This is a genomic window from Segatella copri (genome assembly GCF_002224675.1).
Lineage (GTDB): Bacteria > Bacteroidota > Bacteroidia > Bacteroidales > Bacteroidaceae > Prevotella > Prevotella copri_U.
In genome coordinates this window covers 1-45,518 of record NZ_NMPZ01000031.1, presented here as the reverse complement: position 1 = coordinate 45,518, position 45,518 = coordinate 1, and the positions used below count along the sequence as shown (strand labels likewise).

At 47.1% G+C, this 45,518-nt stretch carries 34 protein-coding genes and 1 pseudogene; 18 read left to right on the top strand and 17 right to left on the bottom strand.

Annotated features, from left to right (window positions below; genetic code table 11):
* Positions 1–13: 13 nt before the first annotated feature.
* Positions 14–2,179 (bottom strand): S9 family peptidase, encoded by a 2,166-nt coding sequence (locus CFT61_RS14500; protein ID WP_089545115.1) that lies wholly within the window; start codon positions 2,177–2,179, stop codon positions 14–16.
* A 221-nt stretch (positions 2,180–2,400) separates the two neighbouring features.
* Here CFT61_RS14500 and CFT61_RS14495 point away from each other — a divergent pair, with 221 nt between their 5' ends.
* Positions 2,401–3,864, top strand: coding sequence for a DUF1846 domain-containing protein (locus CFT61_RS14495; RefSeq protein ID WP_089545114.1), 1,464 nt, complete (start codon positions 2,401–2,403; stop codon positions 3,862–3,864).
* Positions 3,865–4,045: 181 nt separating this feature from the next.
* Here CFT61_RS14495 and CFT61_RS14490 read toward each other — a convergent pair whose 3' ends face one another.
* From CFT61_RS14490 to CFT61_RS14465, 6 genes are all read right to left on the bottom strand, one after another.
* On the bottom strand, positions 4,046–4,474 hold the full coding sequence (locus CFT61_RS14490; RefSeq protein ID WP_089545113.1) for a rhodanese-like domain-containing protein: 429 nt from the start codon (positions 4,472–4,474) through the stop codon (positions 4,046–4,048).
* Positions 4,475–4,550: 76 nt separating this feature from the next.
* Positions 4,551–5,492, bottom strand: coding sequence for a HipA domain-containing protein (locus tag CFT61_RS14485; RefSeq protein WP_089545112.1), 942 nt, complete (start codon positions 5,490–5,492; stop codon positions 4,551–4,553).
* 15 nt (positions 5,493–5,507) lie between these two features.
* Positions 5,508–5,864 (bottom strand): HipA N-terminal domain-containing protein, encoded by a 357-nt coding sequence (locus tag CFT61_RS14480; protein ID WP_089545111.1) that lies wholly within the window; start codon positions 5,862–5,864, stop codon positions 5,508–5,510.
* A gap of 12 nt (positions 5,865–5,876) precedes the next feature.
* Positions 5,877–6,083: a helix-turn-helix transcriptional regulator gene (locus CFT61_RS14475; RefSeq protein WP_089545110.1), complete on the bottom strand. Its 207-nt coding sequence runs from the start codon at positions 6,081–6,083 to the stop codon at positions 5,877–5,879.
* 287 nt (positions 6,084–6,370) lie between these two features.
* Positions 6,371–8,308 (bottom strand): membrane protein insertase YidC, encoded by a 1,938-nt coding sequence (gene yidC / locus CFT61_RS14470; protein WP_089545109.1) that lies wholly within the window; start codon positions 8,306–8,308, stop codon positions 6,371–6,373.
* Between the two features lie 76 nt (positions 8,309–8,384).
* Entirely contained in the window at positions 8,385–9,989 is a 1,605-nt protein-coding gene (locus CFT61_RS14465) for a CTP synthase (protein WP_089545108.1), read from the bottom strand.
* 137 nt (positions 9,990–10,126) lie between these two features.
* On the opposite strand from CFT61_RS14465, the gene CFT61_RS14460 reads away from it, so the two are divergent.
* On the top strand, positions 10,127–11,404 hold the full coding sequence (locus CFT61_RS14460; RefSeq protein ID WP_089545107.1) for a DUF3078 domain-containing protein: 1,278 nt from the start codon (positions 10,127–10,129) through the stop codon (positions 11,402–11,404).
* A gap of 234 nt (positions 11,405–11,638) precedes the next feature.
* Here the strand turns inward: CFT61_RS14460 and CFT61_RS14455 are convergent, their stop codons facing one another.
* Together CFT61_RS14455 and rlmD are read right to left on the bottom strand one after the other, a co-directional pair.
* Entirely contained in the window at positions 11,639–12,829 is a 1,191-nt protein-coding gene (locus tag CFT61_RS14455) for a porin (protein ID WP_089545106.1), read from the bottom strand.
* 177 nt (positions 12,830–13,006) lie between these two features.
* Positions 13,007–14,455: pseudogene (gene rlmD / locus CFT61_RS14450) on the bottom strand (23S rRNA (uracil(1939)-C(5))-methyltransferase RlmD); the annotation flags it as partial.
* 1,260 nt (positions 14,456–15,715) lie between these two features.
* Here rlmD and ppdK point away from each other — a divergent pair.
* Together ppdK and CFT61_RS14440 are read left to right on the top strand one after the other, a co-directional pair.
* The gene (ppdK, locus tag CFT61_RS14445; protein ID WP_089545105.1) at positions 15,716–18,436 is read left to right on the top strand and encodes a pyruvate, phosphate dikinase; all 2,721 of its coding nucleotides are present in this window, start codon (positions 15,716–15,718) and stop codon (positions 18,434–18,436) included.
* Between the two features lie 716 nt (positions 18,437–19,152).
* Complete coding sequence (locus tag CFT61_RS14440) at positions 19,153–19,800, top strand: DUF3256 family protein (RefSeq protein ID WP_254918995.1); 648 nt, start codon at positions 19,153–19,155, stop codon at positions 19,798–19,800.
* A 224-nt stretch (positions 19,801–20,024) separates the two neighbouring features.
* Here CFT61_RS14440 and CFT61_RS14435 read toward each other — a convergent pair whose 3' ends face one another.
* Positions 20,025–20,597: a chromate transporter gene (locus tag CFT61_RS14435; RefSeq protein ID WP_089545103.1), complete on the bottom strand. Its 573-nt coding sequence runs from the start codon at positions 20,595–20,597 to the stop codon at positions 20,025–20,027.
* A gap of 12 nt (positions 20,598–20,609) precedes the next feature.
* Positions 20,610–21,149, bottom strand: coding sequence for a chromate transporter (locus CFT61_RS14430; protein WP_089545102.1), 540 nt, complete (start codon positions 21,147–21,149; stop codon positions 20,610–20,612).
* Positions 21,150–21,359: 210 nt separating this feature from the next.
* Here CFT61_RS14430 and CFT61_RS14425 point away from each other — a divergent pair, with 210 nt between their 5' ends.
* From CFT61_RS14425 to CFT61_RS14385, 9 genes are all read left to right on the top strand, one after another.
* Entirely contained in the window at positions 21,360–22,652 is a 1,293-nt protein-coding gene (locus CFT61_RS14425) for an MFS transporter (RefSeq protein WP_089545101.1), read from the top strand.
* Between the two features lie 5 nt (positions 22,653–22,657).
* On the top strand, positions 22,658–23,227 hold the full coding sequence (locus CFT61_RS14420; protein ID WP_158556275.1) for a UvrB/UvrC motif-containing protein: 570 nt from the start codon (positions 22,658–22,660) through the stop codon (positions 23,225–23,227).
* 27 nt (positions 23,228–23,254) lie between these two features.
* Positions 23,255–24,022 carry a 16S rRNA (uracil(1498)-N(3))-methyltransferase gene (locus CFT61_RS14415; RefSeq protein WP_089545099.1) on the top strand — a complete coding sequence of 256 codons (768 nt, stop codon included), beginning with the start codon at positions 23,255–23,257 and terminating at the stop codon, positions 24,020–24,022.
* 172 nt (positions 24,023–24,194) lie between these two features.
* Positions 24,195–25,553 carry a DUF4836 family protein gene (locus CFT61_RS14410; protein ID WP_254918994.1) on the top strand — a complete coding sequence of 453 codons (1,359 nt, stop codon included), beginning with the start codon at positions 24,195–24,197 and terminating at the stop codon, positions 25,551–25,553.
* A gap of 29 nt (positions 25,554–25,582) precedes the next feature.
* Positions 25,583–26,227 (top strand): ATP-binding cassette domain-containing protein, encoded by a 645-nt coding sequence (locus CFT61_RS14405; RefSeq protein ID WP_089545097.1) that lies wholly within the window; start codon positions 25,583–25,585, stop codon positions 26,225–26,227.
* Entirely contained in the window at positions 26,224–27,423 is a 1,200-nt protein-coding gene (locus tag CFT61_RS14400) for an ABC transporter permease (RefSeq protein ID WP_089545096.1), read from the top strand. The genes CFT61_RS14405 and CFT61_RS14400 overlap by 4 nt, the downstream gene beginning before the upstream one ends.
* A gap of 220 nt (positions 27,424–27,643) precedes the next feature.
* Positions 27,644–30,961, top strand: a complete 3,318-nt coding sequence (locus tag CFT61_RS14395; protein WP_089545095.1) for a TonB-dependent receptor — start codon at positions 27,644–27,646, stop codon at positions 30,959–30,961.
* 19 nt (positions 30,962–30,980) lie between these two features.
* A complete protein-coding gene (locus tag CFT61_RS14390; protein WP_089545094.1) occupies positions 30,981–32,513 on the top strand; it encodes a BACON domain-containing protein in 1,533 nt (510 codons plus the stop codon).
* A gap of 83 nt (positions 32,514–32,596) precedes the next feature.
* Positions 32,597–33,550 carry a DNA/RNA non-specific endonuclease gene (locus CFT61_RS14385; RefSeq protein WP_089545093.1) on the top strand — a complete coding sequence of 318 codons (954 nt, stop codon included), beginning with the start codon at positions 32,597–32,599 and terminating at the stop codon, positions 33,548–33,550.
* Positions 33,551–33,653: 103 nt separating this feature from the next.
* Here CFT61_RS14385 and CFT61_RS14380 read toward each other — a convergent pair whose 3' ends face one another.
* From CFT61_RS14380 to proS, 3 genes are all read right to left on the bottom strand, one after another.
* Positions 33,654–34,046 carry a hypothetical protein gene (locus CFT61_RS14380; RefSeq protein ID WP_142990649.1) on the bottom strand — a complete coding sequence of 131 codons (393 nt, stop codon included), beginning with the start codon at positions 34,044–34,046 and terminating at the stop codon, positions 33,654–33,656.
* Between the two features lie 440 nt (positions 34,047–34,486).
* A complete protein-coding gene (locus tag CFT61_RS14375) occupies positions 34,487–34,960 on the bottom strand; it encodes a hypothetical protein (protein WP_089545091.1) in 474 nt (157 codons plus the stop codon).
* Positions 34,961–35,010: 50 nt separating this feature from the next.
* Entirely contained in the window at positions 35,011–36,492 is a 1,482-nt protein-coding gene (gene proS, locus CFT61_RS14370) for a proline--tRNA ligase (RefSeq protein WP_089545090.1), read from the bottom strand.
* Between the two features lie 250 nt (positions 36,493–36,742).
* On the opposite strand from proS, the gene CFT61_RS14365 reads away from it, so the two are divergent.
* From CFT61_RS14365 to CFT61_RS14355, 3 genes are read left to right on the top strand one after another with little or no spacing between them, the layout of a single operon-like run.
* Positions 36,743–37,432, top strand: coding sequence for an OmpA family protein (locus CFT61_RS14365; RefSeq protein ID WP_089545089.1), 690 nt, complete (start codon positions 36,743–36,745; stop codon positions 37,430–37,432).
* Between the two features lie 38 nt (positions 37,433–37,470).
* On the top strand, positions 37,471–38,205 hold the full coding sequence (gene mtgA, locus CFT61_RS14360) for a monofunctional biosynthetic peptidoglycan transglycosylase (protein ID WP_089545088.1): 735 nt from the start codon (positions 37,471–37,473) through the stop codon (positions 38,203–38,205).
* Between the two features lie 50 nt (positions 38,206–38,255).
* Positions 38,256–40,667 carry an ATP-dependent helicase gene (locus CFT61_RS14355; RefSeq protein WP_089545087.1) on the top strand — a complete coding sequence of 804 codons (2,412 nt, stop codon included), beginning with the start codon at positions 38,256–38,258 and terminating at the stop codon, positions 40,665–40,667.
* A gap of 86 nt (positions 40,668–40,753) precedes the next feature.
* On the opposite strand, the gene CFT61_RS14350 is transcribed toward CFT61_RS14355, so the two are convergent.
* The 3 genes from CFT61_RS14350 to CFT61_RS14340 are packed head-to-tail and all read right to left on the bottom strand — an operon-like array spanning position 40,754 to position 43,202.
* A complete protein-coding gene (locus CFT61_RS14350) occupies positions 40,754–40,885 on the bottom strand; it encodes a dehydrogenase (protein ID WP_089545086.1) in 132 nt (43 codons plus the stop codon).
* A 4-nt stretch (positions 40,886–40,889) separates the two neighbouring features.
* The gene (locus CFT61_RS14345; protein WP_254918993.1) at positions 40,890–42,359 is read right to left on the bottom strand and encodes a DUF4270 domain-containing protein; all 1,470 of its coding nucleotides are present in this window, start codon (positions 42,357–42,359) and stop codon (positions 40,890–40,892) included.
* 30 nt (positions 42,360–42,389) lie between these two features.
* Positions 42,390–43,202 (bottom strand): glycogen/starch synthase, encoded by an 813-nt coding sequence (locus CFT61_RS14340; protein WP_089545084.1) that lies wholly within the window; start codon positions 43,200–43,202, stop codon positions 42,390–42,392.
* A gap of 172 nt (positions 43,203–43,374) precedes the next feature.
* On the opposite strand from CFT61_RS14340, the gene panC reads away from it, so the two are divergent.
* Both panC and panD read left to right on the top strand, forming a co-directional pair.
* Positions 43,375–44,226, top strand: coding sequence for a pantoate--beta-alanine ligase (gene panC, locus CFT61_RS14335; protein ID WP_089545083.1), 852 nt, complete (start codon positions 43,375–43,377; stop codon positions 44,224–44,226).
* 11 nt (positions 44,227–44,237) lie between these two features.
* Positions 44,238–44,582 (top strand): aspartate 1-decarboxylase, encoded by a 345-nt coding sequence (panD, locus tag CFT61_RS14330; protein WP_089545082.1) that lies wholly within the window; start codon positions 44,238–44,240, stop codon positions 44,580–44,582.
* The last annotated feature ends 936 nt before the right edge of the window (positions 44,583–45,518 follow it).

Below are 45,518 nucleotides of genomic sequence, written 5' to 3'. Positions count from 1 at the left end.
TTTTTTGTATATGTTATTTCTTCAACCATTTATCCAACCATCCGAAGAAGGTGCGCTGCCAGAGCACGCCATTCTGTGGCTTCAATACCCAGTGGTTCTCATCAGGATAGATAAGAAGCTCGGCTGGAATACCACGCATGCGGGCTGCATTGAAGGCACCCATACCCTGGTTGGCATTGATGCGGTAATCCTTTTCGCCGTGGATGCAGAGAATTGGAGTATCCCACTTATCTACAAACTTGTGAGGACTGTTCTCGTATGTCTTCTTGGCGTTGGCACTCTGATCCTTGTTCCAGTAAGCATCATCATACTCCCAGTTAGAGAACCAGGCCTCCTCGGTATCTGTGTACATGCTCTCAAGGTTGAAAGCACCATCGTGAGCGAGGAATGCCTTGAAACGCTTGTTGTGATGACCTGCAAGATAATAAACTGAGAAACCACCAAAGCTGGCACCTACACAGCCCAGACGATCCTTATCTACGTATGGAAGATTGTTGGCTGCATCGTCGATGGCAGAAAGATAGTCGTTCATGCACTGACCAGTCCAGTCTCCTGAAATCTCCTCGTTCCATGCACTTCCGAAACCTGGAAGACCACGGCGGTTAGGCAATACGATGACGTAACCGTTGGCTGCCATGATCTGAATGTTCCAGCGATAGCTCCAGAACTGGCTGACCGGACTCTGAGGACCGCCCTCGCAGAAGAGAAGGGTAGGGTACTTCTTGTTGGCATCGAAGTTAGCTGGCAACATGATCCATACCAGCATCTGCTTGCCGTCGGTGGTCTTTACCCAGCGCTGCTCGCACTTACCCATGTTCAACTGGCTCAGGATGTGGTCGTTCTCACGGGTAATCTGTTCTACCTTGGTACTCTTGGCATTCTTGCCTGGCGTTACGATGTAGATATCGGTAGGATGACTCATGCTAGCCTTGGTAGCGAGAAGTTTGTTGCCGTTGTTGGCAAGAGCGATGCTTCCGTAGTCTGCCCACTCGTTGGTAATCTGCTTTACTTCGCCCTTGAAGTTAGCCTGATAGAGGTTCAGGGTTCCGTGCCATACGCCGATGAAGGTGAGGCTCTTGTTGTCCTTGTTCCATACGAAGCCCTCTACGTTGGAGTCGAACTTCTCTGATACATAGTTCTTCTTGCCGGTAGCAAGCTCATAGACACAGAGGCGGTTGCGGTCGCTCTCGTATCCGTCGCGAGCCATGCTCTGCCAAGCCACGTACTTGCCGTCGGCAGAGAACTGAGGGTTGATGTCGTAACCAGGATTGTTCTTCAGATTCTCAGGTGCATTTACAGCCTGGTTCTTCATGCTCTTGGTTGCATCAATCTTAGGCTCTACATAACCAGCCTCCTTGCAGAGGTTTTTGGTCTCGCGCGTACCTATATTATATAGGTAGATGTCTGAATCGGTAGAGATGGCATATTGCACGCCCTCCTTCTTGCGACAGGTGTAGGCGATGGTCTTGGAATCCGGACTCCAGGCCAACTGCTCGATGCCACCGAATGGAGCCATAGGACACTCGAAAGGTTCATCCTTCAGGATATCCTCGCCGGCGTTGATGGTGCCATCCTCTGCAACATCAGCCACGAAAGGATGAAGGATACTCTCTACGTAGTGATCCCAGTGGCGATAGTTCATGTCGGTAACGAGACGACCTGTAGCCAGAGGAAGATCAGAAGGATTCTTCTTGATGGTTCCGTGATAAGGCAATTCCTTGATGAGGATTACCTTCTTGCCATCTGGAGAGAAGCGGAATCCCTGGATGCCCAATTCGTCGTTGGTGAGCTGCTTTCTGTCAGTACCGTCTGGGTTCATGCTCCAGAGCTGTCCGCCACGGATGAAGGCAATCTTCTGTCCGCCCTGAATCCAGGCAGCATCAGTCTCGCTCTTGGCATCAGTGGTCAATGCCTTCTGGTTCTTGCCATTGGCATCCATGATGAAGAGCATCTGATGGCCCTTGTTCTCCTTTACACTGTAGTAACCTACCTGGTAAACCACCTGCTTGCCGTTAGGCGAAGCTTCAGCGGCACCGATTCTACCCATCGCCCAAAGAGCTTCTGGGGTCATCAGGTGGTTCTCCACCTTGATGTTGTTCTTTTCAATCATAGTCTGTGCATCGGCTGTATTTGCTCCTATGGTGAGAGCTGCTGCAGCCAGAATCATTGCTTTAATCATATTTTTGTGATTTTATTGAATATTCGGTGCAAAGTTACTGCAAAAATTCGATTTGGCGAAAGGATTGCGAGTTTATTTCTCATTCTTGTGGCTTATCTGTCATTTTTTAGAAACTTTATCTTCATATTTATCTCGTTATTCAATCCTTTTTTGTAATTTTGCAGGCGATTTGTTTTTTAACGATAAGGATATAGAGTTCAACTCAAAGAAAGAAACACAATATGAAGTTAGGATTTGACAACGAGAAGTATCTGAAGATTCAGTCCGAACATATCAAGGAGAGAATCTCACAGTTTGATGGAAAGCTTTATCTCGAATTGGGAGGTAAGCTTTTCGATGACCATCACGCCAGCCGCGTTTTGCCAGGTTTCCAGCCTGATAGTAAGCTGCGCATGTTTCAGAAGATTAGCGATAGCATCGAGATTGTTATCGTGATCAGTGCTGCCGATATTGAGAAGAACAAGAAGCGTGCCGATCTGGGTATCACTTACGATGAGGATGTGCTTCGCCTGCGTGGTGAATTCCAAAACCGTGGTTTTATGGTGGGTTCTGTTGTTATTACTCATTTTAATGGTCAGCCTGCAGCCATCGCCTTCAAGCAGCGCTTGGAGCGTGAGGGCATCAAGACTTACTGCCATTATCTCATCGAGGGTTATCCTCACGATGTAGATCTCATTGCTTCTGATGAGGGTTTTGGCAAGAATGATTATGTAGAGACTGAGCGTCCGCTGGTGATTGTTACTGCTCCGGGTCCTGGTAGCGGTAAGATGGCTGTCTGCCTGAGCCAGCTTTATAACGAGAACAAGCGTGGCGTGCGTGCAGGCTATGCTAAGTTCGAGACATTCCCTGTATGGAATCTTCCATTGAAGCATCCGGTGAACATCGCTTACGAGGCAGCTACTGCCGATCTCAACGATGTGAACATGATCGACCCATTCCATCTGGAAGCTTACAATAAGATTGCCATCAATTACAACCGTGACGTAGAGATTTATCCTGTGCTCAATGCCCTGTTCGAGGGTATCTACGGAAGCAATCCTTACAAGTCACCTACCGATATGGGTGTGAATATGGTGGGCTTCTGCATCTCTGATGATGAGGTTTGCTGCGAGGCTTCCAAGAATGAGATTATCCGCCGTTACTATGCGGCTACCAACAAGTTGGCTGCCGGTGCGTGCAACGAGGCGGAGATCAGCAAGATTCAGATGCTTTTCAAGCAGGCTAATATTACCACGGCTTATCGCAAGGTGACTGTAGCGGCTAAGGATCACAAGAAGGAGACAGGCCATACCTCTGCTGCGATTGAGTTGGAGGATGGAACGATTATCTGCGGTCACAGCAGTGAGTTGCTGGGTTGTAGCGCGGCATTGATTTTGAATGTTACCAAGCATCTGGCTGGCATCGACCACGAGTTGAAGTTGATTCCTCAGTCGATGATTGAGCCTATCCAGCATACCAAGATTAATTATCTCGGCGGTCATAATCCTCGTCTTCATACCGATGAGGTTCTTGTAGCCCTCTCTGTTCTTTCAGAGAATGATGATAACTGCAAGAAAGCTTTGGAGCAGTTGCCTAAGCTCCGTGGCTGTCAGGCTCATTGCACCGTGATGCTGAGTGATGTGGATCAGAAGATCTTCAAGAAGCTCGGAGTGGATATCACCTGCGAGCCTGTGTTGAAGAAGTAAATTCGACCTGTACGGTTGAAATTACCCAATACGCCCTGAAAGGGCAGAAGCTCCTAGCCCAGGGCATCGCCCTGGGTAATTATGAACGCAAACCCGTCGCCCTGTAAGGGCAAAAGCTTTGTTTATTGCCTGTTTCTTTAAAGCTTTTGCCTTTATAGGGCGTTTTGGAAAAGGTACTTTTTTATCTTTCAACCGGCATTCCGAGCTTTGTCCAGTTGAGGATGCCCCCTTCCATATCATATACCTTGAAGCCTTGCTTCTTCATTTTCAGGCATGCACCATGGCTCCGCTTTCCGCTTCTGCAATAGATGTAGTAGGTGCGGGATTTATCCAGCTGCTTGATGCCGGCATCGAATGCCTCGGTATTGAGGTAATCCAGTTGTCGGGCACCAGCCAGATGTCCTTCTGCATATTCCTTGGAAGTGCGGACATCGAGAAGGAAGCTGGTGGTATCCGCCTTTGCCTGGTCTATAAAGGCCTGTGGAGCCAATATGACGATACCATCCGATGGAGCAGTTTTTGCTGATGATGCCGATTTGTCAACCTGTGCTGAGCAGCCGGTGGTTGATAAGCCAACAGCTGCTAAAAGTGATAAGAGTATTTTCTTCATATCTTGTTTTGTTTATACTATTCTTGCTTTTTTTTTCTTGTTAGTTCTGCTTGGCAGAAACAATTACAGAAAGAATTTATCTTAATGCCATGACTCGGCTGAGTATCAGTTTTTTGTATTCCTTCTTCATGCTGTCTGGCAGGAAAGAGGCGTCTATCAGGTCGAGCCATTTCACGATGGAGCGACGGAACTTCTTGGCGATGTTGTTGATTACCTTTTCGCTGAGTCCCGAGGCTGTCATCACCTTGATGAAATCTGATTTCAGAATCTTTCTTTTTCTTCCATTCAGCGTCAGGGCGAGTTCCTCGGTATCTTCTGGCATCACTATCTTCGTGCAGAGCAGGTCGTATGCTGGGGTTAGTCCATAGCCCAGTTTCCTGTTGTTATAGAGCGAGAAGTTCTTGAGGTGCATATCGGCGTTGCCGGTAATCCACGAGAAGATGACTACCTCCCAATAGTTCACGAGATCAAGCTGCGAGAAGGAAGAATACTTCTTGATGAGTTTGGCAACCTGTTCGTAGGAACCTTTGTATTTGTATTCGGTAAGGCGCTCGGATAGCTGGCACATATCTTCCATCGGTACTTTGGTTCCATCATCCAGTCGGTCTATTCTCCGGGTGATGTAACAGAGTTCGCCATCGGCAAAGCGAATCAGTCCATGCGGAACCACGGCGATTTTAGCAGTTTCGGCGAGATGCATCGTGAGGTCTTCGATTTCCGGAAGACAGCGATAGCGGTCGGTTTGGGGCTTGAGGATGTATTTTCCCCAGAGTCCTACAATGGTGAAGCGGGATGGTTCGTTCTTTCCGCCTGGGTTAACATCGAGCGAGAGCTTTGCCTGCACACCGGTCAGGGTGGTCTGGGCACGCACCACTTGTTTTGCCAGGTCGCCTATTTCCTTTCTAATATAGGGTAGGACAGGGGCTTCCTTGGTGCCGAAAAGTTTCTTGGCGCAAGCAGGATGGTAATCTACCTGCCCGGGCTTGAGCGGTTTATAGCAATATAGACATTTCTCCATATTTCTTTTTCCTTTCTAGTTTTGAGATGAAGCATTTGTTCCTTCTACATGTGATTCTGGAACCGGGATGACGCTGACGGCTCCGATGCAATCCTTGCAGCAGGCAAGGAGGAGCGACATTCTATCCCGCTGGTTGATTTTCCAACTGCTTTCTGCGATATTCAGCAGCCATCCTTCGGGGATTAATCCATCGAAGAAGGGAAACAAAACGGTGTCGTGGTAGGGTTCATTGGATAACGGGAGTGTGAGGCTCACGGCTTCGGCGCCATCCGATGCTAGATAATCTGCATCGTAGGCAAAGGTAAAGCCTGTTTCATCTTCCGTCAGCAGGCCTACGTATTGGTCGTAGAGATAAATCTTTCCTTGTTTCATAAAATTCTATTTTTATTCTTTTCTGATGGGAACGGGACCGATTTCCTGACCGAACAAGAGGAGGACTTGGTTTACCTTGTCGAGTCGCAGCGTTTCCTTTCCCTGTTCCAGTTCTCTTACGAATCTGAGGCCTACGCCCGATTTCGCCGCCAGATCTACTTGGGTCAATCCGAATTGCTTGCGCATTTCCTTGACGTATGATGATAATGCATTGCTCATATTTTATTTATTTTATACCCTTTCGGGTAAAATGATACAGGTGGTAATACTATATTATACCCTTTCGGGTAAAATTCTACAGCTAATAATACTATATTATACCCTTTCGGGGACAAATATACGAATAAAAAATGTAAATACCCCCGAAAAGGTATAATTTATAATATCATTTAACAAATTATACCTTTTCGGGGGTAGAAAAGCGAAATATATCCTTTGGAAAATAAAAAAGCGTAACGAATACCTTTACCGGTAATCATTACGCTTTCATTATTATCTAGAAAACTTTATTTTCCGAGATTATTCTTTTTCTCGTTCAGTTCTGCCTGCTTACGCTGCATCTCTTCCTGCTGCTGGCGCTGCAATTCCTGAAGGGCCTGCATTCTTGCCATGAGGCCGCTTGCCTTCTTAGGGTTGTTCTTGTTCTCCTGATAGCGCTTCTCCAGAATGGCGAGGAGCTTCTCGTCGTTGGTGGTCTTGCGCAAGGTCCACATGATTGCGGCACTGAAGAACAAGGAGATGAAGTAGTAGAAGTTCAAACCTGCTGAGTAGTCATTGAACATGAAGAAGAACATCAATGGCATGAGATACATCATCCACTGCATCATCTTCATCTGCTCTGCCTGCTGACCTACCATCTGGTCACGCTGCTGGCGCATCGTCATCCATGAGTACAACAGGTTGGCTACGCAGAAGAGAATACAGGTCAAACTCAAGTGGTCGCCAATCAACCAGATGTTGGTGTTCCACTCGAAGATTGGGTCGAAGGTGCTCAAGTCGTTCATCCACAAGAACTTCTCACCACGAAGCTGGATGGCGTTAGGCACGAAGTTGAACATCGCAACCCAAACCGGCATCTGAATCAGCATTGGCAAGCAACCTGACAGTGGACTAACACCATACTTGGCATATTCTGCCATCATCGCCTGCTGCTTCTGCATCTGGTCCTCAGGCTTGTTGAACTGAGCGGTAGCTGCCTCGAGCTTTGGCTTCAGCACACGCATCTTGGCAGAACTCATATAGCTCTTCTTTACCATAGGGTAGGTGATGAGCTTGAGGAGCAATGTGATGAGAATCAATACGATACCCATTGGGAATACATTGCTCAACCAGTCGAACACATAGAGTGTGAAGAAACGGTTGATCCAGCGGATGATAGGCCATCCCAGATATACGAGCTTCTGGAACTCCAGGTCCTTGCCGAAGGTGCTCTCCTTCTCTGTATTCTTCAGAATCTGGAAGTCGTTAGGACCGAAGTAGAACTCAAACTCAGACGCCTTCTTGCCGGTTGGGTCGAAGGCTGTCTTCATCTTAGCCTGGAACTGCTTCAGGTAGCCCGAACCCTTCTCCTGAGGGATAGAGGTCATGAAGGCATCCTTGTCGAAGTTGTCCTTAGCTACCATAATAGCTGAGAAGAACTGGTTCTTGAAAGATACCCAGTCGATAGTCTCTTCAATCTTCTCGTCGATTTTCTCGCTGCCCTCGTTCAGGTGGTCGGTGCCGCCCTCTGCCTCATGATAGGTGAGGGTGGTGTAGCGGTTCTCGAACATGAAGCCACGCTCCTGCTGGCGCGCCTTGTCGCTCCAGTCGATACTCATCTTGTTGCAGTTAGGTGAGAACAGACCAGCCATTCCCTCAGCCTGCAGGCTCATGTGGAGCATATAGTCGTCGCCGAGGGTATAGGTCATGCTGAGGGTCTTGCCTGGACCAGCCACTGCAGTCATGGTGACAGACTTGTCGGTCACGTTGGATGGTGTGAAATAGAGATCGCTGGTGATGATGTTGGCCTCCTTTGCCTCGAGCATGAACTTGAGGCTCTGGTCGTTGCCGTCGAAGAGTGTAACGTCCTTCTGGTCGGCAGAACCATCTTTCACCTTGAGGTTGTGACCCACGTATCCCTTGATGACTGCCTTCTCGACAGTACCACCCTTGGTGTTGAGAGTCAACTCAACCTTCTCGTTTTTCAAAACTACTTTCTGAGCCTGACCCTTCAGCGCCGAATAGAAGAGGGCTGTAGAGTCTGCCTCAATTTTAGCCTTAGCATTCGCCTGGCGCTTAACAGCGGCAGTCTTGCTGGCTTTTTCCATCTCGGCGTGCTTCGCCTTGGCGATGGAGTCCTGAACGAATGCCGCTCTCTGCTCTTTGGCTGATGGCTGGTTGTACCAGCTAAAGCCTATCAGCACTACGGCAATCAGGAGGAAACCGATAATGTTGTTCTTATTCATTATTATTTTTATTGTTTTATTTTCTCTGAAGCGACAGCAAAGGCCGTGCCATTCTGCTGCCTAAAGCCAGCCTGCGCTATTTCTTGTTAGCGATGGCTGTCTTTACAAAGTCAACAAACAATGGGTGTGGCTTCAATACCGTGCTCTGGTACTCTGGATGATACTGTGTACCGATGTACCACTTCAAGCCCGGGATTTCAACTACCTCTACCAGGTCGCTTTCCGGATTGCGGCCTACGCACATCATGCCGTGCTTCTCGAATTCCTTCTGGAATTCGTTGTTGAACTCATAGCGATGGCGATGGCGCTCCTGGATATGCTCCTTCTTATAGATATTGAACGCGCGACTGCCTTGTCTCAGTACGCACTCATAGGCGCCGAGTCGCATGGTTCCACCCATGTTTGATATGTTTTTCTGCTCCTCCATGATGTCGATGACATTGTGTGGAGTCTTCTCATCCATCTCACGCGAGTTGGCATCCTTGTAGCCCAATACGTTGCGGGCGAACTCGATGACGATCATCTGCATACCCAGGCAGATGCCGAAGGTAGGGATGTCGTGGGTGCGGGTATAGTGGGCAGCGATGATCTTGCCCTCGATGCCGCGCTGGCCGAATCCTGGACAGATGACGATGCCGTCCTGACCCTTCAGCTGTTCAGCCACATTCTCATCTGTGAGATATTCTGAGTTGATGAATGTAATGTTCACCTTGTGGTCGTTGTAGGTGCCGGCATGCGAGAGGCTCTCGCGGATGCTCTTGTAGGCATCCTGCAGGTCGTATTTTCCTACGAGACCGATGTTCACCGTCTCGGTGGCCTTGTTTCTGCGGTCGAGGAAAGTTTTCCATGGACCCAGCGCAGGCTTCTCGCCGATAGGCTCTCCCATCTTGCGGAGGATGGCGGTGTCAAGGCCCTGGTTCTGCATGTTTACAGGCACCTCGTAGATGCTAGGAAGGTCTTCGCTCTGGATTACGCAGTCGATATCTACGTTACAGAAGCTTGCCACCTTCTTCAGGATTCCCTCTTCGAGATGCTTCTCGGTGCGGAGAATCAGAACATCTGGCTGAATACCTACGCTCTGCAGTTCCTTCACGGAGTGCTGGGTAGGCTTTGTCTTCAACTCGCCTGCAGCCTTGAGATAAGGCACATAGGTGAGGTGCACATTGACTGCGTTCTTGCCCAGCTCCCATTTCAGCTGTCGGATAGCTTCCATGTATGGGGCACTCTCGATGTCGCCGATGGTTCCGCCAATTTCGGTAATCACGAAGTCATAGTGATACTTCTTGCCGAGCAGCTTCACGTTGCGCTTGATCTCGTCGGTGATGTGAGGCACCACCTGGATGGTCTTGCCGAGATAGTCGCCGCGACGTTCCTTGTCAATGACTGCCTTATAGATACGACCTGTGGTGAGAGAATTCGCTTTCGTAGTCTGAATACCGGTGAATCGCTCGTAGTGTCCGAGGTCGAGGTCGGTCTCCATACCATCTACCGTTACGTAGCACTCACCATGCTCGTACGGGTTCAGTGTACCCGGGTCGATGTTGATGTATGGGTCAAACTTTTGGATAGTAATGTTGTAGCCTCTTGCTTGAAGAAGTTTACCGATGGATGAAGATATGATTCCTTTACCCAAAGAAGAAACCACACCACCGGTAACGAAGATGTACTTTGTATCAGCCACGATGTTTATAATTTAAATTAGAATTATTTGGGTGCAAAGTTACGATAAAATTATGAATTAGCCAAAATATTTGTAAAGAATGGCGTTGAATTTAGAATTATTTTGTTACCTTTGTGCCCAAATTAGTATATGAAGGAATGAAAATAAGATTTGGATTACTCATTTTAGCTTTGCTTGCGGGTGCTGTGACGGCAGATGCCCAACGTTCCCGCAGGCATAATGTGGTGGTGAAAACTCCATCGATAGTGAAAAGTTATGTGGACTCGCTGGCTCACGTCAGGGAGCGTATCGACTCTACAGAGATGTCTTTGGATGACTCCCGATATGCCATGCTCTTCACCCCACTCACGTATTATCGCTCACCTGCCAATCATTTTCTGCGCCTCCGTCCTGATGGAGGGGTAGGCGATTCGCTTGGCGTGATGCTCGATAAGACCTTGATGGATGTTTATCTCAGCCGACCAGACCTGGTGAAGACTACGCAGCGACACCTGGAAGAGGTGGGCGCTCCGATTGTGGTGGATTCTAAAGCCAAAAAGCCGAAGCGCGACATCATAGAAGAGGTGGCGCCTAAGGTCTTCGAACCGGAAACTGCTCCATCGGACATCGTAATCTTCAAGCCTAACTTCTGGACTTTTGGAGGTGATTACTATCTGCAGTTCCTGCAAAACTATGTATCTGACAACTGGTATAAAGGTGGTGAGAGCAACTACTCTCTATTGGGACGCGTAACGATGCTGGCGAATTACAACAACAAGCAGAAGGTGAAGTGGGAGAATAAGCTGGAGATGCGATTGGGCTACCAGACTTCCAAGGGAGACTCGGTGCATTCGCTCAAGACATCCGACGACTTGATCCGATACACCAGCAAGTTGGGTCTTCAGGCATCCAGAAAATGGTATTATACCATCCAGATGGTGGCGCAGACGCAGTTTGCCCATGGTTACAAGAGTAATGACAAGAAGGTTTATTCCGATTTCTTCTCACCATTCAATCTGAACCTCTCTGTCGGTATGGATTATTCGGTGGATTGGCTCAACCACAGGTTGAAGGGTAGTGCCCATCTGGCTCCTCTGGCGTTCAACTGGAAGTATGTGGGCCGTGAGGATCTTGCCACAAGATATGGTTTGAAGGAGGGACAGCATGGTATGACCGATTACGGTTCTGAGTGTACCTTCGATCTGTCTTGGCAGGTGATGGAGAACCTGAAGTGGAAGACCCGTCTCTGGGGATACACTACTTACAAGCGTGCTGAGATAGAATGGGAAAATACGATTACCTTCCAGTTCAATCGTTATATTTCATCTAATATCTTCCTCTATCCTCGTTTCGATGATGGAGCAAAGCGTAAGGATGATCAGAGCTATTGGCAGTTCAAGGAGTTCATGTCTATCGGATTCTCTTACTCTTTCTAGAGAGATCGCCCCACATGCCCTGTAATGGTTTGCCCCACACGCCCTGAAAGGGCAGAAGCTCCTAGCCCAGGGCAACACCCTGGGTAAAAAAGCGCATTCAACAAGACGCCCTGTAAGGGCAAAAGCTTTAAAGATATCAGAAAGCTTTTGCCCTTACAGGGCGTCTTTTGTATATATATCCTTAATACCCAGGGTGTTGCCCTGGGCTAGGAGCTTCTGCCCTTTCAGGGCGTGTTAGAAGCGGAAGCAGAACTCTGCATCTGCCATGGAGTAATTGTGCTTGGCGAGGGTCTTGTCGTTCACCAATGCATACTCGGTGAGGATGCTGATTCGCTTGCCGATGTGGAAGTTCAAACCTGCCTCATACTGGGTTTTCTGCATGTTGCTCTTGCCGTTAGGCTGATACATGTCGTAACGTGCCTTCACGTCGATACGGCTGTTCTTTGGCAGCTGTGCCAATGGGGCAATGACCAAGCCATATACACCTTGTGCCTTATCGCCGATCTTCTCGTTCAGGCTGCAATCTTTGGCATTGGCATCGTTGAAGTTGGTGATGCTCTTGGCAAATGCCTTGCCGGTAGAGTGGATGTACTCAGAACGAACAGTCCATCCGTCTTTCTTGTATTCGAAAGAGAAGGCGTAGCGGTTCTGGTTGAGGCTGCGAACCTCGTTGGTATGAGTAATCTCTTTGGTGGCACCAGGAGTTACGCTAGAGGTTGGGTCTGCAACGGTTTCCGTCCAGTTGCCCTTTCTTGCATAAGAACCGGTCCATCCAAAGGCACCGATACGCATGCCGCTTACTGGCATTACCCATACGCCACCAATCACATTCTTCTGATTGTCAACGTCCTTGGTGTTGGTTCCCTGTCCGTTGAATACACCAATCTGGTAGTGCAGCAGGTTGCGGCCGTTGGCATTCTTGAGGAAGTCACCCTGGAGCTGCAGACCTATGTCACGACCGTTGGAAGCGTGTTCGCCGGCACGGTCGCTGAAACCCGCCAACTTGCTCACGTTCTGTGAATAACCCATAAAGCCCTGGTCGATAGGATGCATCGGATTCTCGAAGGTAAATGGGTTCTTGAACTGACCAATCTTCACCTTGAAATAGTCGTACTTCTGCCATTCTGCAAACAAATCCACCATTCTTGGACTTGAACCCAGGTTGGAAGTGTTGCCGTTAAACTGAATCTGAGTCTTCCAGTAGAAGTCGTCTGCAATGCGACCCTCCAAGGCGATACGGCCCATTCGGATGTTGAACGAGTTGGACTCAGCGTTCTTCTGTCCACTATACTGGTACTGGATCATGCCATATCCCGACAATTTCACATTGCTTAACCATGAAGGCAATTCGATGGTCTGCTTCTTTTGGGCGCTGGCTGAGACCGTAGTCAAAGCCATGAGCGCCAGGATGATACCTTTTTTCATCTTATTTCTATTTTGTTTTTAGGTTTATTTCTTGGCAGCGAGTTCCTCTGCTGTGAGGTCTTCTGCTTTGGCTGCTTCCTGGGCGAGCTTCTCTGCCTCCTTGGCAGCCTTGGCTTCTGCTATCGCCTTCTCACGCTCTTTGCGCTCCTTCTTCTTCTGCTTGATTTCAGCATCGCTGCGCTTCTCGAGCAAAACGACGTTCTCTACATGAGGTGTATGAGGGAACATATCTACCGGCTGAACGGCAGCTACCTTGTAGTGGTCGTCCATCAGCTGCAGGTCGCGAGCTTGGGTAGCTGGGTTGCAGCTTACATATACGATGCGGTTAGGTGCTGCGTTCAGAATCACGTTCACTACATCAGGGTGCATGCCGGCACGTGGAGGGTCGGTGATGATGACGTCTGGACGACCATGCTGAGCGATGAATTCGTTGGTCAGAATATCCTTCATGTCGCCTGCATAGAAGAGGGTGTTCTCAATGTTGTTTACCTGGGAATTCACCTTGGCATCCTCGATAGCCTCTGGCACGTATTCGATGCCGATTACCTTCTTTGCCTTGTGAGCCACGAAGTTGGCGATGGTTCCGGTACCGGTGTAGAGGTCATAAACCAGCTCGTTTCCGGTGAGGTTGGCAAACTCGCGAGCTACGCAGTAGAGGTGGTAAGCCTGCTCGGTGTTAGTCTGATAGAAACTCTTTGGACCCACCTTGAATTTCAGGTCCTCCATCAGCTCGAAGATGTGGTCGTTGCCCTTGAAGAGGCTGAGCTCCAGGTCGTTGATGGTGTCATTTCCCTTCTGGTTATCTACATACATGAGTGATGAAATCTGAGGGAACTTGTCTGCCACCTGCTGCATCAGTTCCAGCGCTCTCTGCTCATCACCCTCCTCATCATAGTGGAACTGGAATACGAGCATCCACTCGCCTGTGTTCGAATTGCGGATCATCATGTCGCGGAGCAATCCGTGCTGCTCACGAAGATCGTAGAAGGTATAGTTGTGAGAATCTGCATATTCGAAAACGAAGTTGCGGATTTCGTTGCAGAGGTCATCCATCAGCCAGCACTTCTTAATAGGATAAATCTTGTCGAAGGCTCCGGTGATATGGAAACCGATGGCGTTCTGGGCGTGGCGCTCCTTGAGAGAAGTTACGGTATCATCCTCTTTCTGAGGAAGTTGAGCCAACTCTTCTGAAGTAAACCAGCGCTTGTTGCTGCATCCGAACTCAATCTTGTTACGGTACTCCTGGGTCTTCACGCTGCCCATGATAGGGCGGAACTCAGGGAGTTCGATCTTGCCGATGCGGGTGAGCTGGTCTTCCACCTGCTTCTGCTTCGCCTTGATCTGTTCCTCGTAAGGAAGGTTCTGCCATTTGCAACCGCCACAGATGCCGAAGTGCTCGCACATAGGCTCCTGTCTTACGTCGCTCTTCTTGATGAAGCGAACTACCTTCGCCTCGCAATACTTATGTTTTTTCTTAACTACCTGCAAATCTACCACATCGCCAGGCACGCAGAAAGGCACGAAGATGACCTGGTCATCTACGCGAGTGATGCACTTACCCTCGGCTGCTACGGCCTCGATGGTGATGTTCTCCAAGAGAGGTAATGGTTTACGTTTTCTTGCCATAATTCAAATTTGTTTTTTTATGGCTGCAAAGTTAATACATTTTTGCGAGAAACGAAAGAGTTGTCCCGGTTTTTTTCAGTCTTTGTCCCGGATGTTGTGAGGTAGAGAGGAATGAATGGTGGGGGAGATAGGAGGGGAAAGGGAAAGGAAAAGGAGAGAAAAAGGTGAAAAAGTGAAAGTGAAAAAGTGAATGGTGAACGAGGTGAATGGTGAACGAGGTGAATTTGATGAATATGATGTATGCAGCGAATGGCAAAAAGGTCAAAAGGTCAAAAGGTCAAAAGTGACTTTTCGTAAAAAGAGATGGGTTGATGCCTGTTTCTTGAATATTCTGGTATAAGATTTCTTCTATATATAATAAAGTAGTACTTACGCGCGTACATTATTAAATGCTTTTTTGATAATTAATGGTATTTAATAGTCTTAATCTTGATATTTGATTATTGTTATATGATGTTTAGGATTCGTCTCATTTCTGTTCTTTGAAAAATCACATTCGCAAAACCGACTGATTCACCCAATTCACCATTCACCTCGTTCACCTTTTCACTTTCACTTTTTCACTTTCACTTTTTCCCTTTCACATTTTCACTTTTGTCAAATGTGACTTTTGACCTTTTGACCTTTTGACCTTTTGACTTTTTGACTTTTTCTAGAACGCAAGTCCGCTAGGCGTCCCGCCGGATTTGCAATCCGGCGTTAAAAAATGTCCTAACCTATTTCGGCTCTGCGGATTTGTAATCCGCAGCAAAGGAGTATGCTTTTTCTTTTATAGGGGGATTACAAATCCCCCGTTGTCTATAGGTCGAACCTTTTTTAACGACGGATTGCAAATCCGCCGGGACGCCTGCCGGGGTCAAATCCGCCGGGACGCCTGGCGGAAGACTTTCTTATGACACACCCTCACCTTTCCTCTCCCGGTGCCCATTTTCCTACGTCGCGACGTAGCAATTCCTGCGTCCCGACGTAATAATTCCCGCGTCGCGACGTAGGAAAAGGCGGCCCTGATGGGGTATTCTGCCTCTCAAACTGTCAGAATCTCTTTCTTTGTCAACTTATAAATTCCTCTCAATCGTTGCATATTGATAGTAGATTGTTAAAAATAGTCCCGTGTGTGCGACAACAGTGTGAAATGTAATCTCGAGATAGCAAAAAAGAGTATAAAAGTTTGGTAGTTTCAGAGAAATGTTGTATATTTGCATCATCAACAAAAAATTGATAATAACTAGAATTATATAAAATTTTTGAACCTATAACAAAATGAACGAAAAAAGAGTTTATACGTTCGGCAATGGACAAGCCGAAGGAAATGCGAAGATGCGTGAAGTTCTTGGCGGTAAGGGTGCGAACCTCGCCGAGATGAACCTTATTGGTGTACCTGTTCCTCCAGGTTTCACCATCACAACTGATACCTGTAACGAGTATTATGAGGTTGGTGAGGAAAAAATCAAGGAACTTCTTCAGGACGAAGTAACTGCCGCTGTAGCTCATACAGAGGCATTGATGAACTGCAAGTTCGGTTCCGTAGAGAATCCTCTCCTCGTTTCAGTACGTTCAGGTGCTCGCGCTTCTATGCCAGGTATGATGGATACAATCCTCAACCTTGGTTTGAATGATGAGGTGGCTGAGGGTATGGTCAAGAAGACCGGTAATCCTCATTTCGTTTACGATTCATATCGTCGTTTCGTACAGATGTACGGTGATGTTGTTATGGGTCTTAAGCCAGTTAACAAGGAAGATATCGACCCATTCGAGGCTATCATCGAAAAGGTGAAGGAAGAGCAGGGGGTTACTCTCGACAAGGACCTCTCTGTAGAGTCTCTCAAGAAGCTCGTTGAGCTCTTCAAGGCTGCTATCAAGGAGCAGACTGGCCAGGATTTCCCTACTAACCCAATCGATCAGCTTTGGGGTGCTATCTGCGCCGTGTTCCGTTCATGGATGAACGAGCGCGCTATCCTCTACCGTAAGATGGAAGGTATTCCTGATGAGTGGGGTACAGCAGTTTCTGTCATGGCGATGGTATTCGGTAACATGGGTGAGACTTCTGCTACTGGTGTTTGCTTCTCTCGTGACGCAGGTAATGGTGAAAACCTCTTCAATGGTGAGTATCTTATCAATGCACAGGGTGAGGACGTAGTAGCTGGTATCCGTACACCACAGCAGATTACAAAGATCGGTTCTCAGCGCTGGGCTGAGCGTGCTGGCATCTCTGAGGAGGAGCGCGTAGCTAAGTATCCTTCTATGGAAGAGGCTATGCCTGAGCTTTACAAGGAGCTCGACGCTCTCCAGGATAAGTTGGAGCACCACTATCACGATATGCAGGACATGGAGTTCACCGTACAGGAAGGTAAGCTCTGGTTCCTCCAGACCCGTAACGGTAAGCGTACAGGTACCGCTATGGTGAAGATTGCTATGGATCTCCTTCACGAAGGTATGATTGATGAGAAGACAGCTATCCTCCGCTGTGAGCCTCAGAAGCTCGATGAGCTTTTGCACCCAGTATTCGATAAGCTGGCGCTCTCTAGAGCTAAGGTCATCACTCAGGGTCTCCCAGCTTCTCCAGGTGCTGCTTGCGGTCAGATCGTATTCCACGCTGACGATGCTCAGGAGTGGCACGAGGATGGCAAGAAGGTCATCATGGTTCGTATCGAGACTTCTCCTGAAGACCTCGCAGGTATGTCGGCTGCCGAGGGTATCCTTACCGCTCGTGGTGGTATGACTTCTCACGCTGCCGTTGTGGCCCGTGGTATGGGTAAGTGCTGCGTATCTGGTGCTGGCTCTATCAACGTTGACTACAAGACTAAGACTGTTGAGATCGAGGGCGTAGTTTACAAGGAGGGTGATTACATCTCTCTGAACGGTACTACAGGTCAGGTTTATGCAGGACAGATTGAGACAAAGGCTGCAGAGCTTTCAGGCGACTTCAAGGAGCTGATGGACCTCTGCGACAAATATACAAAGATGGAGATCCGTACCAATGCAGATACTCCACACGATGCTGAGGTAGCTCGTGCATTCGGTGCCAAGGGTATCGGTTTGACACGTACAGAGCACATGTTCTTCGATGATCAGAAGATCGTTGCCATGCGTGAGATGATTCTGGCTGACTCTGTTGAGGGTCGTGAGAAGGCTCTTGCCAAGCTCCTCCCATATCAGAAGGCTGACTTCTACGGCATCCTCAAGGCTATGGATGGCTGCCACGTGAACATCCGCTTGCTCGACCCACCTCTCCACGAGTTCGTACCACACGATAAGGCTGGTCAGGAGACCATGGCTAAGGAAATGGGCGTAAGCATAGAGGAAATCAAGAAGCGTGTGAACTCTCTGGCAGAGAACAACCCAATGCTCGGTCACCGTGGTTGCCGTCTCGGTATCACATTCCCAGAGATTACAGCTATGCAGACTCGTGCCATCCTCGGTGCAGCTTGCGAGTTGAAGAAGGAAGGTTACAACCCATGTCCAGAAATCATGGTTCCGCTCATCGGTACTGTTCAGGAGCTCAAGCAGCAGAAGGCTATCATCCTCGCTACTTCTAAGGAGGTATTCATCGAGTACGGCGTAGAGGTTGAGTTCGAGATCGGTACAATGATTGAGATTCCTCGTGCTGCCCTTACAGCAGGTCAGATTGCAGAGGAGGCTCAGTACTTCTCATTCGGTACTAACGACTTGACACAGATGACCTTCGGTTACTCTCGTGACGACATCGCTTCATTCCTCCCTGCATACATGGAGAAGAAGATCTTGAAGGTTGACCCATTCCAGGTTCTCGACCAGGAGGGTGTTGGCCAGCTCATCAAGATGGCAGTAGAGAATGGTCGTGCTACCCGTCCTAACCTCCGCACAGGTATCTGCGGTGAGCACGGTGGTGAGCCTTCATCAGTTAAGTTCTGCGCTAAGGTTGGTATGAACTATGCTTCATGTTCTCCATTCCGTGTGCCTATCGCACGTTTGGCTGCGGCGCAGGCTGCTGTTGAGGAGTAAATCTTTTCTGAAGAAGATAAGTACGATTAATAGATTAGATAATTTGAGGGGGAAGTGTTTCGCCAGAAACACTTTCCTCTTTTTCGTTTTTTAGCGATTGTTGGATAGAAAAACACGAAAAAACTTGCAGATTACAATTATTTTCTGTACTTTTGTCGGAAAATAGAGAAATATGGAAGGATTGGTTATGATTTATGTGACGATTACGGTCGTTGCAGGTGCTATAGCACTTTGGCTTCATGCAAAATGGGGCAAGAAATTCTTGGAGAATCTCTAATGGATAAAAAATGCCGCAGTATCGCTATGTTTTAAAACAACGTTTACCAGCTGATGGGGAAGGGTAGAAGCCTGATTTTCCCGGCACGCCCTGAAAGGGCAGAAGCTCCTAGCCCAGGGCAGCGCCCTGGGTAATAGTTGTTGTAGCTCTGCGCCCTGTAAGGGCAAAAGCTTTAAAAATATAGCTGCAGTATGGAAGCTTTTGCCCTTACAGGGCGTAATTACCATCTCTATATTATCCCCAGGGTGTTGCCCTGGGCTAGGAGCTTCTGCCCTTTCAGGGCGTATGGGGCTTACTTGCGAAATTTAGTAAATAATTTAAAGGCTTCAAAAATGAATACATTGGCTTTAACTTTTGCCGTGTGCTCAATAGTAGCATTGGCCTTTCTTGCATGGCTCTTTACCCCTTGGGGAAAGAAGTGGTCGAAGGAATTGTAAAAATGAAGAAGATAAAATATATATTATGCGCTTGCCTGATGATGGCAAGCTTGGGCATGGAAGCCAAGTCGATGAAAGACCTGCTGGTTTCGATGCCTGATGAAGTAATGCCTTGTCTCAACAAGAATATGCGACTCGAATTTGCTGAGTTGCAGGAGATGGGAGTGAAGGCTGAAGTGAAGAATCTCCTGGAAGAGGTGAGCGTGATGGATACGCTGACCCAGGACTTCGTGCAGATCCGTATGACCAAGGCTTCTACCTTGCAGGTGAAGAAGTTGCCTGTGGAAAACGGAGATTCCGTGCTCTGCGTAGTCAAGACTTTCGCTGGTCCCGAGAAGGAGAGTGAGCTCTATTTCTATAATCAGGATTGGAAGAAGATGGATGCCACTCGTCTCCTGGATGGTAAGCGAATGGAGGATCTGGCAGAAAGCCTTATCCAGAAACCGGATACGATGAGCGAAACTCGCTTTGCAGAACTGAAGGCGATGATAGAACCGAGAATGGTGAGCGCCTTGCTTTTGCAGAACGAAAACTCGCTGGTTGTACGCCTGTCTTTGCCATTGCTCTCTGCTGAAGATAAAAAGGCAGTAAATGCAATAAAATTGCAAAGAAGCTTTAAATGGGATGGAAAATCCTTTAAAGAAAGTTAATTCTTTGTAGGTTTTTGCAATAAAATATGGAAAGTTGCAGGATTATTTGTAATTTTGCAACGTGTTTTTCATGGTATTAGATTATTAAGGTTAATAAAAGATTGGTTGTCGGGAGACAATCAATTTTTTTTTGCCCTTTTCTGAAGGCTTTAGCCCTTTACTTTTCTCTTCGTCCGATGACCGCTGGCTCTGGATGTATGGGATGTTTTAGAAGGGTGGGTTGTTTAGAAGATAAACAACCCGATGATTCCACAGATGAAAAGCAGCAATATCGGATTTGCCTTTTTGGCCTTGGTGAAATAGAAGGCACCCAGGAACAATGCTACGCTGGCACCGAAAGCAAATGGATCTTCTGTTGGCGATCCAAAATTCTCCTTATTCATCAAGAGCACAGCTGCTGCAGCAATCAATCCGATGATGGCAGGGCGAAGACCTGCGAAGATGTCCTTTACTATCTTGGAATCCTTGTGAGTCATCAGATAACGGCTGATGAGAATCATAATGATAAATGGCAGCCACATGATGGAGAGGGATGCCAGGAAGGAACCCGCCCAGGCTGCCCAGGTAGGATAACCGGCATGAAGACAGGAGGTATAGCCCACGTATGTGGCGCAGTTGATGCCGATAGGACCCGGAGTAGATTGGCTGATAGCCACGATATCCGTAAACTCGGCATTGGTGAGCCAATGGTTCTTTACTACGGTTTCGTTGTGGATGAGCGAAAGCATCGCATATCCACCACCAAAATTAAATGTACCAATCTTGGTAAATATGATAAATAACTTCAGAAATAGCATTTTTCTTTATCTTTAAACTTTAAATGTATCCTTGTACTTGCCATAAAGCCAGCCAAGCACGCCGGCGGCTATGATAATATAGATAGGCGAGATGCCGAATGCGGCAATCAGCGCACAGCATACAAACGGAATCCAGATGTTGTAGCGGTTGATGTTCGCCGTCTTTGCCATCTTGAAACAAGGAGCCGCAATCAGCGCCACCACGGCCGGACGAACACCCGCAAAGAACTTGCCCACCCAGTAATTATCCTTAAACTGCTGGAAGAACATGGCGATGATGAGAATGGCGATGATAGAAGGCAGGGCGATGCCGACAGCTCCCACTATGCCGCCCCATACACCCTTCATCTTGTAGCCGATATGGCTCGCCATATCAATGGCGAAGATGCCCGGGGTAGTTTGAGCCACCACCATGATGTCCATAAATTCCTGTTTGTCCATCCATCTGTTTTTATCCACGAATTCTCTCTCCATGATAGGTATCATGGCGTAGCCTCCACCTAGCGTAAAGGCACCAATCTTATTACACGTAAGGAAAAACTTTAATAACATTTTATCTTTTGTTTTGATTTCGGCTGCAAAATTACATATTATTTGTTAAATAAACTAGCTTTTTTGCGGATATTCTTAAAAAATCTGCGTTCTTTAAGAGATTTTGTGTATCTTTGCAAGATATAATCTGCAATGGCGTATCCCTTGAGAAGGAGGACGCAGCAGACAGAAAAAGAATATTAAAACCATAAGGAAATATATAATAAGAAAATGAATCTAAAAGTTCGCTTGGCGCTGATGAACTTTCTGGAGTTCGCAGTTTGGGGAGCCTATCTCACATCTATGGGCAACTATCTCGGCAAGGCCGGGATGGGTGCTGAAATCTCCTGGTTCTATACCATCCAGGGTATAGTTTCTATCTTCATGCCTACATTGATGGGTATTGTTGCTGACAAGTATGTGCAGCCGCAACGCCTCTTGGGCTATTGCCATCTCCTGGCTGGCTTGTCGATGATAGCTCTTTTCCTGATGGGAGAGGCGAGTGCTACTCCTAACGAGACTGTCTTCATGACGATCTATACCTTCAGCGTAGCTTTCTATATGCCTACGCTGGCGCTGTCAAATACTTCGGCGTTCACCATTCTGAAGAATCATGGACTTGATACCGTGAAGGATTTCCCTCCAATCCGCGTCTTCGGTACCGTAGGATTCATCCTTACCATGTGGATTGTCAACTGTGCAACCTGGGATAACGGTTCGTTTATGTTCCTCTTTACCGAGAATGCACATAAGTTCCAATACACCCACTTCCAGTTCCTGGTATCTGGAGTATTGGGCATCGCCCTCTTCCTCTACTGCTTCAGCCTGCCACAGTGCCCGTTGGTGAAGAAAGAGGCACGCAGCTGGATGGAGACCTGGGGCTTCGATTCCTTCAAGCTCTTCAAGAGCCGCGAGATGGCGATGTTCTTCATCTTCTCGGGTCTGCTGGGTATGAGCCTGCAGGTAACCAATGGTTATGCTACTCCGTTCATCACCAGTTTCAAGGGCGATCCTTCGATGCTGGATACATTTGCAGCCAATAATGCCACTCTCCTGGTTTCTATCTCCCAGGTGGCAGAGGCACTCTGTATTCTCCTGATTCCATACTTCCTCAAGCGCTATGGTATCAAGGTAGTGATGCTCATCGCTATGTTTGCATGGGTATTCCGCTTCGGATTCTTCGGATTGGGTAACCCTGCTTTCCCAGGCGTAACCCTCTTCATACTCTCATGCATCGTCTATGGTGTGGCATTCGATTTCTTCAATGTGTCGGGTGGACTGTTCGTAGATCAGAAGTGCGAGCCTAAGGTGCGTGCTTCTGCCCAGGGACTTTTCATGCTGATGACCAATGGTTTGGGAGCCTCTGTTGGTACAATTCTTGCAGGACAGGTAATCAACCATTATTGTCATTGGGAGAATGGATATTTGATGGGCGATTGGCAGACTTGCTGGTTTATCTTCGCAGGTTATGCACTCGTGGTCGGTGTAGCCTTTGCCGTATTGTTTAGACCAAAGAAAGGATAATGAAAATGGAAAAAATAAAATTAGTTTATCAGGGAGCTTTTGCAATTCCAGATGCAGAGGAGGCTTGTGTTGTCACTCTTACTGATGCCGAGGAGGAACGTGCACTCTCCATTGTAACAGATAAGCCGATGGCTAATGAAATCAAGTTTCGTCAGCTTGATAAGGATGTCAAGCATCCGCATCTGGTAGATGTGTTGGCTAGAATGATTTGTGAACAGGGTCCTCAAGCCTATCACGTTGTTTTCGAGGCCAATGGAAACATAGGACCTAAGGCAAAACTGGTGAATGCTACTTCTGGATCAGCGTATTCTCTTCCTCAGGATGAGGCTGTCCTGCTGGCGTTGGCCGCCGGTCTGGAGATTTTTACCAATATGGAGGTGCTTCAGAAATTCACTACACCTTTCCGCAAGGATGTGATGAGTGTGGCACTTCCTATCGTGGGATTACCGGATTCACTTCTCAAGAAAGCACTGGAGAAAGCGGTAGAAGAAGAAAACTACGAGGGAGCTTCCTTTATCCGTGATGAGATGAAGCGCCGCCAGGAAGAAAAGGATGAAAAGAACTTGACTGATTGATCATTGATGATAGATAATTGATAACGAATGAAAGAGGTTAGATATTTCTATGTGCCGGATGCGGCAAACCAGGTGGAATTGCCCGCAGAGGAGGCTACCCATGCGCTGAGAGTGTTGCGACTGAAGGGTGGTGATGAGATTTTCCTCATGGATGGAGAAGGGGCTTTCTATCGTGCAGAGGTGACAGCAGCCTCCAGCAAGCGCTGTCTTTATGAAATCAAGGAGAATATGCCTCAGAAACGTGCATGGAAGGGGCATATCCATCTTGCCATTGCACCTACCAAGATGATGGAGCGTATAGAGTGGATGGCTGAGAAAGCTACGGAGATTGGATTCGATGAACTCTCTTTCCTCAATTGTCAATTTTCTGAACGAAAGGTAGTGAAGACTCCTAGAATAGATAAGATTGTCATCTCTGCCGTGAAGCAGAGTCACAAGGCGTGGAAACCGGTCGTGAATGAGTTGGAGAGCTTCAAGGAGTTTATCCAGACTCCTCGTCCGGGCAGAAAGTTCATCTGTCATTGCTACGAAGAAGTAGGGAAGAAGGATTTCTTCACGGAAATCAATTCGTGCTGTATGGATTCTGATGCATCTCAGGATTCATCTGCATCCCAGGAATCCGGTGCTGCTGATATCACGGTATTGGTAGGTCCAGAAGGCGATTTCTCTATAGATGAGGTTCGTCTTGCCTTGGAGAATGGTTACGAGAGCGTATCCCTGGGTTCCAGTCGTCTTCGCACGGAAACGGCGGGACTTGTAGCTGTTCACATGGCGCATATTGCAAGAAGACTATAAGGAAATTCCTGCAAGTTGTATTAGCACGCCCTGAAAGGGCAGAAGCACCTAGCCCAGGGCAGCGCCCTGGGTAATAATAGATATAGCAATGCGCCCTGAAAGGGCAAAAGCTTTAAAATAATTATAAGTGTAAGTTTTTGTAATGAAAAGATTGTATAAGAATTTGGTTTTGATGAGCTTAGCACTTCTCGTTGTAGTGTTAGGCTCATGCTCTGGCAGCGATTATCTCAATGCCATTCCTAAGAAAAGTACAGCTCTTATCTCGGTGGATTTGCAGCAGATGGCTTCCGATAAGAACGCGGAAGACAAGGCGGGTATGCTCAAGTCTCTGCTCCACGTGGATGATGTAGATAAGTGTGGCATCGATATCTCTGAAAAACTTTATCTCTTCGAGAGTGCCGATGGCAACCTCGGTCTCTGTGCCAAGGTGAGCGATGAAGGGGATGTGGAAGACTGGCTTGCCTCGCTTGCCAAGAAGCGCATTGCTTCGGAAGTGAAGGAGCGCAAAGGCTTTCATTTCTCAGTATTGAAGGATTCATGGCTCGTGGGCTTCTCCGGTCAGGCGCTCCTCGTGATGGGACCTGTGGTGGCTGATGCCCAGGCTCAGCTCCAGCAGCAGATGGTAAAGTATCTGAAAGCAGAAGAGGAGGATGGTATCACCGTTTCTCCTATGTACGAGCGTCTGCAGACCCTCTCTTCTCCTATGGCTATGGTGGCTCAGGCACAGGCTTTGCCAGAGAAGTTCGTAGCTCCATTTACCCTGGGTGCTCCTAAGGATACCGATCCTTCGCAGGTGGTCATCGCTGCCGATATGAAGGTAAAGAATGGTATCCTGCAGATTCAGGGTGAGACTTTCTCCTTTAATGAAACCATCGACAAGGCGCTGCAGAAGGCGGCACAAAACTATCGTCCTATCAAGGGCAGTTATGTGAAATCGATGCCGGATGATGCCCTGGCAGGTATCTTCATGAATGTAAATGGTGAACAGTTCCTGCCGATGATGCAGAGCAACCGCAGTCTTCAGACCCTCCTGATGGGTATCAACCAGGCGGTGGATATGGATAACATCATGCGAAGCGTAGATGGCGATATGGCCATCGTCTTGCCTACACTGGGCGATGCTGACCTGAAGATGATGATGGCAGCTAAGTTGGCACATAGCAAATGGTTGGGTGATGTAGATTACTGGAAGACTTCATGTCCTGCTGGTGCCAAGATAGCCAACTGGGGTAAGAATTCCTATTTCTATACCGATGGCAAGACTTCCTTCTATTTCGGCGTAACCGACGACAAGCAGTTCTTCAGCGGCAGTGATGAGCTGACAGCTCAGTATGCGGTGAAGCCAAGCAATCATCCGATAGATGCCAAGATCCAGAAGCTTATCGTGGGACAGAAGCTGGCGATGGTCATCAATCTCGCCAAGAGTTCTGATGGCAGCGGCACAGGCAAGGATGATGCCATCTCAACTGTTACTGGTCTGCTTGCTCCAGTCTTCGGAAATCTTACTTCTGTGGTTTATACTTTAAAGTAAAAAGATAAAACATTAAACAATAAAATAAAGTGGAAAAGATTCAGCTTCATTCCGTTCTTCCTCAGGTTTTCGCCCAGCGTGAAGACCTGCATTCGGAGATATGGAAGCAGGATGTTACCTTCGAGAAAGGTCATCTCTATCTGGTAGAGGCTGAGAGTGGTAGCGGAAAGAGTACTTTCTGCAGCTACGTGCTCGGCTATCGTCACGACTACAGCGGAAGCGTGATGTTTGATAATGATGTTACCGCCAATTATAAGGTTTCCGATTGGGTTGAGATGCGAAAGCGTCATATCAGTCATCTCTTTCAGGAACTCCGTCTCTTCCCAGAGCTTACGGCGATGGAGAATGTAGAGATCAAGAACAAGATTACCGGTTTCAAGAGCCGCGAGCAGATTCTGCAGTGGTTTGATATGCTTGGTATCGCCGATAAGGTGGATGCCAAGGTAGGGAAGATGTCGTTCGGTCAGCAGCAGCGTGTAGCGATGATGCGTGCCCTCTGCCAGCCTTTCGATTTCATTCTTGCAGATGAACCGATCAGTCACCTCGACGACAACAATTCCCGCATCATGGGCGAAATCATGATGAAGGAGGCGAAGGAGCAGGGGGCTGGCGTCATCGTGACCAGTATCGGTAAGCACATGGACTTAAACTATGAACATATATTTAGATTATGAATCTCGTTTGGAAGTTACTTCGTCAGCATATCAGCATACCTCAGTTTGCAGGCTTCGCCTTTGCTAATCTCTTCGGTATGCTCATCGTACTTTTCGGTTTTCAGTTTTATCAGGATGTGCTGCCTGTCTTCACTCAGCAAGACAGTTTTATGAAAGCCGACTATCTCATCATGAGCAAGAAAATAGGTATGGGCAATACCATCAGCGGCCGCTCCAATACCTTTTCGGGAGCAGAGATGGATGATGTCAGCGACCAGAAGTTCGTGAAGAAGATAGGCAAGTTTACCTCTACCGAGTACAAGGTAGATGCGCAGATGGGCGTAAATGGTGTGAATGTATTGAACAGTGAGCTTTTCTTCGAAAGTGTTCCTGATGGTTTCGTGGATGTTCCGCTCAAGGATTGGAAATACACACCTGGCGAGAAGGTGGTTCCAATTATCCTCCCGCGTACCTATATTAATATGTATAACTTCGGATTCGCCCAGAGCCATTCGCTTCCTAAGATCAGTGATGGTCTGATGGGAATGATTGATTTCAATATCTGCATTCAGGCTGGTGGCAAGAAAGAACTGTTCAAGGGAAAGGTCATTGGATTCTCCTCCCGTCTCAACACGATTCTTGTGCCACAGGCTTTTATGGATTGGAGCAACCAGGAGTTTGCGCCTAACCAGAAGAGCGATCCTACCCGTCTGATTGTAGAGGTAGGCAATCCGGGCGATGAGAACATCACCAAATATCTAGATGACAACGGTTATGAGGTAGAGACCGATAAGCTCGATGCCGAGAAGACCACCTATTTCCTCCGTATGATGGTATCGATGGTGATGATTATCGGCCTTGTGATTTCCGTTCTGAGTTTCTATATCCTGATGCTCAGCATCTATCTCCTGGTGCAGAAGAACTCTTCCAAGTTGGAGAATCTGCTCTTGATAGGTTACAGTCCGGGCAATGTGGCGAAGCCATACCAGGTGCTCACCATCTCTCTGAACATCGTGGTTCTGGTCATCGCCTGGATCATCCTCTTCTTCCTGCGAGGATACTACATGGATTTCATCGAGGCACTCTTCCCAGACATCGAAGAGGGAACGATGCTGCCAGCCATAGCCTTAGGTTTTGCTCTCTTCCTGGTAGTTTCGGTTCTGAATATAGTTGCCATCCGTCGCAAGGTAATGAGTATCTGGCAGCGAAAGGAGTAGCCGCTACCCCTCAAAAAAACTATAAGCAAACCCCCGTTATTAATAACAATTTAAAGAAAATCTGCGTTATTTGCTTAACGCAGATTTTTTTTATGTTATAAAACATCATTTTTAATGCAGATGTAACATTTATATCGATTTTTTTGTTTATATTTGCACTCGAAATCAATATTAAGGGAATATTTCCCCGTATTATTAATTAATTTTTATAAAAAAAGGTATGCAGAAAAGATTGCATTTATTAATGGCTTTGCTGGCCTTTATGGTTACTACAGCCATGGCACAGATTACTACTTCTGGTTTAAGTGGTTCTGTGACTGCAAGTGGTGAAGACGTGATTGGCGCAACGATTGAGGCCGTTCACGTTCCTTCAGGAACCCGTTACAAAGCTGTAACCAACATTGATGGTATGTTCACTATCAATGGTATGCGTGTCGGCGGTCCTTACGAAGTCAAGATCAGCTACATCGGCTACAAGACTAAAGTCGTAAAGAACGTCACCCTTCAGCTTGGTGAAACCTACAACTTGAAAGAAACTCTTGATGAGGATGCTAAGCAGCTTGGCGAAGTTGTAGTAGTAGCAAAGGGTTCCAAGTTCAGTGTAGAGAAGACTGGTGCTTCTACCAACATCTCTAATGCACAGATTGCTAACATGCCAACTGTTAGCCGTAGCATTACTGATATCACCCGTCTTTCTCCTTATGGTGGAAACGGAATGTCATTCGCAGGTGCTGATGGCCGTACAGCCAACTTCACTGTGGATGGTGCAAACTTCAACAACAACTTCGGCTTGAGCTCAAAGCTTCCTGGTGGTGGTGCTCCTATCTCTCTGGATGCTATCGAGGAAATGCAGGTTGTTATCTCTCCTTATGATGTTCGTCAGACTAACTTCGTAGGTGGTGGTGTCAATGCTATTACCAAGTCTGGTACCAACAACTTCAAGGGTAGCGCTTACGTATATCACAAGAATGAGAACATGCGTGGTGATGCTATCGAGCGTGAACAGATTTCTGGTGCACGTGAGAAGGATCAGCAGACTACTTGGGGTTTCTCTCTCGGTGGTCCTATCATCAAGAACAAGTTGTTCTTCTTCGCTAACGGTGAAATGGTCAAGACTCCTACAGTGGTAAACCGCTGGAGAGGTTCTGAGGATGGTATCGGTGATGCTGAGAACTATATCTCTCGTACCAAGCTCGCTGATTTGGAGAGAGTTTCTAAGTTCGTAAAGGATAAGTATGGTTACGATACAGGTTCATGGACCAACTTCCCTGCAGACGAGAGCAACTACAAGCTTCTCTTCCGTGTTGACTGGAACATCACAGACAAGCATCACTTGGCTGTACGCTACAATTATACCAAGAACCGTTCTTGGCAGGCTCCTAACGCATCATCTATGGATGGTGGTACACGTGCATCTGGTAGCCGTATGTCTCAGTACTCTATGTCATTTGCCAACAGTATGTATGCCATTGACAACCTCGTCAACTCTTGGACTGTTGACTTGAACAGCCGTTTCACAGATAATCTGTCTAACCAGTTCCTGTTCACATACTCTAAGTTGGATGATACCCGTTACACCGACTCTTCAGAGTTCCCATTCATCGATATCCTCGATGGCGGACAGAAGAGTGTAGATGGAACTGCTGATGCTGATGGTACCAACAACTATATGGCTTTGGGTTATGAGTTGTTTACCTGGAACAATGCCGTACACAATACTGTATGGAATATCAAGGACGATGTAACTTACTATCTCGGTAAGCACAAGATCATCGCCGGTCTCAACTATGAGCACCAGATGGCTGACAATGCTTATCAGCGTAATGGTACTGGTTACTATCGTTACAAGAGTCTCGACGACTTCCTGAATGGTGGTATTCCAGAGGTTGTATGTTTGACTTATGGTTATGGTGGCAACAACAATCCTGCTGCCCGCGTACAGTATAACAAGGCTGGTATCTACGCTCAGGATGAGTGGCAGATGACTCCTCAGTTCAAGTTGACTTATGGTCTTCGTCTGGATGGTCTGTTCTTCGACAATTCTGACTTGATGACTAACAATGCCATTCTCGGTCTCGACTATAACGGTCGTCACATCGACTCTGGCAAGTGGCCAAACAGCTCTTTGACTGTTTCTCCTCGTATCGGTTTCGTATATGATGTATTTGGTGACAAGACATTGAAGTTCCGTGGTGGTACTGGTTTCTTCCAGGGCCGTTTGCCATTGGTATTCTTCACCAACTTGCCAACCAACTCTGGTATGATACAGTATCAGGCACAGCTGAATGCAACCAAGGCATGGAATCCTCAGACAGGTAAGAAAGAGGGTGTAGATATGAAACCATTTGCAGGTGGTCTGGTTGTTGATAAGGATGGTAAGCCAACAGCAGCAGCTCTCCGCGATAAGTTGATTTCTATGGGTTACCCAGAGAACATCACTCCTGAAGAGGGTTCTGTTCCTTCAGCAATCTCTGCTGTAGATAGAAACTTTAAGTTGCCACAGGTTTGGAAGACATCTTTCGCTGTCGATTATCAGATTCCTGTTTCATTCCCAATGTCTGTTTCTGTTGAGGGTATCTTCAACAAGACATTGAATGCAGCTACATTGACCGACTGGAGCGTACAGGATGCCAAGGGCTTCCCACGTTTCAATGGTGCCGACAACCGTCCTGTATATCCTAAGGGTTCTACCGTAGGTACAAGTGCTTATGTACTTGAGAACACAAGCCGTGGTTACGGTTGGTCTTTCTCTGCACAGGTAAATGCTCAGCCATGGGAGTGGTTGAACTTGATGGCTGCTTATACTCATACTGTATCTAAGGAGGTTACTTCACTTCCTGGATCTAACGCATCTTCTGTATTGAACTACATCTCTACAGTATATGGTCCTAACAACATCAAGTTGCACAACGGACAGAATGTAACTCCTGATCGTATCATTGCTTCTGCAACAATCCACGACAAGAGCAACAACCACTATAGCTTCATCTATGAGGCATGGCGTGGTGGTTACAACTACTCTTACATGACTGTAAACGATATCAATGGTGATGGTTACAACTATGATGCTCTCTACATCCCAACAGACAAGCAGGTAGAAAACAATGAGTTCCGCTTCAAGTCAGAGGATGATAAGACCCGCTTCATGGATTATGTACATGCCAACAGCTATCTGAAGAACCATCAGGGTGAGTATGCAGAGGCTTACAGCCTTTACAACCCTTGGGTACATCGTATCGACTTCAGCTACAAGCACGACTTCAAGTTTGATGTGGCTGGTCACACCAACACAATCCAGTTGAGCTTCGATATGAAGAACGTACTCAACTTCTTCAATTCTAGCTGGGGTGTCATGAAGTACTTGAACCCAGAGATTGGTTCAGATCCACGTATCTTGCGTTACGAGGGTCAGGATGCAGATGGTTATGCAACCTTCTCTACTCCAAAGTCAATCAATGGTAACACCAAGACTTTCGTACCAAATCACGCTATCGGTCAGTGCTGGTATGCATCAGTGGGTCTCCGTTACATCTTCTAATTAATAAAGTATCGAAATTATGAAATTTAAATATTTATTCATCGCATTGATCGCCGTAGCAGGCTTCTTTGCAAGTTGTAGCGATGATAAGGACTTAGGTCAGCTTGATGGCATTCAGCTTTCTCAGTCTTCTCTCTCTATTCCGGTAGAGGGTGGACAGGTTGAATTTGATGTTACTTCTGCTGCTGACTGGAAGTTTGTTACCAACGACAAGAAGGGCAATCCTGTGGATTCTATTCCTGCCTGGATTTCTTCTTCTTGCAAGGGTGGTAGTGCAGGTACAACTCATGTTGTCTTCAATGCTGCTGCTACAAAGGGTGCTAACAATAGTACCTTCAAGTTGGTAAGTGGTGCTCAGACTCAGTACATCACCGTGATTCAGGGTGTATTGAATCCTCCATTCTCTACCTGTGCTGAAATCCTGGCAGGTAATGATGGTGAGACTTATAAGGTGAAGGGTACGCTCACCAAGCTTTCCAATACCGTATATGGTAACTGGTATATCAAGGATGCTACCGGTGAAGTATATGTTTATGGTACACTGGATGCCAATGGTAGTGCGCAGAATTTCGCTAGCTTGAAGCTGGAGGAAGGTGATGAGGTTACCATCCAGGGTCCTAGAACCACTTATGGAGGTTCACCTCAGTTGAAAAATGTAACCGTTTTGAGCTATACTAAGTCTTTGATCAAGGTTGAAGAACTCGACAAGGATACATTGGATAAGGCTGGTGAGGACTTCAAGGTTTCCTTGACCGTAAAGGGTGAAGGCGTAACTGTTGATATCCCTGAGGCTGACCAGAGCTGGTTGTCTGTTAAGGGTATCGTTACCAGTGGTACAAAGGCTGAGATTACATTCCATGCCAATGCCAATGCCGGTGGTGCTCGTTCTTCTAGCATCGGTTTCACTTCTACCAAGGGCAAGCAGAGCTCTACTGTTACTGCTGCAGTTTATCAGCTGGGTTCTATCATCGAGTGCCCTATCGCTGACTTCAACAAGGCTGAGAAGGGTTCTACCGTTTATCGTCTGACTGGTGTCATTACCAAGGTTGCTAATGCTAAATTTGGTAATTGCTACATCAAGGATGCTACTGGCGAAACATACGTTTACGGTATCGGTGCTAAGGGTGACTTCGAGAAGAAGGGCTTGAAGGTTGGCGATGTTGTAACACTTACTGGTGTGAAGGACATCTATAATGGTACAGGTCAGATGAAGAATGCTACTTTGGAGGCTGTGAAGGTAGTAACCAAGATTTCTGTAGCTGACTTCCTGACTAAGAAAGATGACAAAAACGTATATTATATGTTGGAAGGTACCATCACAGAGTTTGCCGGTCAGAGAAATGATTTGAAGACATACGGTAACTTCGGTTTGACAGATGCAACTGGTTCTGCTTACGTCTATGGCTTGACTGCAGGCTGGGATGGTGAAAGCAAGAAGGCTGGTGAACTTGGCTTGAACTTTGGTGATAAGATTACCATCATCGGTTATCATACATCTTACAAGGACGCTCCTCAGGTAGGTGGTGCATTCCTCTTCTCTAAGGGAAAGTAATCTGATACGTAAGTTTAATAAATAAATAAGGTTAAGCGAGAACGTTGCTGGATAGGTAATGTTCTCGCTTTTCAATTGTAGTTATGAAGACAAAATGGATTTATCTTCTTTCCTTGAGTTTCCTCTTGGCTTTCTCTGCGTGCAGTAGCGACGGTGATGACCAGGGCTCTCTGAAAGATTCGAATGCGAATAAGAATGTAGTTTCTGCTTCTGTTCCTGCAGAAGCTACAGGGTTGGAATTCCCTAAGATTGTGGCGAATGGAACTTCTAGAAATGTAGTGCTCGTTCGCAGAACGGCTGACTTTGGCGTAACCTATTCCACTTACTACGATTTGGATAAGAAGTCGCCAAGATGGTGCTGCTATCAGATCTGCCAGTCTAATAATAAGAAAAAATGGATCAGAAAGCGGTGGGAAGGTGCTACTTGGATGGGCAAGAAATGGAGTGGGGATCCGTTCCAGAAAGACCCGGAGGTAGATGCCGATTGCCAACCACCGGTTAGCAAGGAGTTTAGCGGAAGTGGATATGATCGTGGTCACATCGTGGCTTCTGAGGATAGAGTTTACAGCCAGGATGCCAATGGACAGACCTTCTATATGACCAATATGTATCCGCAGATGCATAATTTCAATGCCGGTATCTGGGAAGATATGGAGAAGCTGGTCCGTAATTTCCTTACCTACGATATGAGTACCCAGGCATCTCATGCCAATGATACGCTTTATGTGTGCAAAGGTGGCACCATCGATTCTTCTGGTCAGATTCTGAATTATACGAAGAATGGTTATATCGTTCCGAAGTATTTCTTCTGTGCGGTTCTTCTGAAGAATGCCAAAGGTTATCAGGCTATCGGTTTCTGGTTCCGTCACAACGCTTATGGTTCGTCTGAAACGGTAAAGGGTCATGTGGTCAATATCAAGAGGCTGGAGGAACTCACAGGACTCGATTTCTTCTGCAATCTTCCGGATGATATTGAGAGAAGTGTAGAAAATGCTTCTTGTGATCCGAATACGGTCAAGGAAAAGTGGGGTTTCTAACCACTTCTCTTGTTGTATGCAATAAGAAAGAATCCGTATATGAAAAAGGGTGCGTCATCAATCCGTGACGCACCCTTTTAATTTATATGATACCAGTTGGATATTAGAACAGCTGGGCGAATGCCTCGGCTGTCTTGCCTGTATAGGTTACCATCTCTGTAACTGGCTGGTAGCCGAAATCCTTGAAGGCAAGGAGCTGGGTGGCTACAAACTGATGATCGTCAGAGAGACAAGCCTGCAGCTTCATATTACCCATGCTGATAGCTGATACCGGAAACTTCTGGATAGAAGATTCTACCTCGCTAGGGGCAGAGCTCAGGATGTTGATGAGTTTCTTGCCATCCTCTGTAGAGTATTCCTTCTCCTTGATCTTGATTGCACTATTGGTTGGTTTGTAGATCAACTTGATGGTCAAACCCATGAAACCCTTCTTTACCTGTACGTCGTCGAGTGCCAATACTTCCGCACCCATATCTAAATGATTAATCTTAGCCATAATCTTATTTCTTCTTTAAATATATATATAAATCTGTTTTTTGTAAATAATCGTATGTCATGCATACACCTTATTATATACTGGCTTTATTATATGCCACTTTATTATATGCCGACTTTATTATATGATTATATGCCGGCTTTATTATATGTCGACTTTATTATATGCCGACTTTTCGCTAGTATGGCTCCATACGCCCTGAAAGGGCAGAAGCTCCTAGCCCAGGGCAACACCCTGGGTTTTTTATGCCCGCCAACCTGTCGCCCTGTAAGGGCAAAAGCTTTCAAGTCTCAAGCAATTTATAAGGCTTTTGCCCTTACAGGGCGCCTTGTTGGCTGCCATTATACCCAGGGCGATGCCCTGGGCTAAGAGCTTTTGGGCCTTCAGCCCGTTCTTGAACCACATGCAAAAGCTTTACAGGTTATATATAAAAAGAAGAACTAACAGATGAGATGCCGCAGGCAAATGACATAATACTTGCTGGCGACATCAAAGTGGATAGGGGCAGTTTCCTGGCGGAAAGGCTCCTTCGCACCTTCTATGACTGATAAAAGGGATGATAAAAATCGGATTCTATGGATTAGCAATCTACTGCTTGCAGATGGGTTGCCATGTATGTTGCCACTTGGCAACAAACGCTGTGGACGACTGCTGCATACCCGATAGGCGGCATTGGATGCATCTTCCAGCTGGGCATCCTGCTCTTGCTGGTGGGGTGTAACCTTGGCAAGTCTATCCTTCGTCGTATGACCGGCTTCTGCCGCATACGATCCATCCTTCTTGTGCGCAGCATCAGCAGCTTCTACAGTTAAAGAATCCTGATGGGATAAAGAAACAGAAGCAGCAGATACCTCTCCATAGCCTGAGAAGACCATGGACATCAGAAAAATGATGTAGAGTATCAACTGCTTCATATTTGATATTTGATGGTGCCGGGAATCTCCCGACACCGTTTTTTAAATAATTAATAACTTCTTGCGATAATAACGCGAGCTACGGCAGGCTTGCCGCTCACCATATCAACACCTGGAGTCTGCTCGTAAGCGAATGGCACGCATCGGATGGTAGCCTGAGTCTCCTCCTTGATCTTTGCCTCGGTCTCGGCTGTACCGTCCCAGTGGCAGAGGAAGAAACCGCCATTCTTTACACGCTCCTTGAACTCCTCGTAGTTGTCGCACTCATATACGTGAGCATCACGGTAAGCACGAGCCTTCTCGAAGATGTTCTTCTGGATGTCTTCCAACATATCCTTCACGCGCTCTACGATGCCGTCGAAGCTTACGTTCTCCTTCTCCAAGGTATCACGACGCATGATCTCGATGGTGTTGTTCTCCAAGTCACGGCCACCCATAGCCAGACGAACAGGTACACCCTTCAACTCGTAGTCAGCAAACTTGAAGCCAGGACGCTTAGCTGTGTTGTCATCATACTTCACGCTGATGCCCAACTCGCGGAGCTGGTCGATGACAGGCTGCAGCTTGGCAGTAATCTGAGCCAACTGCTCGTCGCCCTTGTTGATAGGAATGATTACCACCTGGATAGGAGCCAGCTTTGGAGGCAATACGAGACCGTTGTCATCGCTGTGAACCATGATGAGGGCACCCATCAGTCGGGTAGAAACACCCCATGAAGTAGCCCATACATACTCAGGCTTGTTCTCCTTATTCAGATAGGTAACGTCGAAGCTCTTGGCGAAGTTCTGACCCAGGAAGTGAGAAGTACCGCTCTGCAGCGCCTTGCCATCCTGCATCATAGCCTCGATGGTATAAGTGTTGAGAGCACCGGCGAAGCGCTCTGTCTCACTCTTCACACCCTGCAATACAGGCACACCCATATACTTCTCAGCGAATTCAGCATATACCTTCAGCATCTCCTGAGCCTTTGCTTCTGCCTCTTCCTTGGTAGCATGAGCAGTATGACCCTCCTGCCAGAGGAACTCAGAAGTACGGAGGAACGGACGGGTACGCATCTCCCAACGCATCACGTTACACCACTGGTTGCAGAGGATAGGGAGGTCACGCCATGAATGAATCCAGTTCTTATAGGTATTCCAGATGATGGTCTCTGAAGTAGGGCGGATGATCAGCTCCTCATCGAGCTTGGCATTAGGATCCACCTCAACCTCTGTACCATCTTCTGTAGAACGAAGACGATAGTGAGTAACCACAGCACACTCCTTGGCGAAACCTGCCACGTGCTCTGCCTCACGAGAGAAGAAGCTCTTCGGGATGAGGAGAGGGAAGTATGCGTTCTGTACACCTGTCTGCTTAAACATCTTGTCGAGCTGCTGCTGCATCTTCTCCCAGATTGCGTAGCCGTATGGTTTGATGATCATACAACCACGAACTGGTGACAACTCTGCGAGGTCAGCCTTTACTACCAAATCATTGTACCACTGACTGTAGTTGTCAGCGCGCTTGGTTAAATTCTTAAGTTCTTTAGCCATATTACTAATTATATATTTTGTTTTTAAATTCTGCTTGATATTTTGAGCGTGAAAACACGATGTATCTTGAGCGTGAAAACACGGTCAATAGGGAATTTCCGCCCCGAAATAGGCGATTTCCTTTCGCCATTTGGACAAATACCCTTAAATTTGCATGCAAAATTACAAAAAAATATTAGAAAACCCTCCATATTGGAGAAAAAAGACGTATCTTTGCATTTAAATAACATAAATATAGGAGAATTATAGTATGAAAAAGATGAAATTTACTGCTGCAGCGCTCTCAATGCTGCTCGTTTTGGGAAGTTGTGGAACTAGTCAGAAGACTGGTACTGCTGCTGGTGCAGGTGCTGGTGGTGCTCTTGGTGCCTTGGTTGGTGGTTTGCTCAATAACAGCCATCGTGGTACTGGTGCATTGGTAGGTGCTGCTATCGGTGCTGCTGTTGGTGGTACAGCGGGTAACTTGATTGGAAAGCACATGGATAAGGTTAAGGCTCAGGCAGAGGCTGTGAAGAATGCGCAGGTTTCTACCGTTACAGATGCCAATGGTTTGACAGCTGTCAAGGTAACCTTCGATTCTGGTATCCTCTTCCAGACCAACAAATATGCGCTCAATGCAAGCGCTAAGAACGACTTGGCCCAGTTTGCCCAGGTTTTGAAGAACAATGCCGACTGCGAGGTAGCTATCCAGGGTTACACCGATGCTACAGGTAATGATGGCATCAACTTGCCTTTGAGCCAGAATCGTGCCAATGCCGTTTCTACCTACTTGAAGTCATGCGGTGTTACCAGCAGCCAGATCAAGAGCGTAGAGGGTTTGGGCTCAGCTAATCCTGTGGTCAATACTACAGCAGCCTGCGCTCAGAACCGTCGTGTAGAGGTTTACATGTATGCTAGCCAGGCAATGGTGAATGCTGCTAACAATGGTACATTGAAGTAAAAACGAATGAGGTTCCCGATAAGGGAAAAAGAAGATAGATGGTTCTAAAAAAGATTAGAAATATCGTAAGATGGGTGGTGGTGCTGTTTTTCAGTACCACCATTCTTGCTGTAGTAGCCTACCGTTTTATTCCGGTATATGTTACTCCGTTGATGATTATCCGCTGTTTTCAGCAAGTGGCTGATGGTGAAAGTATTACCTTGCATCATCACTGGGTTTCGATGGATAAGATATCCCCTCACATGCCTGTGGCGGTGATGGCGAGCGAGGATGCCCGATTCCTCAAGCATCATGGTTTCGACTTCAATGCCATCGAGAGTGCTGCCAAGAACAATGCACGAGGCGGTAAGGTGCATGGTGCCAGTACCATCAGTCAGCAGACCGCCAAGAACGTATTCCTCTGGCCGGGCCGTTCCTGGACCCGCAAGGGATTTGAGGTGTATTTCACCTTTCTCATCGAAATGATGTGGAGCAAGCAGCGCATCATGGAGGTCTATCTCAACAGTATCGAGATGGGACCGGGTATCTATGGTGTAGATGCCGTGGCTGAGTATCATTTCAACAAGAAAGCACAGGACCTCTTCCGTGGCGAGTGTGCCCTGATAGCTGCTACGCTGCCTAATCCTAGAAAGTTCAGCTCCCTGTATCCGAGTGCTTATATGAAGAAGCGCCAGCGACAGATTGAACATCAGATGAAATTCATCCCTTCGTTCCCTCGTGAGGGTGAAGACTACGACCCAAGCACGGCTGTAGGAGGATATAGGGGGAAGTGATGGTTTGTTAACAGTTGATAGTTTATAGTTTTTCCTGCAAATATTGATTCATGGATTTATTGAACGACTTGAATGATGCGCAGCGTGCTGCGGTAGAGTATATTGACGGACCTTCGCTGGTGATTGCCGGTGCAGGTTCGGGCAAAACGCGTGTGCTTACCTATAAGATTGCTTATCTCCTGAGCCAGGGTATGAAGCCTTGGAGCATCATGGCACTTACCTTTACCAATAAGGCGGCTAGGGAGATGAAGGAACGTATCGGAAAACTGGTGGGCGATGACCTCGCCCAGCATCTCTATATGGGTACCTTCCATAGCATCTTCTCCCGTATTCTCCGTGCCGAAGCTGAGCATATCGGTTTCAATAATAACTTTACCATCTATGATGAAAGTGACTCACGCTCACTGCTGAAGGCTATCATCAAGGAGATGGGACTGGATGACAAGGCCTATAAGCCTGTTGCCGTTCATGCCCGGATTTCGATGGCGAAGAACAACCTGGTAACTGCCGAAGCCTACGATAGCGACCCTGCCATCCTGGAGCAGAACAAGCGTGCCAGGATGCCTGCCATCGGAAAGATTTATGTGGCATACGTGCAGCGTTGCCGTCAGGCGAATGCGATGGACTTTGATGATCTCCTGATGCTTACTTTCCAGCTTTTCAGAGATCACGAGGATATCAGACAGAAGTATGCCGGCAGGTTCGATTATATCCTGGTGGATGAGTATCAGGATACCAACCATGTACAGATGTCTATTGTGATGCAGCTCTGTAAGGAAAAACTGCGTGTCTGCGCCGTGGGTGATGATTCGCAGAGTATCTATAGCTTCCGTGGCGCCAACATCGACAATATATTGAATTATCAGAAGCAATTGCCTGGAACCCAACTCTTTAAACTGGAACAGAACTACCGATCTACTCAAACTATCGTGGAGGCAGCCAACAGTCTGATTCATCATAACCGCAATCAGATTCAGAAAGAGGTGTTTAGCAAAAATGATAAAGGAGAGAAGATTCTGTATAAGCCTGCCTACAGCGACAAGGAGGAGGCGCTGATTGTGGCGAAGAATATCCAGCGCATCAAGCGGCAGGATGATTGTGGATACGATCAATTTGCCATTCTCTATCGTACCAATGCCCAGAGCCGCAGCTTCGAGGAGGAATTCAGAAAGCAGGGTATCCCATATCGTATTTATGGTGGCTTGAGTTTCTATCAGCGTAAGGAAATCAAGGATATCATCGCCTATTTCCGTCTCGTTGCCAACCCTGACGATGAGGAGGCTTTCAAGCGTATCATCAATTATCCGGCTCGTGGCATCGGTGCTGCTACCGTGATGAAGATTGCCGATTGTGCCCATCAGAACCGGGTGAGTTTCTGGGAGGTGATAGGTAATGTGGAACATTACGGACTGAATGTCAACAAGGGTACGCAGACGAAGCTCGAGAAATTCCGCCTGCTCATCTCTTCGTTCATTGACCGTTCGCATACCCTGGATGTCTATGAACTGGGTGATGCCATCATCAGGGAGAGTAGAATCAGCGAGGATATCATGTCGGGCAAGAATGCCGATGACCTGGCTCGCCAGGAAAACCTGGAGGAGTTTCTGAGTGGTATGCAGACCTTCGTGGCTGGACGCCAGGAGGAGGGACGAATGGATGAAGCCTTTCTTACCGATTATCTGCAGGATGTGGCGCTGCTGACGGATGCGGATAGTGAGGGAGAGAAGGATGAACCGAGAGTTTCGCTCATGACGATTCATGCGGCAAAGGGTTTGGAGTTTGCTACTGTTTTCGTAGTAGGTTTGGAGGAGAATATCTTCCCGAGTCCGCTTGCTGCAGTTTCTGTCAGGGAACTGGAAGAGGAGCGCCGCCTGCTCTATGTGGCGATTACCCGTGCCGAGAAGCATTGCATCCTGACCAATGCCAAGAACCGTTTCCGATATGGCAAAATGGAATTTGATAATCCGAGCCGCTTCATCGATGAGATTGATGCCAGTCTGATAGAGGGAGGCGAAGAGACTCCTGAATCTTCATTCGGTGGGGGAAGAAGTTCGTATGGTGGCTATGGTTCTGAAGGTGGCTATGGTGGAAGAATGCCATGGGATAGGGACCGGTCTGGCTATAGACGTGATTATCAGAACTCTAAGCCTGTAGCTTCGCAGTTCATGGCTGATCCTAAACCAGGATTTAAATCTGTAAGAGCTGTGAATGCAGTACATAGAATCATGGGTGATACCGCTAGTTCTTCATCCGTTGCATCAGCTGGTTCTTCTGCTTCTAAAGCTTCCTCAGCTGCAGGTTCTCTCTGCGAGGGCTGTAGAATCGAGCATCAGCGTTTTGGAATAGGAACGGTATTGAAGATAGAAGGTACCGGAGAGAACACGAAGGCAACTGTAGAGTTCCAGAATGCAGGAACCAAGCAGTTGCTTCTGAAGTTTGCCAAGTTCACTATTCTCTCATAGATAATAGAAAGAAGATAAAACTGAGGATATGAAAAAATCCCAGCTGGAAAAGAACTTCCAGCTGGGATTTTTTCATATAGAATCTTTTATAAAGCTTCATCATCAGGACGCTGAATGGCAGGCTTCTTGATTTTTGGAAGATGCTTCTTGCGTCTCAGCCAGGCAGCCTTGCGCTGCTCGTAATCTTCGCGGTGGCGTTCAAGGAAATTATCTGCCATGAATTTATTCCTTGAACTTACTGTAGATCACCTTGATCTGAACAGGACCTGTAGCCACCCGCTTGCCGTCCTTGGTGGTGTAATCCTTGTCAGGATCATCCGTCGCCTTGATCAGTCGGGTAGAGGTGAGCTGCATGTCGTGATTAATCTTGGTAATCACGGTAGCATTGTTCTGTGTACTTGTAGTCAAGGTCACAGGTACCAGTACCACCTTGTTCCAGTTTTCACTCTTGCCCTTGTTCCTGTACATCGCAGTAACCAGGTTACTGATGTTATAGAAGGTATAGGCATTCTTCACGCCTGTAGAGTTCTTGTTGTAAGAAGCCGTATAGGAAGTGCGGTTGTCTGTCAGCTTGTTCTTCTCGAAGAAGGCATCCAGACTGTCTTTCTGCACCATCAGGATAGTAGAAGGAACACTGAACTGATAGTCGTTGTTGTTATCTACATTGTTCATTCTAGGGAAAGAGATGGTAGCTGTATTCAGCGTATCCTTCTCATGACCCTTCATGATATCCTCTACTGGCAGCGTTACTTCTGTGAAGATGCCGGCTGGAGACTTCAGGTAGGTGCAGCTCTCATCCTTTGCCAGATTAGCCAAAGTCTTGCTGTCGTTGGTAATCTTGTTGAGCTGCAACACCTCTTCTGTACCGTCAAAGCGGTTGAAGGCGAGACCTGTTACGATACTGTCGTTGCCCGCAGAGTTCTTCACCGTCTTCTGGATCTTGTAGTAGAACTGCAATTCGGTATTCCAGATATTGGCTACGTTTCCGATACCACCGGCATGCTTGACATAGAAACCAGGACAAACCTTGTTGAGGAAATCCCAGTTGGTCTTGAAGTACTCAGGGTGATCCACGAAGGTGTTCATCAAGTAAGAACCATAGTTCTTGTAGGTCTTGCCATCCTTTGCCTTATATGGCTTGTTCAGATAGATCTTGAAAGCCATCGTCGTGCTGTTCAGGTTATAGGTGGCGCTCGACTGATAGTTGTTCTCGCTCACCCAGTTGTCCTTGAAGGCATCATAGTCTGAGTAATACTCCTGATCCTCGCTCATCGGCTTGCTCATCTCATAGGCAGTAGCCTTCATCGGTGCGAGGGTATCACCGTATGTGGTCCTGTATGATACCAGGAGATAGCATGAGTCCGCCTCGATCTTGCCATCGTGTGCATTGCGGATGTACTCCAAAGTGTCCAGACTGAATGATGACAGTACGCCAAACTGGGTCATATAGTCGCCAGCTACGTAGGTACCGGTCTCAGGATCCTTCACCATACCGATCATACCCGTATTGTTTCGGCTCAGAACCGGGCCGGAAACGATGGAGCGTGAGGTGACGTTGAACACCTGGTCTTTGATAGAGATGTTATCAACGTCGTTGGTGATCGACGATCCGATGTTGTCGGTGGTGTCATCACATGCAGCAATAGTCATCGCTGCTATAAATAACGCTGTAAATAGTCTTAAAATCTTCATTATCCTTGAAATGTGTCTAATTTCTGAAGCTTACTCCTCATCAGGGCATACTTCGTTGATGAATGTCTTGTAGGCATCCGCAAAGTCATCGCCAGGATAAGCGAGGGTTGGCTTGCTCTTCTCATTGGCATAATCCAAGAGAGTTCTGTCTGACAGGCTTTCGCCTTCAATCACGCCGTCGCTGTAGTCGATGGCCATCTTGCCCAGCTCGATGAAGTCGAAGTCCTCCTTGTAGTCAGCGAGCAGTTCCGACTTGGCATCACGGAACTCCACGCAGCGCTTGAAGTGTGTGCCGAGTTCGCCCTTCAGCTCGTTGGTATAGAGTGAGATGATCACCTTTGAGTTGGCGAAGGAAGGCTCCTCAGCGTATGCCGTCTTGATATAGAAAGGAACCACAGCGCTTACCCAGCCCTGACATACGATGACGTCTGGCTGCCAGCGAAGCTTCTTCACGGTTTCCAGTACGCCGCGTGCGAAGAAGATGGCGCGCTCCCCATTATCTTTATATTCCACACCCTGCTCGTCGGCTGCCATCTGGCGGCGGGTGAAGTAATCGTCGTTATCAATGAAATAGATTTGTTGACGTGTTGTTGGTATAGATGCAACCTTAATGATCAGCGGATGGTCTGTATCATCGATGATAAGGTTCATACCAGACAGGCGAATCACCTCGTGCAGCTGGCCGCGACGCTCATTGATGGTGCCCCATTTAGGCATAAAGGTGCGAATCTCAAAACCTGCTTCCTGCATTTTCTGAGGTAATTCGCGTCCCATGATAGACATGTGGGTCTCGGCTACGTATGGGTCGATCTCCTGATTGATAAATAATACTTTCTTTGCCATAAATTTAATTATTATTCTTACGAATTAGGTGCAAAGGTACAAAAAAAACTCCAAAAAAGCGTATTTTTCTTCTGAAATTCAATAATTTCGGCAATAATTCGCATATTTTTAGGTTTTTTCTTTCTTATTTGAGAAAAAAGTTGTTATTTTGCACCCGAAAACAGATAAGAAGATGAAAGTAATCAATAAGATTGTTGACCTCCAGAACGAACTTTTCGATCGTCGCAAGGAGGGAAAGGAAATCGGCCTTGTGCCAACTATGGGTGCGCTTCATGAGGGTCATGCCTCTCTGGTAAAGCGCAGTGTTGAGGAAAACGGTGTTACGGTAGTTTCCGTTTTCTTGAATCCTACTCAGTTTAATGACAAGGGTGACCTGGAGCGTTATCCACGTACACTCGATGCTGACTGCAAGCTCCTCGAGGCTTGTGGCGCTGACTATGTGTTTGCTCCTTCTGTAGAGGAGATGTATCCTACACCGGATACCCGCCACTTCGAGTTCCCTCCGGTAAGTACCGTGATGGAGGGTGCCAAGCGTCCGGGCCACTTCAATGGTGTATGCCAGGTAGTTAGTCGTCTGTTCTTTATCGTTCATCCTACCCGTGCTTATTTCGGTGAGAAGGATTGGCAGCAGATTGCTGTCATCAAGCAGCTCGTGAAGTACCTCAACAGTGATGTGCAGATTGTGGAGTGTCCTATCATCCGTGATGAGGATGGTTTGGCTAAGAGCAGCCGCAATACATTGCTCTCTGCTGATGAGCGTGCCATCGCACCGAATATCTACAAGGCTCTGAAGGCGAGCGTAGAGTTTGCCAAGAATCATACTGTGCAGGAAACTCACGACAAGGTGGTGAGCGACATCAATGCCGTGGATGGTCTGGAGGTGGAGTATTTCCAGATTGTGGATGGCGACAGCCTGCAGGATGTGGCATCATGGGAGGATAGCGCCTACGTGGTAGGTTGCATCACCGTATATTGCGGCAAGACTCCTATCCGTCTCATCGACCATATCAAGTATAAAGGATAAAAAAAAGTATTATGCAAATTGAAGTATTGAAGAGTAAGCTCCATTGTGTGACTGTAACTGAGGCTAACCTGAATTACATGGGTAGCATCACGATAGATGAGGATCTGATGGACGCAGCTAACCTGATAGCAGGAGAGAAGGTGCAGATTGTGGATAACAATAATGGCGAGCGCCTGGAGACCTATATCATCAAGGGTGAGCGTGGCAGCGGTTGTATCTGCCTGAACGGTGCAGCAGCCCGCAAGGTGCAGGTAGGTGATACCGTCATCATCATCGCCTATGCCCTGATGGACTTTGAGGAGGCTAAGACCTTCAAGCCTACCGTGGTTTTCCCTAAAGAGGGAAACAGGGTTTAATATTCAATGGAAACAAAAGAAAGGGTGTGTCATGGACTTATGGCACACCCTTTCTTTTGTCTTTATTTGGCGGATTTGCAATCCGCTTTATCCGTCTTCACGATGATGTCGGTGTTACACCTTTTATATAAAGAGGAGAAAAAACAGGGTCAGGATAAAATGAACCAGTTTGAACCATTTTTCTGAATCTCTACTTAAGAGATACAGAACAACGGAAAATTTCCTTTTAATCAGAGACTTATCAGATTTCGTCCAAAATCATCTCAAAAAAATGTTGATTTTTGTAGAACAACATTAAAAAATTAACAAGTATAATTCGCTTATTTACAATAAATTTCGTACTTTTGCAGTGTGAATCCGTATCTCTTACGTAGAGATTCAGAAGAACGAGACGATTTAAGAACTTATAAGATGGCTTTCAGCTAAGCAGAATGGTATATGATATATGATTTGCTTCAAGCAGCTCGCTTTGCATTTCGTATGCAGCAGGCAGAAAGACATAATAGTATTGAAGATTAGTGGAAGTGAGTCTATTGGTTTTTCAATGCTGTGATACATATCACAACCCTCATAACTCGGGAATAGTCATCTTCTCAGGGGAAGCGGAGCTATATCCGGCAGTTGAGACCATTTAATATATTTTATAAAAAAACTCCCCATCTGTTTTCAGATGAGGAGCATTTTCTAGAGATGGAAGTCGATTTCCTTCAGCCATTCCTGCAATGATGAACTATTCTGGCTGTCCCAATCAGCAAGCTATAGTAAGGCGGTCCCATCCCGCACAACCTGGCGAGACCTTTGATTGGTCCGCCAACCCTAAAGCATAGCGGTTCCGAGCACCGGAGGGCGGTTACATCCTTCCTTTCTGAGAAGGGAAGGCTTGGTTAGAATGTGGAGCTTCATTTGGCTAAAGGGTTTCTGTCCCCCGCAAACGGG

Excerpts from the sequence above, each read along its gene's own strand:
- CFT61_RS14500 (WP_089545115.1), bottom strand. The coding sequence starts at position 2,179 with ATGATTAAAGCAATGATTCTGGCTGCAGCAGCTCTCACCATAGGAGCA.
- CFT61_RS14495 (WP_089545114.1), top strand. The coding sequence starts at position 2,401 with ATGAAGTTAGGATTTGACAACGAGAAGTATCTGAAGATTCAGTCCGAA.
- CFT61_RS14490 (WP_089545113.1), bottom strand. The coding sequence starts at position 4,474 with ATGAAGAAAATACTCTTATCACTTTTAGCAGCTGTTGGCTTATCAACC.
- CFT61_RS14485 (WP_089545112.1), bottom strand. The coding sequence starts at position 5,492 with ATGGAGAAATGTCTATATTGCTATAAACCGCTCAAGCCCGGGCAGGTA.
- CFT61_RS14480 (WP_089545111.1), bottom strand. The coding sequence starts at position 5,864 with ATGAAACAAGGAAAGATTTATCTCTACGACCAATACGTAGGCCTGCTG.
- CFT61_RS14475 (WP_089545110.1), bottom strand. The coding sequence starts at position 6,083 with ATGAGCAATGCATTATCATCATACGTCAAGGAAATGCGCAAGCAATTC.
- yidC (WP_089545109.1), bottom strand. The coding sequence starts at position 8,308 with ATGAATAAGAACAACATTATCGGTTTCCTCCTGATTGCCGTAGTGCTG.
- CFT61_RS14460 (WP_089545107.1), top strand. The coding sequence starts at position 10,127 with ATGAAAATAAGATTTGGATTACTCATTTTAGCTTTGCTTGCGGGTGCT.
- CFT61_RS14455 (WP_089545106.1), bottom strand. The coding sequence starts at position 12,829 with ATGAAAAAAGGTATCATCCTGGCGCTCATGGCTTTGACTACGGTCTCA.
- ppdK (WP_089545105.1), top strand. The coding sequence starts at position 15,716 with ATGAACGAAAAAAGAGTTTATACGTTCGGCAATGGACAAGCCGAAGGA.
- CFT61_RS14440 (WP_254918995.1), top strand. The coding sequence starts at position 19,153 with ATGAAGAAGATAAAATATATATTATGCGCTTGCCTGATGATGGCAAGC.
- CFT61_RS14435 (WP_089545103.1), bottom strand. The coding sequence starts at position 20,597 with ATGCTATTTCTGAAGTTATTTATCATATTTACCAAGATTGGTACATTT.
- CFT61_RS14430 (WP_089545102.1), bottom strand. The coding sequence starts at position 21,149 with ATGTTATTAAAGTTTTTCCTTACGTGTAATAAGATTGGTGCCTTTACG.
- CFT61_RS14425 (WP_089545101.1), top strand. The coding sequence starts at position 21,360 with ATGAATCTAAAAGTTCGCTTGGCGCTGATGAACTTTCTGGAGTTCGCA.
- CFT61_RS14420 (WP_158556275.1), top strand. The coding sequence starts at position 22,658 with ATGGAAAAAATAAAATTAGTTTATCAGGGAGCTTTTGCAATTCCAGAT.
- CFT61_RS14415 (WP_089545099.1), top strand. The coding sequence starts at position 23,255 with ATGAAAGAGGTTAGATATTTCTATGTGCCGGATGCGGCAAACCAGGTG.
- CFT61_RS14410 (WP_254918994.1), top strand. The coding sequence starts at position 24,195 with ATGAGCTTAGCACTTCTCGTTGTAGTGTTAGGCTCATGCTCTGGCAGC.
- CFT61_RS14400 (WP_089545096.1), top strand. The coding sequence starts at position 26,224 with ATGAATCTCGTTTGGAAGTTACTTCGTCAGCATATCAGCATACCTCAG.
- CFT61_RS14395 (WP_089545095.1), top strand. The coding sequence starts at position 27,644 with ATGCAGAAAAGATTGCATTTATTAATGGCTTTGCTGGCCTTTATGGTT.
- CFT61_RS14390 (WP_089545094.1), top strand. The coding sequence starts at position 30,981 with ATGAAATTTAAATATTTATTCATCGCATTGATCGCCGTAGCAGGCTTC.
- CFT61_RS14385 (WP_089545093.1), top strand. The coding sequence starts at position 32,597 with ATGAAGACAAAATGGATTTATCTTCTTTCCTTGAGTTTCCTCTTGGCT.
- CFT61_RS14380 (WP_142990649.1), bottom strand. The coding sequence starts at position 34,046 with ATGGCTAAGATTAATCATTTAGATATGGGTGCGGAAGTATTGGCACTC.
- CFT61_RS14375 (WP_089545091.1), bottom strand. The coding sequence starts at position 34,960 with ATGAAGCAGTTGATACTCTACATCATTTTTCTGATGTCCATGGTCTTC.
- proS (WP_089545090.1), bottom strand. The coding sequence starts at position 36,492 with ATGGCTAAAGAACTTAAGAATTTAACCAAGCGCGCTGACAACTACAGT.
- CFT61_RS14365 (WP_089545089.1), top strand. The coding sequence starts at position 36,743 with ATGAAAAAGATGAAATTTACTGCTGCAGCGCTCTCAATGCTGCTCGTT.
- mtgA (WP_089545088.1), top strand. The coding sequence starts at position 37,471 with ATGGTTCTAAAAAAGATTAGAAATATCGTAAGATGGGTGGTGGTGCTG.
- CFT61_RS14355 (WP_089545087.1), top strand. The coding sequence starts at position 38,256 with ATGGATTTATTGAACGACTTGAATGATGCGCAGCGTGCTGCGGTAGAG.
- CFT61_RS14350 (WP_089545086.1), bottom strand. The coding sequence starts at position 40,885 with ATGGCAGATAATTTCCTTGAACGCCACCGCGAAGATTACGAGCAGCGC.
- CFT61_RS14345 (WP_254918993.1), bottom strand. The coding sequence starts at position 42,359 with ATGAAGATTTTAAGACTATTTACAGCGTTATTTATAGCAGCGATGACT.
- CFT61_RS14340 (WP_089545084.1), bottom strand. The coding sequence starts at position 43,202 with ATGGCAAAGAAAGTATTATTTATCAATCAGGAGATCGACCCATACGTA.
- panC (WP_089545083.1), top strand. The coding sequence starts at position 43,375 with ATGAAAGTAATCAATAAGATTGTTGACCTCCAGAACGAACTTTTCGAT.
- panD (WP_089545082.1), top strand. The coding sequence starts at position 44,238 with ATGCAAATTGAAGTATTGAAGAGTAAGCTCCATTGTGTGACTGTAACT.